Origin of the sequence: Streptosporangium saharense (assembly GCF_014203715.1) — a bacterium.
GTDB lineage: Bacteria > Actinomycetota > Actinomycetes > Streptosporangiales > Streptosporangiaceae > Streptosporangium > Streptosporangium saharense.
Genome location: NZ_JACHJP010000008.1, coordinates 286769 through 340048, shown reverse-complemented (window position 1 = coordinate 340048; position 53280 = coordinate 286769). Strand labels below are relative to the sequence as shown.

The window sequence follows — 53280 nt, the reverse complement described above, 5'->3', positions numbered from 1 at the left end:
TGCCGGGCGCGGGAGCGGTGGGTTCGCCGTCAGGTGGCCCGACGCAGGACGAGCCAGCGGCGCGGTCAGGTGCGGCGCCCGGCCAACCGCCCGTACGGCACCGCCGAGGCGGGGGTGATCTGGACGTGAGCGCGACCATGATCCCGCTGATCATCGGTCTGGTACTGAGCGTGGCGGTGTTCGTCGGCTACGTCGTCGTCCTGGTCGGGATGCGCCAGGAGGACCGGCGCATGCAGCTGGGCGAGACGCCTCCGAGCCGGGCGGCGGCTCTGGCCCGCCGGGTCACCGGCTGTCACGTGCGCGGGTGAGCGCGCTACTTCCCCTGGCTCAGCTCCGCCTCGACCTTCTCCAGCCGGGCCGACAAATCGCGCAGGGTGGCACGGATCTCGGCCAACTCATCGGAAACAGGCGGGGCTGGGGCGGCGTCCTCGCGGACGAACACGCCCTTGCCCTGCTGGCCGATCACCAGCCCCTCGTTCCGTAGGACCCCGACGGCGAGTTTCACCACGCTCAGCGAGGCGTCGTAGGCGGTCGCGAGCTGGGTTGTGGAGGGCAGCGGATCGCCGGGCGCGAGAGTGCCGCTCCGGATCCGGTCGCGCAGGTCGTCGGCGATCTGCAGGTAGCCCGGTCGCCCGGTGTTCTTGACCGTCCGCCTCTTCTTCGGTCGCGGGTGCCTCTAATTCAGCACAGACACACGACCAAGGCTAACCAAGCTGACTATGTTGTCCAGGATGAACAAGGAGGTCCATTCATACGGACCATCCCGATCCCCGTCGACACCCACCGGCTCCGCTTCACCTGCGTCAAGGCCGCCCGCCCCCGCGTCATCGACCAGGACAGCGGAAAGATCAAGACCGACAAGGACGGCAACAAGGTCTACGAATCCGTGCTCCTCGCCGAGGACGAGTTGGGCCGGATCGAACTGGTCAAGGTCGGAACCTCCGGAGAACCGCCCATCACTCCCGGACAGGACGTCGTCCCCACCGGCATGGTCGGCTACGTCTGGGAGATCCCCAGCAACGGCACCGCCCGCTGGGGCATCAGCTACAAGGCCGCCTCCATCGTCCCCGTCTCCGGCAGACCAACCAGCGGGAGCGGCGATGCCTAACCTGTCGCACTCCCTGCTCGTCTTGGCGACCGCGCTGGCCGTACTGGCAACCTGGCGGTTCTGGCCGATGGTCGGCTACCCGTTCACCGCCCTGAACGTGCGGGCTTCCTGGCGCAGGGTTGCCCTCGGCTGCGGGCTGACCAAGAAGCGCGCCCGCTGGGCCTTCACCCTCACCCCCGGCGCCCTGGTCTCCACCGGCACCGTGAAGGTACGGCGCCGCTTTCGCCGCATCGCCGTCGACACCACCCCGCGGATACGGCTCCCGCTGCCGAACCGACACGGCTGGCGCGTCACCGTCCACCTGCTGGAAGGGCAGATCCCCGACGACTACGCCCAGGTCGCCGAACGGCTCGCGCACTCCTGGGGCGTGCACGCCGTACGCGTGTCGTCCCCGCGCCCCGGACGGGTCGTCCTAGCCGCCATCATCCGAGACCCCCTGATGCGGGTCGATCGGCTACCACCGTCGGAGGAACTGCTCAAGGTCACGGTGGGACGCCTGGAGACCGGCGCACCATGGGTGATCGACTTCCGAACCGTCCCGCACTGGCTCAGCGCCGGAGCGACGCAGTCCGGCAAGTCCAACCTCGCCAACGCCCTCATCGTCGGCCTGGCCCCGCAACCGGTGGCGCTGGTCGGCTTCGACCTCAAGGGCGGGGTGGAATTCACCCCCTACACGCCCCGGCTGTCCGCGCTGGCCACCACCCGCACCGAGAGCGTGGGCCTGCTCGATGACCTGGTGACGCTCATGCTCAACCGGATGGACCTGTGTCGGAAAGCGGGCGCCCGCAACATCTGGCAGCTTCCCCCGGCGGTACGGCCGGTGCCGGTCGTGGTCCTGGTCGACGAGCTGGCCGAGCTGTACCTGATGGCCGACAGGTCCGAGAAGGACGAGGTCGCCCATACCTCTACGACCCTGCTGCGGGTGGCGCGGCTTGGCCGGGCGTTCGGGATCTACCTGTTCTGCTGCGGCCAGCGCATCGGCTCCGACCTCGGCCCCGGCGTCACCGCACTACGCGCCCAGTGTTCCGGGCGGATCTGCCACCGGGTCAACGATCCCGAAACCGCGACCATGACACTCGGCGACCTCGACCCGGCCGCCCTGGTCTCCGCGCGGGCGATCCCGGCCGAGACGCCGGGGGTGGCGATCGTGGCCTCCCAGGACGGCCAGTGGTACCGCGCCCGCTCCTTCCACGTCTCCGAGGCCGCCGCCGAACACGCGGCCTGGATGTACGCCGACCTGACCCCGTCCTGGGCGGAGATCACCGCCCACGCTCCGACGACCGAGTTCGACCCCGCCGACCTGGACGAACTCCTCACCGCCTGACCTGCCACAAGGAAGGGGGACACGATGCGACGCCTCATCCGTTGGCTGCTGGACGCCGGGCCGATCCTGACCCTGGCCGCCATCGCGGGTGCCGGATCGTTCACCCACATCCGCGACACCGCCGCCGAACACGGCCAGGACGGGTGGATGGCCTGGGCGGTGGCCGTGTGCGTCGACCTGACCTGCGTCATGGCCGCCCGGGAACGCCAGCGCGACAGGCACACCGGCCGTACCCGCAACGGCTGGATCTCCTGGCCCACCCTCGTCCTCATCGCCGGGATCGTCTTGTCCCTCGCCGCCAACCTCAACCAGGCCGACCCGTCCCCGTGGGGATGGATCACCGCCGCCACACCCGCCGGGGCGTTCCTCGTCGCCGTCTCCATGCTCGAACGGCGAGCAGCCAGCCCCCGACCTGAATCATCCCCGGCCTCATCCTCCGTACCGGAGATCGCCCCCGAACCCGTCCCGGCCTTCGACGCCGAGCAGGACGGGCCGTCCTCAGAGCTCCTCGACTACGCCCGGCGCGTGGCCAAGGAATACCAGACCGCGCACAGCAAACCCATCAGCCGCGACACGCTGCGCGCCCGTCTGGGTGTGTCCCATCAACTGGCCTCCGACCTGCTGCGCATCCTGCGCATCTCGCCGGACGCCCTGTGAAGAGGAGAACCGATCATGTCCACCGACACCCAGCGCCGTACCGCCTTCATCGGCGGCCTGCGCGACCTGGCCTTCTTTCTGGAGGCCAACCCCGCCGTTCCCGTCCCGACGGACTCGACGATCGTCACCTACTACCCCGAGCAGGGCACCGACGACGACCTGTGCGCCGAGATCGACCGGATCGCCGCCCTGTGCGGCACCTCCGTGGACCTGCGGCTGCTGCCGCTGGGCCTCTACACGATCTCGCGCTGCTTCGGCCCTGTCCACGTCGAGTGGACCGCCATCCTCAGCATCGCCAAGCCACCGCATGGGTCCTGAGCCGCCCGACGAGCCGGTGACACCGGCTGAGATCCCGTCCCGGTGGTGGCGGTGCTGCACCTGCGGCGGCACCGGAAGCGACAGCTACGGCACCACCTGCGAACACTGCGACGGCCTCGGCTTCTGCTGAGCCGTCGGCGCCCCCGGCCTGGCCGTACATCCGCCAAGACGCCCGCCAGGTCGGGGGCCATCCCCCTCACCCGAACGAGTGAAAGGAGGAGACCATCTTGCCCACAATCCACCCTGATCCGCACGCGATCGCAGGCATGATCACCCGCCTGGGCGACCGTAACTACCCCCGCTGGGCCTCCCAAATCCGCGCCACCGGCGGGTGCCGCCAGCCCATCCACCTGCGGGGCCGCGTCCTGCACGTCGACCGCGCCACCGGCCGGCTCCTGCACTCCTACACCACCGCCACCGAACCCGACGGCGTACTCCGCCTGCCGTGCAAGACCCGGCGAGCCTCCCGCTGCCCGACCTGCGCCGAGGTCTACCGAGCCGACACCTACCACCTCATCCGCGCCGGACTCGTCGGCGGCAAGGGCGTCCCGGCCTCGGTGACCGCTCACCCGTGCCTGTTCGTCACCCTCACCGCCCCCTCCTTCGGCGCCGTGCACACCCGCCGCGAGAAGAACGGCAGACCGCTGCCCTGCCGTCCTCGCCGAGACGCCGAAACCTGCCCACACGGCCGGGTGATGTCCTGCACCGCCCGCCACCGCGCCGACGAATCCTGCCTGGGCGAACCGCTGTGCCCGGACTGCTACGACTACACCGGCAGCGTGCTGTTCAACGCCCTCGCTCCCCAGCTGTGGAAGTACTTCACCGACGCCCTACGCCGCCGCGTCGCCAAACCGCAGGCCTAACCCGGCGGGAACTACGCGCCCAGTGCACGATCTCGTTTGCCAAGGTCGCCGAGTACCAGCGGCGCGGGGTGGTGCACTTCCACGCCGTCATCCGCCTCGACGGCCCCGACGGGCCGGACTCTCCCCCTCCGGCCTGGGCCACGGCGGAAATGCTGGCCGACGCCGTACGGCACGCCGCTCACGCGGTCACCGCGACCACCCCCGCCACCGCCGACGAACCCGGCCAGGTCCTGAGGTGGGGGCGGCAACTCGACGTCCGCGAGATCACCCTGGACGGGGAACTGTCGGACCAGGCGGTGGCCGGCTACATCGCCAAGTACGCCACCAAGGCCGCCGAATGCGTCGGCACCCTCGACCGGCGCATCAACCCCCTCAACGACCTGACCGCCTTCGACCTGCGCGACCACCCGCGCCGCCTCATCGCCGAATGCATGCGCCTGGGTGGCCTCGACGAATACGTCGACCTCCGACTCATTCAGTGGGCCCACATGCTCGGCTTCCGCGGCCACTTCTCCACCCGGTCCCGTCACTACTCCACCACCATGGGCGCCATCCGCGACGAACGCCGCGACCACACCCGCACCAACGAGATCACCACCGGACGCCTGCCCCTGTTCGACGAGGACACCGCCCTCGTGATCACCCACTGGGAGTACGCGGGCAAGGGCCTGTCCGCCGGTGATGCCCTTCTCCTCAGAGCTCTGACCCGCCCGCAGCTTTCATCAGCACCAGGAGGCGCGGATGAGTGAGGGGCTGCTTCTGACCGTCGATGAAGCCGCTGCCCGGCTCCGGGTAAGTCGATGGACCCTCTACTGCCTGATCCGCTCCAACGAACTTCAAAGCCTGAAGATCCGCCGCCGTCGCCTCATCCCGGCCGACGCGGTGACCGAGTGCATCCACAACCTGATGGAGGCGGCGTGACGACCAGGACCACGCTCGACACTCCCGGGGAAGAGCCCAAGCGGCAGAGCAGGCGCCGTATGCGGAAGCGCTCCAACGGCGAGGGAAGCATCTGGCCGCGCAAGGACGGCCGGTACGGCTACGCCGCCTTCGTGCCCACGACCGGCGGAACCGTGAAGCGGGTGCAGGGGTCGGCCCGTTCCCAGGAAGAGGCGCGAAAGAAGCTGACTGAGCTCCTGAAGAACGCGGACGAGGGCATCCCTGTCTCCTCCGAGAACTGGACTGTCAGCGACTACCTGAACTACTGGCTCAAGCACATCGTGAAGGAGGAACGGCGTCCCAAGACCTATCAGGGCTACGAGAGCGTCGTACGCCTTCATCTGATCCCCGGCCTGGGCAAGCGGCGACTGAACAAGCTCAACGCCCAGGACGTCCGTCTGTTCATCACCCAGACCCGTACCGAGTGCCAATGTTGCAAGCACGGATGGGACTCCTCACGCGAGACGCCCGTCTGCTGCGCGCTCAAGGCCGGCAAGTGCTGCGAATCCCGGCTCTCGACACGCATGGTTCAGTCCGTGCACGCCGTACTCCGCAACGCCCTGGAGTCCGCGGTACGCGAGGAGATCATCCCCCGCAACGCGGCCAAGCTGGTCAAGGTCCCGGTGCCCAAGTACAAGGTCAACCGCGGCCTGACCGTGCTCCAGGCCCGCGCCGTGCTCAAGGCCGCCAAGGAACACCGGCTGTCCGCCCTCTACGTCCTGGCGCTCTGCCTCGGTCTGCGGCGCGGGGAGCTCCTCGGTCTCCGCTGGGTGGACGTCGACCTCGACGGCGCCAAGCTCGAAGTGATCCAGACTCTCCAGCGGGTCGGAGGACGTCTCCAGTTCGTCCGCCCCAAGACCAACGACTCCGAGCGAACCGTCCCGCTCCCCTCGATCTGCGTGGAAGCGCTCCGAGAGCACCGTAGGCGGCAGTTCGCCGAGCGCTCCGACCACTGGGAGGATTGGGAGGAGAACAGCCTCGTCTTCCCGTCCCGGCGCGGGACACCGATGGAGCCGGACAACCTCCGGCGAAGCTGGGGAGCCATCCGCGAGGCGGCAGGGCTCGGCGAGATGCGCTTTCACGACCTCCGGCACACCTGCGTCACGCTGCTGCTCAACCTCGGCGTACCGCCCCAGACCGTCCGAGATATCGTCGGCCACAGCGACATCGAGGTGACCATGACCATCTACGCCCATGTTTCCCTCGACGACAAGCGTCACGCGCTCGGGAAACTTGGCGAGACTCTGGCGTAATACAAGCGTCCTCCGACGCCTCGGCTTAGGTCGAGGCGTCTTGCTATTTCTCAGCTCTGTGCGGCACGTCTCAGTAGAGCTGATGCGCCACCGTACTGAAGCCAGCCCGTCTACGATAGGGATCAAGCGCACACAAAGTGGATCGCTTTGCCTCCATTGCTCACAGGTGTCTGGGCGCCCGTCACCTGATGATTGACGGGGGTAAGGAGGTAGTGCTGATGGCTGGACGCCATCGCTGCAAACCCCATGATGTGTGGGCACGGCGGTTGCCTGTCCTTAACGCCGCTGCGGCGGTGACCACCCTGATTGCAGGGTTAGTCACCGTGATCGCAGTGGTGATCTCACTTTACAAGTGAGATCGAACGGGTAGCCCCCGGGCCAGTTCGGCCTCGCGGCGAGCGAGTCGTCCTGGTCCCGGGATTGAGGTAAGTGTCAGCACTTACCCGATCACACATGGGCCTGAGACCTTGATGTCCCTGCACCGTTAGCCGCCCTGCCTACAGCGTTGAACTCGCTTCGCGACACCCATCCGGTTCGGCCTCAGGTAAGTGTCGACACTTACCGCGTCACCGGATGCTCCTCGTTCGAGGCATCACGGATTTCGAGAAGAGCAGGCCAGCCCACGTTCCACCGAGACGTTGCTGTCAGCGTTGCTGTCACCAAAGATCAAAAAAGCCCCGAACGATGATCGTTCGGGGCTTCCATACTGCTCAGTTGCTGTGGTCAGGGGCAGGGTCGAACTGCCGACCTTCCGCTTTTCAGGCGGACGCTCGTACCAACTGAGCTACCTGACCTCGGTGGTGGATCGAACACCTACCAGAGCGGTCCTGACGGGACTTGAACCCGCGACCTCCACCTTGACAGGGTGGCGAGCACTCCAAACTGCTCTACAGGACCTTGCTTTTGTCGGAAGTTTTCGCTTCCGTCTTTCTTGCCTTGCTTAGCCTACCAGTTCTTCGGAGGTCTTCGACCTGCCGTTTCCCTGGCGAGCTCTCGCTCAGCAGGTGCCCCCAACGGGATTCGAACCCGTGTCGCCGCCTTGAAAGGGCGGTGTCCTAGGCCACTAGACGATGGGGGCTCGGAACTGGCGTCCCGCTCCGTTGCCGTCTTCCGCTGGAGACCTCTGAAGCATAGGGGACTTTTGACCCCGATGCCAAAGCGGCGTTCCGGCTAAGGCGGCGTGGCGCCGGTGGTCGCTCCCGTTGGAGACGGGGAGACCGTAGGCCCAGGAGAAATTGTACGGCCAGGGGCGCTCTCGACGTGACGCTCGATCTGGACGGATTGTTCCCCCAGCCCTCCCAGGGTGATGTCGTCCCAGGCCCGCAGGCGGTGTGACTTGCGGTCGAAGTACAGAACCGAGGCCGCGACGGGGGTCGGTTCGTCGTGTTCCAGGGCACGCAGGCCCGCGCCGCCCGTCGAACCCTGGACGAGCAGCCGGGTGCCCGAGGGCAGCAGTTCGGTCGATCTCTCGTGGGAGTGTCCCGCGAGAATCATGGGGGCCCGGCCGGAGAACTGCCTGGCGATCGTCGGGTCGTGCACGGCGACGAGGTCGACGGGCTTGCGTTCCAGGCCGAGCCTGGCCGCGTGCTCGCTCCCGAAGGCCGCCAGCGACTCAAGGTCGGAGTCGACCGAAACGGACTTGTCCGGGGTGAACCGGGGATCACCGAGACCGTAGATGCGCAGCCCCGCCACGGTCTTGACGGTGTCGTCGAGGACCACGGCGCCCTTCTGCTTCGCGACCGCCTTCTGGGTCGAGCCGGAGTCGTGGTTGCCCCTGACAAAGACGTACGGCAGGCCGAGCCGGCTGATCTCCTCGGTGAACTTGTCCTCGGGTCCCGTCCCGTGGTCGGTCAGGTCACCGGTGTCCACGACCGCGTCGATCTTGAACTGCTCGGTGAGCGAGCGGATGACGTTCCAGGCGATCGGATTGAGGTGGATGTCCGAGACGTGCAGGATCCTGATCGAGGCCGGGTCGGAGTCGTACAGCGGCAGGGCCGAGACCGTGTCATAGAGCTGGGAGACGTTGTTGACCAGCTTGGCGAGCTGGGTCCGGTACGACTCGAACCGCGTCACGATCGACTCGGCGTCACCCACCAGGGAGGGCGCCCCGGCGAGCAGGCCGGTGTACTTCGGCTCGACGACCGCCGAAGGACGGAAGGTCAGCGCGACGGCCGCGCCCGTGCCCGCGATGGCGACCACGGCGCTCAGCAGGCCCGCCAGCGCCGGTCCCGGCCTCCGGAAGACGATCAGCGAGCCGATCAGGCCCCCCGCGAGGCCGCACACCAGGGCCCTGATGACCAGGGTCCTGACCCCCTCGCGCAGTTCCTTCTCCATCATGGCGGGCAGCCGGGCTGACATCCGCGGGTTGTCCAGGATCATGGCGACCCTGGCGGTGTTGATGTTCTCCAGCGTGAGACGCAGGCCGACCGGCGCGTCGTGGGTGTCGAACAGCAGCGTGCCGAACGGATGCGCGTCCAGGACGGTCTCCCCCGTCCAGGACGGCTCGGCCGTCATACCGAGTTCGACGGGGCCGACGTTGGCGCGTACGGGGCCGCCGAGCATGATGCCGAGCCAGGCCGACGCGAGGGCCACGGCGACGACCGCCGCGCCGCGCATGACGCGTCCCACGGCGAAGCTGCGGAGCCGCCTGGCCCGCTTTCCGAGGTTCTTGAGCTTTCTGAGATCCATCCGCTCCGCCCTCTACCCGGAAACCGGAGGCACAATGGCGGGTGTGATCGAAGTCTCGCGAGAGAGGTTCGAGGAACTCGTGGCCGAGGCGCTGGACACGATCCCTCCCGAGCTGACGAGAGTGATGAACAACGTGGTCGTCGTGGTCGTGGACGATCCGCCCGAACCTGACCTTCTTGGGTTGTACACCGGGATTCCACTCACCGAGCGCGGGGACTGGTACGCGGGAGTGTTACCCGACCGCATTGAGATCTACCGTAACTCCATACTTTCCATATGTAAGTCCGAAAGTGATGTGGTGCACGAGGTCCGCATCACCGTGGTCCACGAGGTGGGTCACCACTTCGGCATCGACGACGACAGGCTGCACGAGCTCGGCTGGTGATCAACAAGACACAACCCTCTACACGGGAAATATCGCAGTATTTCACCACGCTGTGCAGGGGCTTCGTCGCTTTCGGTTGCGCGACGCCGCTTCACCGGGCACCGTAGGTTACATACTGACCACCCACAGTCAATGTGCCTGCAGCCCAGCGGAGTCCTATGGCGGCCACCCGGCCCGGTCGGCTACCCGGGCGGCACCGCCGCCCCGCCGAGCGCCCAGTGACATATGGCGAAATCATCGCCATTGGCGAGTTTCGTGCGCTCTGGATGGCCCAGGGGCTTTCTCTCCTCGGCGACCAGCTCTCACGAGTCGCGTTGTCCGTGCTGGTTTTCCAGCGTACGGAGTCCCCCCTGGCCACGGCGGCGGTCTACGCCCTGACCTACCTTCCCCCGATCATCGGCGGGCCACTGCTCTCGGCACTCGCCGACCGGCACGCCCGGCGACACATCATGATCCTGTGCGACCTGCTCAGAGCACTCCTGGTAGCGCTCATGGCGATTCCCGGGACGCCGTTCCCCGCGCTGTGCGCCCTGGTCTTCTGCGTGGTGCTGCTCAGCGCCCCGTTCTCGGCCGCCAGGGCCGCGCTGCTGCCCGAGATCCTGGAGGGCGACCGCTACGTCGTCGGCTCCGCCCTGCAGAACATGACCAACCAGGGGGCCCAGATGCTGGGCTTCGCCGTCGGTGGCGCCCTGATCATGGGCATGGGACCGTACCGGGCGCTGGCTCTCGACGCGGCGACCTATCTGGCCTCCGCACTGATCCTGGTCTCCGGTGTACGGCGCCGCCCCGCCCCCGCCCGCGACGACACGGCCTCACCCTCGATGTGGACCATGACCCGTGCGGGCACCAAGCTCGTCTTCGGCGACGGACGGCTGCGCACGCTCGTCATGTTCGCCTGGTTATGTGGCTTCTACGTGCTTCCTGAGGGGATCGCCACCCCCTATGCCGCGACGCTGACCGACGATCCACAGCGCATCTCCTTCATCGCGGGCCTGCTGATGGCCGCGATGCCCACCGGGACTGTCGTCGGTGCCTTCCTCTTCGGCCGCTACGTCACCCCGTCGAGACGGCTGCGGCTGATGGGCTGGCTGGCGATGCTGACGTGCGCACCACTGGTGGCCTGTGCCGTACGGCCGCCGCTGGTTGTGGTGTTGGTCCTGTGGTTCCTGTCGGGGGTCGGCGGGGCCTACCAGCTTGCGGCGAACGCCGCGTTCGTGCAGTGCATCCCCGCCGAACGGAGAGCCCTGGCCTTCGGGCTCGTGCACTCGGGCCTGCTCGCGTCGCAGGGCATCGGCATCCTGGTGGGCGGCGCCGCCGCCGACAGGCTCGGTCCCGAGACCGTGGTGGCACTGGCCGGCGCGGCCGGTCTCCTTCTGGCAGCCGCGCTGGCCGTGCTCTGGGTCCGATCTCGCCAGGAGATCATCGAAATGGCTCGTATGGAGACGTCCGCCTGATTCACACCTGGGGGGCGGGGCCGCCGTTGTCGCGCGGGGCCGTACCGGGGGCAGGGTGGGGTGCGACCGGGTCCTGGTGGGTGGGGTACTCCGGGGCCTGGTAGGAACCCTGGTGGGTGTCGCGCTGGCCGGTGTTCCTGCTCCAGCTCTCGGCCTTCGCCCAGCCCTGCTCGGCCTTGGCCTTGGCGTCCAGCCACACGGGGTTGTCCTTGTTCTTGCTGACCAGGTCCTGCAGGATCGAGGAGTCCTTGCCCTCCTCGGGCAGCAGCAGCCAGCCGACCGCGTAGATCCCGATGCCGAGACCACCGAAGAAGGTGGCGACGGCCAGGGCCGCGCGGATGATGTTGGGGTCGACTCCGACATACCGTCCGAGCCCGGAGGCCACACCCGCGATGATGCGCCCATCCCTGGTCCGACGGAGCCGCTTGACGCCTGAGAACTCGTTTTCGTTCATGTCTTCAGACTGCCCCCAAAGGGACATCGCTCACATCAGGATTCCCCCTGGGAGGACCCTGACATCCCTCCTAGGACACCGCTAATACCCTGACAGGGGCCGATGAGAGAGGAACACCTTATGGACGACCTCCTGCGCGTCGACGACAGCTTCTCCGAGGAACAGCGGCTCATCCGCGACACCGTGAGCGAGTTCGTCGCGGACAAGGTGCTCCCCCACGTGGGCGAGTGGTTCGAGGAGGCGGTCTTCCCCTCCCGCGAACTGGCGCCGCTCCTCGGCTCACTCGGCCTGCTCGGCATGCACCTCGACGGGTACGGCTGCGTGGGCCTCGACGCCGTCTCCTACGGCATCGCCTGCCGGGAGCTTGAGGCGGGTGACTCGGGTCTGCGCTCCTTCGTCTCCGTGCAGGGCTCGCTGGCCATGTTCCCCATCTGGAAGTACGGCTCCGCGGAGCAGAAGGAGGAGTGGCTGCCCAGGATGGCCTCCGGGGAGGCGATCGGCTGCTTCGGCCTCACCGAACCCGACCACGGCTCCGACCCCGCCGGGATGCGTACCCACGCCAAACAGGACCCTTCCGGCGACTGGCTCCTCAACGGCTCCAAGATGTGGATCACCAACGGCTCCGTCGCCGACGTCGCCGTGGTCTGGGCCCAGACGGAGGACGGCATCCGCGGCTTCGTCGTCCCCACCGACACTCCCGGTTTCTCCGCCCCTGAGATCCACATGAAGATGTCCCTGAGAGCCTCGGTGACCTCGTCGCTGTATTTCGACGACGTCCGCCTCCCGGCGGCAGCCGTACTGCCCGGAGTGCGTGGGTTGAAGGGGCCTCTGTCGTGTCTGTCCGAGGCCCGGTTCGGCATCCTGTGGGGCGTCGTGGGCGCGGCCCGCGCCTGTCTGGAGGCCGCCGTCGACTACTCGCGGACCCGCGTCCAGTTCGGCAAGCCCATCGGGGCCTTCCAGCTGACCCAGGAGAAGCTCGCCTGGATGTATGTCGGCCTCGGCCAGGCGCAGCTCACCGCCCTCCATCTGGGCCGCCTGAAGGACGCGGGCACCCTCACCCCCCGGCAGGTCAGCTTCGGCAAACTCGCCAACGTCCGCGCCGCGCTGGACATCGCCCGCCAGGCCCGCTCGGTCCTGGGCGGCAACGGCATCACGCTGGAGTATCCCGTGATCAGGCACATGAACAACCTGGAGAGCGTATTGACTTACGAGGGCACCCAGGAGATCCACACCCTGGTCCTCGGCGAAGCCCTGACCGGAATCCCCGCCTACCGCTGAGCCGTACGGCTTGGCGCCTCGGGTTCCCGTCGTCGCCCGAGTGTGGGGCCGCCCTGTGGACTACCGCTGGGCCGTACGGCTGCCGCTGATCAACGGCCGAGTGCGGGGCGTTGCGGCCTGCCGCTGGGGCGCCAGAGGGGAGTTTGTGCCGCCCTGGCCAGTTTCTCCTGCCAGAAGACGCCCCGGCGCATGTAGAAGCGGAACAGTTCCGCGGTCGCCCGGGCGTCGGCCAGCGCGGCGTGGGCGCCGGAGAGCGGTATGCCCGCCCGTTCGCAGCAGGCGGCCAGGGTCCACTTCCCCGCGGAGAGGAAGTCGGGGGCGAGCTTCTGCGTGCACAGGGTCTCGGTCAGCCAGTGACTTTCGGGCAGAACCCGGAGGAACCGGAGGTCGAAGGAGGTGTTGTGGGCCACCAGGACGCGCCCTGCGACCCGCTGCCAGATGTCGTCGAGCACCTCCTCGATCACCGGCGCCCGCGCGACCATCGCCTCGGTGATCCCGTGCACGTGCACGGCCCCGGTCGCCCGCCGAGGGTTGACCAGCGAGTGCCACTCATCGAGGACCTCGCCCTCGGTGGTCAGGGAGACGAGGGCGATCTCGCAGATCTGGTCCCCCTTCGCCGGGGAAAACCCCGTGGTCTCCACATCGACCACGACATACCCTTGCCTGGAGGACACGCGTACCCCCTCGGCGGACTCAAGCCCCGAGCTCGTCATGAGTGCCACTGTATGATCCATACACCCCTGTCCACACACGGTTCGTCCAACCACCGCCCCTCCCGGGGCCTGGCAACGGACGTTGGTGGACACTATCCTCGGTACGCTGTCTCAAGCGGGGCGTTAGCTCAATGGTTAGAGCTGCGGACTTTTAATCCGTAGGTTCTGGGTTCGAGTCCCAGGCGCCCTACCACTCCTGACCAGGAAACAAGGCCTGAACTGGGCATTTGTTCCTGGTGATCTTCCCCGGCGCATGCAGTCGGACGTAGCCCCATGCCGCCGTTCGCGGAATGGAATCGGCGACGTTTCCCCGGGTTTAGAGGGTGTCTTCGATCCCGTGTGCAAGATCGTGATCTGGCCCGGGGGAGGCACCACCGTCGGAAAGACCTCGTTTGCAGAGGAATGTCATCGAGGGCGATGGGCCCGGATGTCCACGGGGCGTCCGTCGGGATCGCGAGCCGTCATCGTCCATTGCGTGGGCAGTGTTTCGATCTGTCCGACCGGTTGCCCAGCATCCAGAATCCGTTCGCGAAGCTCACACAGTTGTGCGTATGTGCCCACGCGCAGTCCCCAACCCGCCCGGTTCAGGGGATCAAGATCGAGGGTGGGGACGGTAGCGGTTTCGACGATCATCAGATGGTCGGCCCCGCCGACATCGAGGACTGCGATCCGAGGATCAGCAGAGGTAGCAGCGCGCTCGAACGCGAGCGTTGCTCCGAGCAACTTCGTGTAATACGCCACGAGCCGGTCGAGTTCGATCGTGGACAGTGTCAGATGGTTGATTCCAAGCAGATCGGTCATGATCAACCGACCGTAGCTCAGCCACACCACGATCTTGCACGCGGGATCGACGCCGATCCGGCGGGGCCGTCCCGAGGCTTTCTCGTATGGGGCGATTCATTTTCCGCAGCCCGAGGCGTTCATGATCAAGCTGTGTGCGGTACGGCTCGGATTGTCGGTGTGGTAGGCCACACTCTGCCAGGTCAGGATGATCACCAACAGGGCGAAGGCGTTGACATGGCACAGTTGCTGCGGAGGCTCGACGATGAGATCTACATCGAGTACAACACGTTCGGGCTGGACGGCACTGATCTGCCGACGTGGGGTTCCCCCACCGACGAGATCTACCACTTCGTCGCAGCCGTGCGGCTGGAGTCCTGGGATGCCGAGCCTGGGCCAGCAGATGCCTCGTGGACGCCGGTCAGCTCGACGACGTTCGTCGCGGAGAGCGGTGTGGTCGCCATCGTCTCGATGATGGACGGCAGGGGGCATGACTTCTTGATTGGGCCGCCGCGTTTCGAGTACGGCGTGGACATGTATCTGCGTGCGCCAGAGCCGGGCGACGGGCATGCCACGGGTAAGTGCGAGGAGACGTGGCTGCTGAGGTTCTGGCCGATCCGGGACGTCTTCGACCCGATCACGCACGCGGCGCCGTTCTCCTATATCGCGCGCGGGGTTCTGTACTACTCGATCGACCTTGAACCCGAGCAACTCGTGCAACCGCCGGCGCGGCGGGAGGTGCCGGTACCGGTCTCGGCGGTAACGGACTGGGCGTCGCTGCGCGTGGACCCGGATTTGGACACCTTCGATGGCTGGCTACGTAGGTTGCGCCGCATGGCCGAAAACAGGGACGTCACCGTTCACGAGTTGCTGCGCGCGGCCGGGATTGACATCGAGGACGGCGTGGACCTCACTCCGGCCTCCTGTACCCCTCCGCAGGCGCGTGCGGGGCGGTTCAAGGATCCGCTGATTGACCGCTACTACGCCGAGCAGGCGCAGCGGGGCTCGCTGTCCGGGAAAAACCTGAGCGAGGATCAGCTGCGCGAGTATACCGACGGCGAGCGCATCGCCAAGGAGTTGTGCCGTGCTGACACCCGGACGTTCTCTGTGCCCGTCGAAGGCCGTGGTGCCCTGTATGTACCACCGGGTGTCAGCCGCCGCGTGTGGCGGTGGGAGGACGACATGCTCGGCGGCGAACTCATGGACGACGGGCTGACAGTGGATCGGCAGATTCTGGCCAGGAACCCGTGGACCAGGCAGATCCTCGTCTCCGGCATCGTGACGGTCCTGCGCCGCGATCACAACAGGCGCGGCTGTGACGACACCGTCTGGTACGTGGTGCGCGACGCCGAGCCGCACGAGGCGGCCAGGACTTTGTGTGCGGAGGCCACCTGGGAGGAAGACCCGGAGCGGCGCCAGGTCTTGGACGAGGTGGCCAGGGAGAAGCTGCTCGACCTGCGGGCCACCTACAGGAGCCGGGAGAGGTGAGGGCATCGCCGCATCGCCGCTACTTCCGGCCCGACACCACCATGGATCAGAAAGAGGCACCGGGTATGGCGGCGCCGAGAACGGGGCGGTGAAGGTGTCCCGGGATGATCGTGATGCCGGTGACGCGGCCAGCCAGGGCCAGGCCCTCCGGGATGGGGTTGTCGATGCTGTCCTCGGCGGCCGGATCGATGCCCAGTTCGCGGAGGTGACGGTTGAGTCGGTCGCGATCCGCACCCCACCTGTCGACGGGAAACCCCGGGTTGATGTCGGTGATGAGCTGGCCGTCGACGGCATAGGCGACGTGGTGCTGGGCGTAGTCGTGCCGATGCACCGTCACGGCCTCTCCGCCGTCGCGTGACAGGGCGCCCAGAACCTCTCGTCGTGCGCCGCGCCAGCCGCAGTCCTCGATCGCGATGCTCCAGTCCCCGATTCGCCTCACGGTGATGATCTGAGGTCCTTCCGGATAGGAGTAGTCCCAATCTTCGATCAGCCGGATGTCCTCGTCCGCGGCGCCGAGCCGACGCAGCACCTCGTGCTCGTCGAGCCCACGAACGAAGACGATCGTGTAGACGTCCCCGAGCTGGCTGTTCCCCTCCCACGCGTAGTCCTCCGGCGACGGGCCGGGGGTTCTCGCGGTGGCGTGGACCATCTCGAACGTTCTCGCCTGCTCGTAGACCTCGGGATGAGCGGCGAGGAAGGCGTCGATGATCTCCGGTGCGACCCGGCCACGCTCGCTGACGGCATAGCCCTTCGCCTTCGCCCATTCGCGCATGCGGAGGGAGGTGTCACGGGAGAGCCCCTCGCGGTAGGTGACACGGAGGGGTGCGAAGTCAGCATCAGACATGATCAAAAACTACTTGCCTTGTCCGCCCGTCCAGACCCTGTGCTTCTCTCGACAGGCCGTGACGACGAGGCTGAAGTGCGGGCCAAGTCACCGGGATCTTCGTTATCCAAAGATCCGAACATACACGGAACGCCCCACGGCGCATTCGGCCGGTAAGTCTGGCTAATCACCAGATCAGAGCGCCGAGTGCCCCATGAAAAGTCGTCTACTTTTGACCCGTAGATTCTGGGTTCGAGTCCCAGGCGCCCTATTTCAATGACCTGGGCAGACTCCCCGTTTCATGATCGGGAGGTCTGCCCAGGGTTGCAATCGGGTCGCGTTCAGCCGTCGAACGGTGCTCGTCCCATCCGCGCCGCCGCGTCCACCGCCAGCGTCTCCGTGATGTGGGCGTAGCGCTTGGTCGTGGTGAGGTGGGAGTGTCCCAGGGCGCCTGCGCACCCCGCAGGTCAACGCCCTGTTCCAGGGTGTGGCGCGTCGTGCACCCGGGCGATCTTGGCGAGGTTCAGGATCTCTTCCACTCGTCCCCGGCGTCGATCGGAGCGCCCAAGGGCGTGCACCACAACAGGTCCCGGCCCCGCCTTCCGTTCGGCTTTCTGCGTCTCGTGGCGGAGCCTGAGCAGTTCGAACAGGGTAGATGTAAGGCGATCTTGCGCCGCCTCTTGCCCTTGGACTTGGTGAAGGCCCACCCCCGACCCGTTGCGGACAGGTCACCCCATGTTCGGTGCAGAACCCCGGGCGCTTCCCGCCGGATGTGCGTCTTTGCCAGTGACGCACCGGTCCACAACCTAATTTGCAGGCGCTTACCGCTTATCCTGCAGAAACGGGATTATTCGAAGGTCAGCTCATACACCACCGGCGTGGAGGTGACCGCTGGTTCCTGGCTGGAGCGCTGCGCCAGTGCATGCGGGGGATCCGGGACTGAGTCAGGCACGGCAGCGTTCCTCCCGAAGGGGGACGAAGGTGCCTATAGTGGTGAGCAGCTCTCGTGGTCTAGCGGCCCAGGACAGCCGAGCGCTCTTTGGGACTCGACGGCGTCGGTTCGAATCCGGCCGGGAGCTTGAGCTTTGGGCGTGCGACCGCGCGGCTGAGGCCCACCCAGAACGCTGCGGCGCCCCGTTGTCCCGAAGGACAGTGGGGCGCTTTTGTCTGGACTTGCGAGCCATTACATGGAGTTCTCTGGCGGCCGCATCCACGGTCCGTCCACTGCGTCGGTCAGGCGGCCATACCCGCCCGTCGAATCCGGTTCTTCTGGCGTTACGAAAAGGGGATGAAGAGGCAGCTGCTTCGGTTGACCTTTTTATTGGATTTGATTTCGAGCCTTTTTGAAGCAGTACGTCGACTGGCATGCTGCATACACGATCGAGAAGCGAATTATGGTCGGCCATGAGCGCGTAAGGAAATCCTCACGTGCCAGGACAATCGTTGTGTGTGTTGTTGTCGCAGGTGTGGTGCTCGTCTGTGGTCTGTTTCTTCTCAACCGTGATGACTCCCGGCAGGTGGATCTGTCCACCGTGCTGGACCAGGTTCGGTCCGGCAGGGTCTTCACGGCCAAGATTGTCGACGCCGAGCGGCGGATTGAGATCATCACGGTGGACAAGAAGCACTTTCACGCCTACTGGGGTGAGACTGACGAGCGGGGTGCGAGCCTTGTCGATGTGCTCACGAAGGCTCAGCTTCCGGGCGGTTACTCGGTTGAGGTTCCCATATCCCGGGGGTGACCCCGGGGTGTCGAGATTCGTTGTGGTCGCTCGCCGTACGTGATCGGGACGCCAGGAGTGGGGCTGGACCCACTCGGTCGTACGGCCATGCCCATATTGGGTTGGTTGGGGGGTCCGTAACGTCGTTGGCACAGCGACGGCGGAGGAGAGAGATCATGGCGAACATCGGTGACATCGCGGCCTCGGCAGGGTTCGTCACGGTGAAGAAGTGTGTTGTGCTTTTTGGGGCCGTTGGTGGCATCGTTCTGGGGACGGTCGCGGTGATGGCGTTCGCCGGGCATGAGGTGAGTTCGTTCATGTGGATCCGGGGAGGCGTCCTGCTCGCGGTCGCGCCGCTGATTTATCGGATGGTCGTCCGTGCTTCTGAGGGGTCGTACAAGGCGCTCGACCGGGTGCGCACCCTGTCCACCATTCTGCCGATCGCGATCATCGGTGTTGACCTGATTCCCGGTCTCTGCCCGGCGTGGTACGCGGTGCTCCAGGGGTTGTCCGCGCTGGCCCTTGTCGGCGTCGCCTTCATCACCCGTGGTTCCGCGATGCGCGCCGCCTTCCCCGAGAAGAAGTGAAGTCATGAGCCCTTCGGAGGGTCGGGCCGCGCACGCCGCTTCGACCTTCCGCGCTCGCGTCACCTGTGGCGCCCGATTCCCGATCGACCGGCTGGCCGTACCCCTCTAGAGAAAAGCAGGGGCGGACGGCGGCGGTCAGTTGTTGGGTTCCTTTCGGATCTTGGCGTAGTGGCGGGCGGCTCGGGCTCGGTTGCCGCAGCCGGGTGAGCACCATTCGCGCCTCGGGATGTCGCGGACGAAGTACAGCACGCAGCCCGGCGCCTGGCAGACGCGGAGCTGGCAGCACGATGGTCCGGCGAACAGGTCCACGGCGTCCTCGGCCAGTGCGGTGACCGCGGCGGCGACGGGACGGCCGCTGAAGCACACCGCCGCGTGCGGCTCGGGAGTGGCACGCAGCTCGTGCCAGCGGGGGGTCTGGCCCGCATGGCGGTTGAGGGTCGTGACCGCGTCCGGGTCGAGGTCGTGGCCGTCGACGGCCGCGGCGCAGAGGGTCCTGATGGCGTCCCGCAGTTCCCTGGTGAGGCGCAGGTCGCGGTCGGTCACGCCGTGGATGTCGGCGTCGTCGAGTTCGACCGCGAGGCGTGGGCGCATGTCGCGCAGCCACGCGGCCAGGTGCTCGACGGTCTGCAGGCCCTCCTTGCGACGGCCTCTCGCGGCGTAGACGGTGTTGGCCAGTTCGATGGGCGGCGGTTCGCCGAGGAGCGGAGCACCGCCACCTGTGAGGTGTTCCACTTTCACCCTTCTAACGCTACATCCAGGTTGACAGCGTTATAACCGCTGTGCGTATTCTAACGGTCTGAGAGCCGATAAACCGTTAGAAGCTGGAGACTTCGCATGAGCACACCGGCCCTGCAGACCGGACACGTCGGTCTGAACGTGACCGACCTGGCGCGTTCCATCGCCTTCTACCGCCGGGTCTTCGGCGTCGAGGTCCTGGGCGAGCAGAGCGAGGGCGACCGCAGATTCGCCTTCCTCGGCCGTGACGGCACGCTGCTGGTGACGCTGTGGCAGCAGAGCGGCGGCACGTTCCCCGTGGACCGGCCCGGCCTGCACCACCTGTCGTTCCAGGTGCCCGACATCGAGGCAGTCCGCCGTACCGAGGCCACCCTGCGCGAGCTCGGCGCGGAGCTGGTCTACGACGGGGTCGTCCCGCACGGCGAGGGAGCGTCCTCCGGTGGGGTGTTCTTCACCGATCCGGACGGCATCCGCCTTGAGGTCTACGCGCCGAGCGGCGCCGACACCGCACCGGCGCCCACCCAGGGCGCGCCGACCTGCGGATTCTTCTAAGCCATGTTCCACAGGGGCGAACATGTGGTGCAGCGCCGCGCCGGGGTAACCGTCGAAGGGCGGGGGTCGGCCGGTGTGGGGGCGAACATCCCACCGGTGGCGGCGGAGTTTCTCGGTCTTCAGCGGTTTCTGGTGCTCGCGGCGACCGACGAGGCGGAGGCGGCGTGGGTCACGGTGCTCACCGGTCCGCCCGGGTTCGCCACGGCGGTCGATGACCGTACCGTCGTCGCCGACCGGCTGCCGGGAACCGGTGATCCCCTCGAAGGCCTCTTCGAGACCGAGCGGCAGGTGGGGGTGCTCGCGATCGAACCGGCCGCCAGGAAGCGGATGCGCGTCAACGGCAGGGGACGTCGGCACGGGGACCGGCTCGTGATCCGCACCGAACAGGTGTATGCCAACTGCCCGAAACACATCCAGACCCGTAGCTATGCCGACGACTCACCCTCGGCGGACAGGACGGCGCTCGTCACCGGCGAGCTCACCGCCGACCAGCGGCGGTGGATCACCGCGGCCGACACGTTCTTCGTCGGCACGTACGCGGCAGGGCTGGGGGCCGACGCGTCACACCGCGGCGGCAACCCCGGGTTCGTCACGGTGACCGACGGCGGTCGGCTGACCTGGCCCGACTACGTCGGCAACTCGATGTACATGACGCTGGGCAACCTCGAACTCGAACCGCGCTGCGGGCTGCTGTTCCTGGACTGGGAGAACGGCCACACCCTGCACCTGACCGGCCGCGCCCGTGTCGACTGGGACCGGGAGCGGGCAGCAGCCGTACCGGGTGCGCAGCGGTTGGTCGACTTCGACGTCGAGGAGGTCGTCGAGGTCGTCGGCGGGCTCCCCCAACGGTGGTCCTTCGGCGGCTACTCCCGGTTCAACCCCGTCTGAGAGAGAACCATGCGCGTCCATGTCGACATGACCCTGTGCCAGACCCACGCCCAGTGCGTGTTCGCCGCCCCGGAGGTGTTCGCCATCGGCGACGACGAGGAGCTGGTCTACGACGCCGCGCCCGGCGACGCGTCGTGGCCCGCCGTCGAGGAGGCGGCCCGCGCCTGTCCCGTGCAGGCGATCTTCCTGGACGAGGACTGACCGACGCGCCGCGTCACGATCTCCGACACCGTACGGCGAGCCTGAGCGCGGTGCGGAAGCTCCGCCAGACGACGAGAACAGACGATGAGAACAACAGACGATGAGAACAGAGGAGTGCACATGAGCCGTCCGCCCTTTCCGCCCTTCACCGCCGAGACCGCCCGCGCCAAGGTCCAGGCCGCGGAGGACGCCTGGAACACCCGCGACCCGCAGCGGGTGGCACTCGCCTATACGCCCGACTCGGTCTGGCGTAACCGCGACGAGTTCGTCACCGGTCGCGATGAGATCGTCGCCTTCCTGACCCGCAAATGGGAAAAAGAACTCGACTACGCCCTTCGCAAGGAACTCTGGGCGTTCACCGAGGACCGGATCGCCGTCCGGTTCCAGTACGAATGGCACGACGCCGAAGGACAGTGGTGGCGCAGCTACGGCAACGAGCTGTGGGAGTTCGACGCCGAGGGGCTGATGCGACGACGCGAGGCGAGCATCAACGACCTCAGGATCACCGCGGAACAGCGACGCGTCTTCGGCCCCCGCCAGGCCGACGAGCACGGCCTCTCCATTCCGCTCGCCTAGCCGCTCCGCCCGATCGAGGAGTGCCGGTCGGTCGTCGGGGGGACGACGCGCGCCGACACCGGCACCTACCTTCCCAATCTGACCGCCCGGTTCGCGGCGGTCCTCATGGGAGGGGAAGAACAATGTCGGTGCTCGCGGATCCACGCGCCTTTCGCAGGTCGGCAGCCGGGATCTGCCTGATCGTCGCGCCGCTCGTCTACGTGGTGGCCATCGTCGCCGACCCGGCGCTCAGGCAGGGTGGCGACACCGTCGGCGTCTACGGCAAGTATCCGGAGCAGGTCTCGGTCAGTGCCTCACTGCTCCACTGGAGCTGGGTGCTGCTGCTCCCCGGCATCGTCGGGATGATCCACCTGATTCGGGAGCGTGGCGTCATCTTCGGGCACATCGCCGGGGGGCTCGCGTTCCTCGGCATCGTGAACTTCTCCGGGCTGATGCTCGGCGACTTCTTCTACTCGCGGCTCGAAAGGGCTCTGCCCGCCGCCCAGGGCGCCATGCTCGCGGACCAGGCGTTCGCCGACCCCGGGGCCCGGTACGGATTCCAGATCCCGGGGTTCGTCGGGCTGCTCGGTCTGTTCCTGCTCGGTCTGGCCCTGGCCTACGCCCGGCGCGGGCCGTGGTGGGCTCCCTTCGCGATGCTGATCGGCATCCTGGTGGGGCCGGTCTTCCCGTTCGGCACGATCGCGGGCGGGGCGCTCTATCTCGGCGGTGCCGGAGTGATCGGGCTCGGGATGCTGCGGATGAGCGACGACGAGTGGTCGGGGGAACCGGCTCAGCCGAGCGGGAACCTCGCGAACACCCGGTAGTGGCCGCCCGCGATGGGGCCGACGGACAGTTCGCCGCCGTGCATCTCGGTCCGTTCCCGCATCCCGATCAGGCCGTGTCCGCCGTCGGGCAGAGGGTGGGCGGCGCCGTCGTCCGGGCCCGCTCCGTCGTTGATCACGAGGATGCTCAGCTCGGCGGGGCCGTACGCGATGGTGATGTCCACGTTGGAGGCGCGCGCGTGTTTCAGCACGTTCGTCAGAGCTTCCTGGACCAGGCGGTAGGCGGACAGGTCGAGTCCGGAGGACAGGGGCGCCGGGGTGCCGATGATCCGTAGCTCGATCTTCGGCCCCGCTTCCCTGACCTGCGCGATCAGTTCGTCCAGGCGGTCCAGGCCGGGCTGGGGAGCGGAGCGCAGCATGCCCAGCATGAGCATGAGTTCGCCGATGGTCTCCCGACCGGCCTGCTCGACGCCGAGCAGCAGCGTGCGTTCGCGTTCCTGGCCGTCGCCGAGCATTCTGCGCACCCCGCCCACGTGCAGGGTCATCAGGCTCACGTTGTGGGAGACGATGTCGTGCAGTTCGCGGGCGATCCGCGCGCGCTCCTCGGCCACCGCCCAGCGGGCCCGCTCCTCACGTTCCATCTCCAGGCGGGTGCTGTGCCGGGCCAGCCGGGTCGTCCGGTCCATCTGCCGACGCAGCAGGATGCCGCTGGTGTAGGCCACCCCCACGAAGATGGCGGTGATCAGGACTTCCGGGACGTCGACGTGTCTCAGGGTCTGCAGGTGGCCGTACGCGATCAGCAGACAGCCGAGTCCGGCGATCCCGCGGCGGCTGCGCAGCTCGGCCGCGCTCGCCACGCCGTGCAGGAGGATCAGGGTTGAGTAGAGGTGCCACGCGGCGTAGTACTCCGCGTTCGTCATCCTCTGTACGGCGAAGCCGAGCACGGTCAGCGCCAGAAGAGCGGTCATCGGGAACGTGCGCCGGAAGAGCAGCAGCACCCCGGAGAGGATCGCCCCCACCGCCATCGGCGTCGGGTTCTCGATCTGGTCGTATCCGAGCCCCTGGCGGCCGAAGGACTCCACAAGCCCGGCCACGGTCACCGCGAGGGAGAGCAGCAGATCCGGCCAGGTCAACCGCGTCAGCACGGCTCGTCCCGTGAGTTCTCACGTCGCCGGCCGGGCCGTACGATCCCCGCCTCGTAGGCGAAGACGACCGCGTGGATGCGGTCGCGCAGGCCGAGCTTGTGCAGGACATGGGTGACATGGGTTCGTACGGTCACCTCACCGATGCGCAGTTCCCGCGCTATCTCGGGGTTGGACATCCCGTCCGCGAGCAGCCGCAGCACCTCCAGCTCACGGGGGGTGAGCGTGGCCAGCTCGGGCGGCGGGGTCAGCTCGGGCTGGGCCGCGAACGCGTCGATCACCCGTGGAGCGACCGCGGGGTCGATGACCGCCTCCCCGGCCGCCGCCGCACGTATGGCCTCGATCAGTTGCTCGGCCGGGGAGCTCTTGAGAACGAAGCCGTGAACCCGCGCGCGCAGCGAGGCGTGCAGGTTGTCGTCCGTGTTGAACGTGGTCAGCATGACGATCCTCGGCGGTCGCGGGTCTTCGAGGAGCTGCCGGGCGGCGCTCAGGCCGTCCAGCCCCGGCATGGCGATGTCCATCAGCAGGACGTCCGGCCGCCGCTGACGGGCCACGGCGAGAGCCTGACGGCCGTCTGCCGCCTCCCCGACGACCTCGATGCCGGGCGCCGTCTCGACGACGAGCCGCAGCCCGGCGCGGATCATCGCCTGGTCGTCCGCGATGACCAACCTGATCGCCACTGGAATCTCCGTTTTCGGATTTTGGGCAGGACCACAAGGTAGAAGGTACGAGATAGGCGAAACACTGATATCCCCGGAAACGGGGAGGTGAGGGCGGCAGGTCTCCACCACGTGGCGGACCTCGCCTCCACCACGTGACCGATCCGGTTCCGTGAGCGAGATGTCTCGTACCATGACTTCGTGTATGGCCTGATTCGCTCCGTGTGGTGCGAGCCCCGTTCCCCCGACGCGCCGCGGCGGGTGTGGCGCGACTGGGTGCTCGTGGGGGTGCTGCTGCCGGTCGCGCTGCTCGAAGGGGTGGTACGGCCGGACATGCCCTCGCGGGTGATCTCGGTGAGTCTCGCGGTCGCCCTGGTGCCCACGCTGTTGTGGCGCCGTACCCACCCGCTGCTGATGGTCGTGATCGCCTTCGGCGCTTCGGGGGTGGCCCAGGTGCTGGCGGGTGGCCACTCGCCCGAGTCCAACACCATGGTCTATCTGCTTCTGCTGCCCTACGCGCTGTTCCGGTGGGGGTCCGGGCGAGAGGCGATCATCGGGTTGGCGGTCATCCTCGCCAAGGCCGCGTTCTCCGTGGTCCTGGACTATCCCGGTCCCGCCAACGCCGCCGCGGCCTTCGCCGTCGTGCTCTCGGTGGTCGCCGTGGGAGCGGCGTTCCGGTACCGGACGAGGGCGCGGGCGCGGGAGCTCGACCAGGCGAAACTGCTCGAACGCGAGCAACTGGCCCGGGATCTGCACGACACCGTCGCCCATCACGTCTCGGCGATGGCGATCCGGGCGCAGGCGGGGCTGGCGACGGCGGCGTCGCGGCCGGACGCCGCGACCGAGGCGTTGCGGGTGATCGAGGCCGAGGCGGCCCAGGCGCTCGCCGAGATGCGCGCCATGGTTCACGTCCTGCGCCGGAACACGCCCGTGGACCTGGCCCCCGGGCGGAGCATCGCCGACCTCTCCCAGCTCGAAAGCCCGGGACAGTCAGGCCCGTCCGTCCGGGTGGAGATCGAGGGCGACGTCACCGGCCTCTCCCCCGCCGTCGAGGCCGCGGTCTACCGGCTCTCTCAGGAGTCGGTCACCAACGCCCGGCGCCACGCGCGGCACGCCACCCACGTGCTGGTCCGCGTCAGTGCCGATGACACGTCGGTACGGCTGCGCGTGAGCGACGACGGCGATCCCGTCCGGCCCTCGGGGGCGCCCGGTTACGGGATCACCGGCATGATCGAACGGGCCGATCTTCTCGGGGGGACCTGCGTGGCGGGCCCCGATCCCGACCGGGGCTGGAGCGTCACCGCCGTACTGCCGCGCACAGGAGTGGCCGGATGAGCGTCCGGGTGCTGGTCGCCGACGACCAGGAGATCGTCCGTACCGGACTGGTGATGATCCTCGGCGCGCAGCCGGGGATCGAGGTGGTCGGCGAGGCCTCCGACGGGCGGCGGGCTGTCGAACTCGCCCGGCGGCTCCGGCCTGACGTGTGTCTTCTCGACATCCGGATGCCCGTGCTCAACGGCATCGAGGCCACCCGGATGCTCGCCGGGCCCGCCGTGGACGATCCGCTCGCCGTCGTGGTCATCACCACCTTCGACCTCGACGAGTACGTCTACGCGGCGCTGCGCGCGGGGGCGCGGGGGTTCCTGCTGAAGAACGCCGGTGCCGCGCTGCTGTCCCAGGCCGTGCACGCCGCGGCGGCCGGTGACGCCCTCATCGAGCCGAGCGTCACGGCCCGCCTGCTCACCGCCTTCGCGCACGCCGGGCCCGCCGCGTCCCCGGTCCGTCCCATCGAGGCGCTCACCGACCGAGAGGAGCAGATCCTCGTCACGGTGGCCAGGGGGCGTACCAACAGTGAGATCGCCGACGAGCTTCACATCTCGCTCAGCACGGTCAAGACCCACATCGCCAGCCTGATGGCCAAGCTCGGCGCCAGGAACCGGGTGGAGATCGCCATGTGGGCGTACGAGACCCGGCGGGTCAGGAGCTAACGTCTGCGGATGATCCACTCGGCCACGGTGAGGTTGATGATCCATCCGGCGCCCACGAGCAGGGCTCTGGGGGTCTCTTCGAGGGGGCCGACGAGGAGGATCCAGGGGAGTTGGGTGAACGCCTGGGTGCCCGCGGCCACGCCGATCGCGTAGGCGCGGACCATCCAGGCGCGGTGGCGGCGGAAATCTCTCCGTCTGATGGCGACGAAGCCGAGGACGAGGGAGACGGCCATCGCCGTACCGAACACGAGCCGGAAGGCCGCGAGGAGATCGCCGTCGCCTGCCGGGTGGGGGTAGAAAACGGTCATCCACAGGCCGGAGAGCGCGGTGACGAGTCCGCACACGACAAGGACTCGCCCTGCCGTACGGTGCCAGCCCGGTCTTCTGCGACGGAACCCCTTCGCGAACTGGAAGGCGCCCACGATGCCGTAGAGCGTCGCCCCGATGATGTGTGCCACCACGGGCAGCGGTACCGCGAGGAAGCGCGCGTTGGCGGGGGTGACGGCCGCGCCGCCCGCCAGTTCTCCCAGGCGGAGGGCACCGGCGACCACCGGGATCACGCTGAGCATGATCAGGCCGGTGGGTCCCAGCCATCCGGGGGCCGTGTTCCGCACACTGTTCTCGGTCATGGAGGGATCGTGGCTTTTCCGCCGGTGTCTGTTCATCGCAAGAAAGGCTTGGTTCGGGTCAGCCGATCTTCCAGAGATCAGGCGTACTTTCGGCTGATCTGGTGGTCCGGTCGCGTTTCCTAGCCTTTGGCTGCCTCCGTTTCCGCATTGACCCGCGTAAGGAGATGGCGATGAAGGCGTTCGTCTCGCGTTCCTACGGCCCACCCAATGTCCTGAAATTTACGGAAATTCCTGTCCCGGCGCCCCGGGACGACGAGGTTCTGGTCCGGATACGTGCCTGCTCCGTGAATCCGTACGACTGGCACAACATGCGCGGTGAGCCGTACCTCGCCCGGCTGATGCCCGGCGGGCTCGCGCTCCGCGCACCGAAGATCACCATTCTGGGCGCCGACATCTCCGGCCAGGTCGAGGCCGTGGGCAAGGACGTCACGGAGTTCCGTCCCGGTGACGATGTGTTCGCCGTCATCAGCGGTGGCGGCTTCGCCGAATATGTCTGCGTCCGCGAGTCCGACCTCGCCCCGAAGCCGGAGAACCTCTCCCACGAGGAGGCCGCAGCCGTACCCATGGCCGCCAACACCGCCCTGCTCGCGCTGCGCGACGAGGGCCATGTCCAGGCAGGGCAGCGCGTTCTCGTCAACGGCGCCTCCGGTGGGGTCGGCACGTTCGCCGTGCAGCTCGCCCGCGCCCTCGGCGCCGAGGTCACCGGCGTCTGCGGTGCCGGGAACGTGGACCTGGTCCACTCGCTCGGCGCGACCGGGGTCATCGACTACACGACCCGGGACTTCACCCGCGAGACCCGGCGCTACGACCTGCTCGTGGACATCGCGGGAAGCAGACCGGTCTCCGTCTCCCGTCGCGTACTGCACCCCAGGGGGGCCTACGTGGTGGTCGGCGGGCCGCCGGGGCGCTGGGTGCAGCCCATGGGCCACGTGCTCTCCGCCCTGGCGACCTCCCGCTTCGTCGGCCAGCGGATATCGGTGACCGACGCCCTCAGTTGCCCCAGCCCCAAGCGGAACCTGCTGACGTTGAGCGCGTTCCTGAACGACAAACGGGTGGTCCCGGTCATCGACCGGCGCTACCCCTTCGAGGAGATCCCCGAGGCCATCGCCTACCTGGAGAAGGGCCACGCCCCCGGCAAGGTCGTCATCTCCGTCTGAGGGCGTCACTTCACGCCGGGTAGAGGGCTGCCAGGGATTTGGTGGTCTGGGTTAGTTTCTGGCGGAGGTCTGGGGGGTCCAGGACTTCCACTTCGGCGCCCAGTCTGAGGAACTCAGATTGGGCGTGGGTCAGTGACTCGATGGGCACCGTGGCCGTGATCCAGCCCTCGTTGTCGGGGGTACCGGCTGTCTCCTCCACGGCGCTGATCACGGCGGAGCTCATCAGGTCGGAGAGCCGTTGCCGCCCTTCCGGGGAGAGCCGGATCACCGCGTGGCCCTGGAACAACCGTGAGCGGAAGTCCGCCAGGTGCTCGCGCCAGTATTCGGCCAGGTCGAAGCCGTCAGGACGCTCGAAGGTCTCGGCCGCCACCCGCAGGTCGAGGATCTGGCTGACCCGGTAGGTCCGCATCGCGCCCTCACATCGGGCCACGAGATACCACTTCCCCCCTTTCAGGACCAGTCCGTACGGCTCCAGCCTTCTCTCGACCTCGGACGGCGCGGCCCAGCGCCGGTAGAGGACGTGGAGAACCCGCTTGTTCCAGACGGCCTTGGCCACCTCGGGGAGGTGAGGCGGCTGGTCACCGTCGTAGTACCAGCCGGGCGCGTCGAAATGGAAGTGCTCCCGGACCCGTCTGGCCCCCTCCCGGAAGGCCGGTGGGAGGGCGGCCTCGATCTTGAGTTCGGCAGCCGCGGCCAGCGTGCCGAGACCGAGTTCGGCGGCCGGTCCGGGCATTCCGGCCAGGAAGAGCGCCTCGGCCTCCTGGGCGGTCAGTCCGGTGAGTTTGGTACGGAAGCCAGCGAGAAGCTGGTAACCACCCTCATGCCCGGCTTCGCCGTACAGGGGGATGCCCGCGGTGTGCAGTGAACCGACGTCGCGGTAGATCGTGCGGACGCTGACCTCGAGTTCGTCCGCGAGTTGCCGGGCTGTCAGGCGGCCGCGTGACTGGAGCAGCAGGAGGATGGACAACAGCCGGGAAGCTCGCATCCACTGACAATACGTGTCAGCGGATGCGCCGTACGGTCAGTTCATGGTGTTCTTGAAGCGCTCTCCACGGTTAAAGCCGGGGGATTCCAGCCAGCTCGGCCTCCGTCTGCGCGGTGGCCTGAGCTGCTGTTGCTTGGCGGTTTGCCTTCCGGCCCACGCGGTTGCGTGGTTTGCGCGCCCCAGCTCGCGCACCCGGTCTGGGTTGCGCGAACTCCGCCCTCCCGGCGGTGAGGATGTTGTTGGCGGCGTGCACGTCGGCGTGCTCGGTGTGTCCGCAGGAGGTGCACCGGAAGACCGCTTGGCTCTCGCGGGACTTCGGGTCCACCACGCTGCACACGCGGCACGTGATGCTCGTGTACGCCGGGTTGACGGTGATGACGTGGCTACCGGTTTGACGGGCCTTGCTGCGGGCGGCCAGTTCGATGCGGTGCCAGCCCTTGTCCAAGATGGCCTTGTTGAGGCCGGACTTGGCCGCCGCCCCGTTGGGCAGGTAGCTGCCCGGCTGGTCGGCATCCGGCTTGGGTTTCGCGGTGGCGGTCATGTTGCGGATGGCGAGCTTCTCGAAGACGATCAGCTCGAAGCTGGTGGCCAGCACGCATGCGGTCTTGGCGGCGAAGTCAGCGCGGCGTCGCCGGACCTTGGCCAACGCCCTGCCCAGCGTGGCGGCGGCCTTCTTGCGGCGGGCCGATCCCTTACGGGTGCGGGCCAGGCGCCGCTGCAGGACAGCGGCGTGCTCGACTTCCCGGTCGGTGGCGAACACCTGATGGTGGAACACTCCGTCCGAGCGGGTGACGACCTTGACCACGCCCCGGTCGATCCCGGCCGCGCTTCCCGGATGGGCGTGCCGCTCGGGCGGGCTGATGTCGTCCTCGACGAGGAAGCTGATGTGCCAGTGCGCGCCGTCGCGGCTGACGGTGGCGTTCTTCACCTTCCCGCCCAGCGGTCGGGTGATCCGGAACCGCACCCAGCCGAGTTTCGGCAGTTTGGCCCGCGCCCAGCGCCGGTTGAGTCGCTCGATGGTGATTTTGCCGCCTTCGGGGAAGCGGAACGACGGCGCGGTGCGTGCCCGCGACTTCCAGCGGACTTTCCACGTGCCGTGCCGCGAGCAGGCTTGGTCCAGGTCAATGAGGGTCTGTTGGAGGCAGTGGCCGGGCACTTCGGCCAGCCAACCGAACTCGGTTTTGGCCTCGACCAGTTGCTGTGCCTGCTCGTGGTAGCCGATCCAAGCATCCCGCCTGCGGTAGGTGCGGCGTTGTTCCAGGGCGGTGTTCCACACGCTGCGGCACGCGCCGCCGATTCGTTCGGCGAACGCGGTCTGCTCGGCGGTCAGGTCCAGGCGGTACTTACGTCCGGTCAGCATGGCCGCTCACCGGTTCTTCTGGTTCTCGACATACCGCTTGACCACGTCCAGTGGCGCAGCGCCGACGGTGGCGACAAAGTAGGAGTTGGTCCACAGGGTCGGCAGTTTCGAGGTCAAGCTGGGGAACTCCTGTCGCAGCACCCGCGAGGAGCGGCCCTTGATGGCTTTGACCAGACGGTGGATGCCGTACTGGGGGTCCACCTCGACCAGCAGGTGGACGTGGTCGGGCATGACCTCCAGCTCGATCAGCCACGCCTGCTTCTCGGTGATCACCTCGCGGATCAGTTCCTTCAGCCGCGTCTCGATCCGTCCGCCGAGAACGCGCCGCCGGTACTTGGGGCACCACACGACGTGGAACGCGCACTGGAACGCGATGTTGCTGTTCGTGCGGAGGGTCACGGCCACAACGATCGTTATACAGCTTCTCGCTGTCTATCGCTCAAAGATTCGAGAGAAGGGCTTACCCCCATGACTGAAGCCAGGGGCCCGCGCCCTAGATCTCCGATCGAGGTGCACACGGCCACCGCCGGGCAGCCCGCCATCGGCTGCCCGGACGAGGACCCCTCGCACTTCGTGCCGGAGACACGGCGGTGGGCCGGATGCGTGTGGGAGCTCCCCGCGCTCGAACACGAGCGGGCCGCCTGGGTCCGCCACATGTTCGTCCCCGACACCCCCGATCTCGACGGTTACCTCGCCGACACGCGCCAGGAAGGACCGGTGGGCCGGTGAACGACTTCGACTTCTACGTCGGCACCTGGGACGTGGCCAACCGCAGGCTCCTGGAGCGCGGTGTCGGCGGCGACGAGTGGGAGGAGTTCCCTGGAAGGTCCGTCGCGCACAGCGTGTTCGGCGGCAGGGGCAACTTCGACGAGATCACCTTCCCGACCAAGGGCTTCGACGGCGCGACGCTCCGCCTGTACGACGCCGCCCGGGACGAGTGGTCCCTCTACTGGATCAACAGTGAGCGCGGTCTCGACCCGGTTCCCGTTGTCGGCCGGTTCGCCGACGGGATCGGCGTCTTCGAGGCCGACGACACCGACGACGGGCGCCCGATCCGGGTGCGGTTCACCTGGTCGGAGATCACACAGGACTCCTGCCACTGGGAGCAGGCGTTCTCCTACGACGACGGGAAGTCCTGGGAGACCAACTGGATCATGCGGTCCACCCGCGTCACGCCCCGCTAGTGTTCTCGATCAGCCGCTGGAGCACCTTCACGGTGGTGACGTAGTCGGCGTCGTCGATGTCCCGGTGGATCAGTGCCCGGATCGCCGGTGCGTGTTCCTTGAGGCGGAGGCGGGCCGCCTCCCCCTCCTCGGTGATCCACAGCCGTTCCCCGGCGTCACGGGTGAGCCAGCCGCGCTCCAGCAGGACCTCCGCCTCCGCCCGCAGGTCGTCCTCGGGCTTGATGTAGGAGCTCATGGCCTGCTGGAGCTCGGGGACGGTCATGCCGTGGCCGTCGGGTGAGAGGTCGTTCTTCGACAGGTTGCGCAGCAGCCAGAACTGGGGCTGGGTGAAGCCCAGCTCGGCCTGCCGCGCCCGGGTGAACGAGATGAGAGCCTCGTAGGCCAGCCTGGTCCAGTAGGCGGCGGGCTGCGCGGCGAGGGCGGCGTCGGAGTCGTGCTGGATCGTCATGGTGGAACCCCCCGGAGAATGACCGTTACTGAGAGCACCGTAGAACCTTGAGAAACGTTGAGGTCAACCCGGTCGGGACCTTCGACTCTGCCGGGGACGCCACGGGACGCGCAGGCTGGAAACCTATTCCAGAGGACGTGACCATGTGCAACTACTGCGGCTGCCGCCAGTTCCCGCTGATCGGCTCCCTGTCCCAGGAGCACTGGGACATCAACGAGTGCGCGGGAGCGCTGCGCCGCGCCGTCAGCGAGGGCCGACACGACGACGCCGTGAAACTCCTCGCCGAGCTGCTCGCCCTGCTGGTCCCGCACACCGCCACCGAGGAGAGCGGGCTGTTCGCCGAGCTGCGCGCCGACGGGACGCTGGCCGACGAGGTGGACCGGCTCTGCGCCGAGCACGACGACATCCACGGCGTGCTCGGCGCGATCGACCCGGCCGCACCCGACTGGCCCGCCGTACTGGCCGCGCTGGATCTGTTGCGCGAGCACATCGACCACGAGGAGCACGGCCTGTTCCCCGCGGCGGTCATCATGCTGCCGTTCGACGCCTGGGACCGCATCACGCCGGACACGACCGGGGTGCCGAACGGCCTCCAAGGACGGGTCCAAAGTCCCTCGAAACAGACCGTAGCCGGGGCATAGCGTCTCGGTCATGTACCCCACCGGCCTCCGCGTACGGCGTGCCTTCGACGAGCGTTGTCCCACGGTCTGACCATCGGCGTCGACCACAACCTTGTCGAGGACACGGACCCATGCTCGAAGACCTGCGCATTGCCGTACGGCGTGACCCAGCCCTCCACGGCCGTCACCGGCCGGAGGCGATCCTCTACCCGGGCGTCTGGGCCGTCTGGACGCACCGGCTGGCCCACCTGCTGCACCGCCACCGGGTGCCCTTCGTCCCCCGCCTGATCTCGCAGCTCTCCCGCGCCCTGACCGGAATCGAGATCCATCCCGGTGCCCGCATCGGGCGGCGGCTGTTCATCGACCACGGCACGGGGGTCGTGATCGGGGAGACCACCGTCATCGGTGACGACGTCACCCTCTACCAGCAGACCACCCTCGGGGGCCGTGGCTTCCAGTGCGACCGCGAGGGGACGCCCCGCCATCCCGTGCTCGGCGACCGCGTCACCGTCGGCGTCGGCGCCTCCGTCCTCGGTCGCGTCCACGTCGGTGACGACGCCTCGATCGGTGCCCACGCCCTCGTTCTCACCGACGTTCCCGCGGGCGTCCGGGTCCACGTGCCGCCCGCCCTCCCAAGGAGACAACCGATGCCCGACATCCACGCCGACGTCCTGTCCCTTGTCGGTTCCACCCCGCTGGTGAGCCTGTCCCGCTTCGGCGCGGGGCTCACGGCCAGGATCGCCGCCAAGCTGGAGTCGGCCAACCCCGGGGGCAGCGTCAAGGACCGCATCGCCCGCGCCATGATCGAGTCCGCCGAGGACGCGGGGCTCCTGACGCCCGAGTCCCACCTCGTCGAACCGACCAGCGGAAACACCGGCATCGGGCTCGCCATGGTGGCGGCCGTCAAGGGATACCGGCTGACGCTGACCATGCCGGAGAGCATGAGCGCCGAACGACGGGCGCTGCTCACCGCCTACGGCGCCGAACTCGTCCTCACGCCCGCCGCGCTCGGCATGAAGGGCGCCATCGCGGAGGCCGAACGGCTGGCCGCCCAGCCCGGCTGGTTCATGCTCCAGCAGTTCGCCAACCCCGCGAACCCCGACGTCCACCTGCGGACCACCGCGCAGGAGATCTGGAGTGACACGGGCGGCGAGATCGACCTGCTCGTCTGCGGCGTCGGCACCGGCGGCACCATCACCGGGGTGGGCCGCTTCCTGCGCGAGAAGAAACCGCAGGTCCGCGTGGTCGCCGTCGAGCCCGCCGAGTCCGCGGTGCTGTCGGGTCAGGCCCCGGGGCCGCACGGCATCCAGGGGCTGGGCGCCGGGTTCGTCCCCGATGTCCTGGACACCGGCGTATACGACGAGGTGGTGCGGGTGGACGTGGAGCAGGCCAGGGAGACGGCACGGCGCCTGGCGCGCACCGAGGGCATCCTCGCGGGCGTCTCCGGCGGCGCGGCCCTGCACGCCGCCCAGACCGTCGCCGCCCGCGCGGAGAACGCGGGACGGCTCGTCGTGGTCGTCCTCCCCGACACCGGCGAGCGCTACCTCAGCACCCCTCTTTTCACCGCCTAGGACTTTCCACCTCGTACGGCTTTCCGCCACCCAGCGTTTTCCGTCGTTTTCCACCCCGCAGGAACCACGAGAGGAGCCCCTTCCATGAAGGACCAGAGCGCCACGCTGGCACGGATCCGCGCCCACCACGACCAGCTCGGCCGGACGATGGCCGACCACGCCACGACCATCGCCCGCTCCGTCGACCGTCTGACCTCCCCGGCCGCCCGGCGGGAGACGATGGCGCTGTTCTGCGCCGAGGAGGTGTTGTCGCACGCCACGGCCGAGGAGAACACGCTGTACGCGGTCGCCTCCGAGCTGCCCGCAACCCAGTTGCTGGTGAGCGTGCTGCGCGACGAGCACGCCACCCTGCAGGCGTTGAACGACGACCTGGTCGCGGCGGTCACCCTGGGGGAGATCGTGAGCGCGTCGGCCGCGCTGAACGCCGTGCTCCAGACGCACCTGCAGAAGGAGAACGAGATCCTGCTGCCCGCGCTCGTCTCCGGCGGCGTCGACCTGGCGGCCGTACTGGGGGACACGCACGAGATCCTCGGAGGCGACGGCGCGGCGGACCCCGAGCAGGTCGACGAGCTCGACGTGCGCCGGTTGATTCCGGCCCAGCGCCACGAGCAGATCTTCGCCGCCTACGGGCGGCTCGCGGCGGGATCGGCGTTCGTGCTGGTCAACGACCACGACCCCAAGCCGCTCTACTACCAGTTCGCCGCCGAGCACCCCGGCGCGTTCACCTGGCGGTACGTCGAGTCCGGGCCGACGGTCTGGAAGGTCCGCATCGGCCGTCCCTGACCCGCCCGTGATCACACTCCCCTGAGGACCTCGGAGACCGGCCTTCGGGGAGTGTGCGGGACCGGCTGGCCGTACCCCAGTCTGAGGAACATCTGCGGGCACCCGAGCGGGGCGTCGTCGAGGCTGCCGGGGCACTCCGGGCCCCGCAGGTCCAGCGGCTGACTGAACGGCGAGGCCGACACCCCGTGCGCGGTCGCGGTGAGCAGCACCCGTTGCAGCGCCTGCCCGGCCCGCAGCCAGTCGTGTGCCCCGTCCCCGTCGGTGAACAGCGCCGCGATCTGCGGGTTCTGCTCGAAGTCGGCACCGGGACGGCCCGGCCACTCGGGGGCGAAGTCCCGTATGGGCAGCCCCCGGTGGCGAGGGCGGGGACCGATCGCGTACAGGGGAACACCGTCGTCGCGGGAGCCGAGGTGGGTCCAGCGGGCCAGCTCGGCGTCGTAGTCCTCCTCCCCGGCCACCGTCGCGTCGGCCGCGGCGACCAGGTCGAGCACCCGCCGCGCGGCCCGCCCGGTGAGCACGACCAGTGTGGCGCCCTCCTCGTGGGCGGCGTCGACCAGGTCGACCACGACGTCCGCGGGCAGCGACCTGCCGTCGAAGGGGAACCGGTTGGTACGGCGGCGCCTGATCATGTCGTACAGGAGGCTCTCGCCGGTCGAGGTGGGCGCGCCCGGCGTTGTGTGGATGGTGGCCAGCAGGTCGGGACGCTCGTCGAGCGCGGGAAGCGGGGTGATCCGCGCCTCGTGGCCGACCATCCGTACGGCCAGCCGCAGGTTGAACAGGGCGGCTCCGCAGCTGATGCCCAGTGCGCGTCCCAGCGGGTCGATGACCGGCAGCAACCGGCTCAGGTCGGCGTACATCTCCAGCGTGTCACCGCTGACCCGGTGGAAGCGCCACGGCTGGGTGTTGTGCACCGAGGGGGCAGCGCTGGCCGCGACGACCACCCGGTGCAGACCGGCGGGAGTGGCGAAGGGGTTCATCGTCCGCTCACCCGCCCGGCGTGACGCGGGTGGACAGAAGGCAACAGGTCGACATCGGTCATTGGATTCTCCCCGCCACAGAGGTAGCAACGGACACGGATCCAGACTCCCGCCCCAGCCCTCAAACCCGGCAGGGGCCAAAGTCCCCGGTACGTGGGACCTCGGTTGGCAGCCCCTCAACGGCGACGTCGTTCATCTCCAGAGCTTCCGCCCGGGGCATCACCGTCGTCCCCACACCGAGAACCCCAGGATGACGATCGCGCCGACGGTCAGGTGCATCAGGAGCAGGACGAGGGTGGCCGGGGTGGCGACGGCGCTGTTCAGGGGGCCGAGGAGGGACAGGATCCACACGGTCACGGCGATGGTCGTCCAGACGCGGCGGGGCCGGGAGGTCAGTCGTTCCAGGATGGCCAGGAGCGCCCAGCCCGCGAGCCCGGCCAGCAGGCTGGACACGGCCACCGGAACCGCTTCGACCGTCTGCGTCGCGTCGCCCATCCGCACGTTCAGCGTCGTCCCGGCCACCGGCACCGCCAGGATCCATACGGACAGGGCGGCCACCGGGGCGGCGAGCACGGTGAGGGTTCTTCTGAGGGAGGTGTTCATGCCGTCCAGCCTGGTCCGCGGGGGTGGGGCACCACATCCGGCGTGTGGCCGCGACCGGTCCTCCCCGGGTGGGGGGCGGCTCCGACTTTGGGAGGTGACGGCCGCGCCGTACCGGTGAATAGCCTGGGCCGATGGGTGAGAAGCAGGCGGTGGCGGCGGGCGTCGTGGCCCTCGGGGTGGGCGCGCTGACCGCCGCGACGCTGTGGGGGCTGGGCGGCGGGGCGGTGGACGTCGTGGTCGCGGTGGTGAGCCTGGCCGCCGCGCTCGCCCAGTTGTGGTGGCCGGTCTCCGGGACGCTCGCCGCCACGGCGCTGGCCGTGATCTCCCCCGTGGCGACGCCCGCGGCGACAGCGGGCGCGCTCCAGGTGGCCCAGCGCAGGCGCTTCCCCCTCGCGGCCGGGGTGGCGGCGGCGGGGGTCGCGGCCCATCTGGTCCAGGGGCTGTGGCGGCCGAACTCCGGTATCTCCCTCGGCTGGTGGTTGCTGCTGATCTGTGCCGCGTACGGCGCGCTCCTGGGGTGGGGCGCGCTGGCCCGTTCCCGCCGCGCCCTGCTCATCTCGCTGCACGAGCGTGCCCGCCGCGCCGAGGCCGAGCAGGGCAGACGGGTCGCCGAGGCGCGTACGGCCGAGCGTCGCAAACTGGCCAGGGAGATGCATGACGTGCTGGCCCACCGCCTGTCGCTGGTGGCCACGCACGCCGGGGCGTTGGAGTATCGCCCCGATTCCTCTCCCGAGCAGCTCGCCAGGGCCGCGGGGGTGGTCCGCTCCGGGGTGCACCAGGCACTTGAGGAGTTGCGCCAGGTCATCGGCCTGCTGCGCGAGGAGGACGACCTCCTGGACGAGCGGGAGCCCGCGCCCACGCTGGCCGACCTGCCGCACCTGATCGACGAGGCGCGGCAGGCGGGCCAGAGCGTGTACGTCGCTGACGAGACGGACGGCGAGACCCCGCCCGCCGTCGGGAGGACCGGCTACCGCGTCGTCCAGGAGGGGCTGACCAACGCCCGCAAGCACGCCCCCGGCCAACCGGTCGAGGTGCTGCTGCGCGGCTCCCCCGGCTCCCGCCTGACGATCACCCTCACCAACCCGCTGCCGTCACCGGGCGCGGCGCCGACCTCGCCCGCGAGCGGCGTCGGGCTGGTCGGCCTCACCGAGCGGGTACGGCTGGCGGGCGGGCGACTCGACCACCACGGCTCCGATGGGCAGTTCAGGATCCGGGCGTGGCTACCATGGCCCGGGTGATCCGCGTGCTTCTGGTCGACGACGACGCCCTGGTCCGCGCCGGGCTGTCCATGATGCTGGACGGCACCGCGGGCATCACCGTCGTCGGGGAGGCGTCCAACGGCCAGGAGGCCATCGCCGCGACCGACGCCCACGCCCCCGACGTCGTCCTCATGGACCTGCGGATGCCGCGGGTTGACGGCATCACCGCCACCCGTCGGCTGCGCGCCCGCGCGCGGCCACCGGAGGTGATCGTGCTGACGACCTTCGACACCGACGAGAACATCCTGCACGCGCTGCGCGCGGGCGCCAGCGGGTTCCTGCTCAAGGACACCTCGCCCGCGCTCATCGTCGAGGCGGTCACCCGGGTCGCGGCGGGCGATCCGATCCTGTCCCCCGGCGTCACCCGGCGGCTGGTCGAGCGCACGCTCGCCCATACCGACGCCTACGAACGGGCCCGTGCCGTACTGGCCACCCTCACCCCGCGAGAGCACGAGGTGGCCCTCGCCATCGCGCGGGGCAGGACGAACGCCGACATCGCCACCGAACTCGCCATGGGCATCACGACGGTGAAGAGCCACGTCTCCAACATCCTCACCAAGCTCGACCTGGACAACCGCACCCAGATCGCACTTCTCGCCCACGACGCGGGTCTCGCCTGAGACACCGGTCGTCCGGTTGGTCAACGTGCTCGCGCCGAGGTCAGCCCTGTTCGACGGGGCGGGCCGGGTCGGAGGTCCAGGCCGACCAGGAGCCGGGATACAGGGCGGCGGGGATGCCGAGTTTGGTGAGGGCGAGGATGTCGAACGTGGCGCCGACGCCACCGCCGCAGTAGACGCCGAGGGGCCGCTCGCCGTCGGCGCCGAGGGAGACATACCGGGCGCGCAGGTCGTCGTCACTCCTCAGCAGCCCGTCCGCGCCGAGGTTGACCGCGCTCGGCAGGCTCAGCGCGCCGGGGATGTGCCCGTCGGCGTAGGCGGCCTCCGGGCGGGCGTCGAGCAGCACGCCGGAGCGGGCGAGCGCGGCGGCCTGCTCCGCGTCGAGGGTGGGAAGGGACCCCACCCTGACGACGAAGGCGCCGTCGCCGTCCTTGGGCGGGTCGGTGCTGAGCGGGCCGTCGGCGGCCTGCCAGGCGGCGACGCCGCCGTCGAGGTAGCGCACGTCCGGGACCCCCGCCCACCTCAGCGTCCACCAGGCGCGGGTGGCGATGGCCGGGTTCTCGCGGGTGTACACGACGACTGTCGAGTCCTCGTCGATGCCCCAGCGGCGTACCGACTCCTGGATCTGTTCCTCGCCCGGCAACGGGTTGTTGCCCGACCCCTCGTGGCGCCGACCGGCGAGCTGGGACACCAACTCGACGACGTGCGCACCGGGCAGCCGCCCGGGCTCCTCCTGGTCGGGGTCCAGCTCACGGCGGATCTCCAGCAGGACGACCTTCTCGCCGTCTGCCAGTTTGTGGCGCAGTTTCTCGGCGGTGATCACCGGGGACGTCGCGGTCATGGTGGTTTTCTCGTGCTTTCTCTCGACGATGGGGATTCAGGCGGCTTCCGCGTTCTTCGCGGCGCGCAGTTCGAAGAGCCGACGGGCGTTGCCGACGCGGATCCGCTCCTGAGCGGCCGGGTCGAACCCGGCGGTGTCCAGGGCGTCGCGCACCAGTTCGGCGGAGATCGGGCGGCCCGGCCAGTCGCTGCCGACGATGATCCTCTCGACGCCGATGACGTCGGCGTAGTAGCGGATCAGCCACGGGTTGAGCCGTGTCGTGTCGAAGTAGATGTTCGCGGGGGCGCCGTCCGCGGATCTCTGCCGGTAGGCCGCCAGCTCCTCGGTGACGAAGTACAGCGCGCCGCTGCCCAGCGCCGTGAACACCAGGTGCAGGTCGGGCAGCCGGGTCGGCAGGTCGGCATGAAGGGCCGACAGGAAACTCGCGCCGTTCTGCAGGCCGCGGCCGATCGAGTTGCCGGGACGTCCCGCGGCCTTCACCAGTGCCTCCGCCTGTGGCGCCGCCACCGGGTGCACGAAGACGGGAACGCCGAGCCGGGCGGCCAGTTCCAGGGTCGGGAACGCCTCGGGCGAGCTGAGGAACCGGTCGTCGCGCGAGGAGTCGAGCACGATGCCGTGCAGGCCGAGTTCCTCGATCGCGTAGCGGGTCTGCTCAGCCCCGGCCTCACCGGAGAAGGCGTCTACCGTGGCGAGGCCGAGGAACACCTCGGGCCGTTCCCGGACGGCGTCGGCGAGGTACTCGTTCACCGTGTTGACCGCAGCCGTCTCGACCGGGCCGTCCAGACCGAAAAGCTGCTCGACCGGTGCGCTGAGGGCACGCAGGCCGACACCGCCGTCGATGCTCTCCTGGGCCAGCCCCGGAAGGTTCTCCAGCTTCTCCTTGGCGAATCCGGCGACAGGGCGGGGGCGTTCGCCGCCCGGCACCTGCCAGCCGACCGGCCGGTAGTGGGTGTGGATGTCGATCAGACCGGCATCGGCAAGGGTCGTCATGTCATGGTTCCGATCTCGGTGGGGTCACTCAGTTCGGGTACGGCAGGCCGTAGTGGCCACGTAGCGTCGTCGCGGTGTACTCCCTGCGGTAGACGCCTTTCTTCTGCAGCAGCGGCACGACGTGGTCGACGAAGATCTCCAGACCGTCGGGGAACGTCGGCGCCTTGTAGTTGAATCCGTCGGCGGCACCGGTGGTGAACCACAGTTCGATGTCGTCGGCGACCTGCTCCGGCGTCCCCACGAACACGTAGTGGCCGTGCGCCGCGATGTCCCACTCGATCACCTGGCGGGCGGTGAGCCTTGCCTCGGCCGCCTTGGTGCGCAGCGCCTCGACCCGGCTCCTGAAGGTGCTGGTCGCGATCGAGTGCTCCCACAGCGAGTCCGGAATCGGTCTGTCGAGGTCGACACCCGACACGTCAAGCCCGTCGCCGCGCGCGACCTCCTCGATCGCTCCCTCGATGTCGATCAACCGGTTCAGCTCGTCGAACGCGGCCTTCGCCTCCGCTTCCGTGCTGCCGACCACGGCGAGGTAGCCGGGCATGACGTGGGCGTACGCGGGGTTCCGCCCCGCCTCGGCGACCCGGCGCTTGAAGTCGCGGTAGAACTCCCGCGCCGCCTCGATCGTCGGCTGGGCTGTGAAGATGGCGTCCGCGTGACGGGCGCCCTGCGACCGGCCGAAGTCGGAGTCGCCCGCGTGGAAGATGAGCGGCCGCCCCTGCGGGGAGCGGGGCACGTTGAACACCGCGTCGATCTGGAAGTGCCTGCCCCGGAAGGGGACGCGGTGCACCTTGCCCGGGTCCAGGAACACCCCGGTGCCCTGGTCGGCGATCACCGCGCCCGGTTCCCAGCTCTCCCAGAGCGCCTTGACGATCTGGAGGAACTCCTCAGACCGCTCGTAGCGCAGGGCGTGCTCGGGGTGGGAGGCCGGGCCGAAGTTCGACGCGGCCGCGGCACTCGATCCGGTCACGGCGTTCCACCCGGCGCGGCCACCGGTGAGCAGGTCGAGGGAGGCGATCTGCCGCGCCGTGTTGTACGGCTCGGAGTAGGTCGTCGACACCGTCGAGGCCAGCCCGAGGTGGGTGGTGACCGCGCCGAGCACCGACAGCAGCGTGATCGGCTCGGGCTTGGTCTGTCCGCTGGTCGGCTGCACGGGGCCGAGATTCGGTCCGTCGGCGAAGAACACCGCGTCGAACAGCCCGCGCTCCGCAGTTCTGGCGGTACGGATGTTGAAGTCGATGTCCCAGAGCTGGTGCGGATCGACGCCGGGGTGCCGCCACGCGGCCCGGTGGTTGCCGTACCAGTTGCCGAACAGGTTCAGATGCAGTTCACGGGTGGGTTCCGTCATGGTCGTACCGCCTCGGTCGGTGGATTGTCATGGTGGTTCGGGCGCGCGGAAGCGGGCGAGTGTCCGAGGTCCGGTACGGCCCGGCCGCGTGGCGTCGTGGGCGTCCGGTCCCGGTCGGCTCAGCCGACTGTCGCCTCCACCCCGACACCCTCGACGTCCCCGACACCCTCGGCGTCGGGACGCCACACGGCGTGGGCGTAGTGCTCGACGAAGGACTCCCCGGCGGCAGCGGTGACCGGCTTCGGCCGCCCCTGGTCGGCGAAGAAAAGGTCATGACTGATCGCCTCGACCAGGCGCGGCACGCCGGTCCGCAGGCTCGGGATGTCCCCCACCGGACGGCCGAAGCTGTGCGACGCGGCGGCGTTGAACAGGTGGATGTCGCGCAGCCACGGGGCCGAGCCGGGCACCCGCTCGGTCAGTTCGTAGCCCTTCCCCAGGTAGGGGAAGGCGCCGAGGACCTCGGAGCGGAGGTCGGCCGGGGGGTCGTACACGTCCCGCCACAGCGCCACGTCCTCGGCGATTCGCCGCAGTTCGGGGCGGGTGCGCGGGTCGTACCGGTAGCCGGTTCCCGCGATCACGAAGTCGTAGGTGTGGGTGCCGTCGGCCGCCTCGACGACGGCCCTGCCGTCCTCCGCGCGCAACGACGTCCAGGGCGCGTTGAAGTGGAGCCGCAGGTTGGGGAAGGCGACCGCGCGCAGCACGGTGTCCAGCGGGCTGGTCGAACCCTTGCTCGCCTGGGCCCACCGGCTCTTCCAGCGCACCGCGTCTGGCTGCAGGTGGAAGTTCTCCTGCGCGCCGGGGTTGGGCACGTTCCCGCCGCTGGGCTGGATGACCAGCTCGGCGCGGTAGGAGAAGACGTGCACCTCGTCGGCTCCGGACTCCAGCGCGACGGCGGCGGCGTCGAGCGCGGAGGTGGCGGCGCCCAGGACGCCCACCTTCTTACCGTTCAGCGCGGCGAAGTCGATCTCGTCGCCGGTGTGGGCGTACAGGTGTTCCGGGAGCGCTTCGAAGATCGCGGGGATGCTCGGGCCGCCGGTTCCCTCGACACCGTTCGCGAGGACGAGCTTGCGCACCACCTCGGTGTGCCGCCGTCCGTCCGTGTCCAGGTGCAGCCGCAGCAGGCCCTCGACCGGCTCGACGTCCACGACCCTGGTTCCGTAGCGGACCTCCACGCCGACCTGACGCTGGAACCAGTCGAGGTAGTCGGCCCAGTCGGTACGGGCGATGCGTCCGATGGCCTGGTAGGCGGCCTGGCCGTACAGTCCCTCGTACCAGGCCTGGAAGCCGAGCGCCGGGTTGCCAAGCTCGGGACCTGAGCGCGTCTTCGGTGTGCGCAGGGTGTTCATCCGCGCCCGTGTCCGCCACACGCCGGTGGTCGCCCGGTCGGCGGCCTCAAGGACGGTGACGTTGGAGACACCGGCGCGGCGCAGCGCGAACGCGATGGTCACGCCGCTCTGCCCGCCGCCGATGACCGCGACGTCGTGGTCCACGCCCGGGGTCGGGAGGACCCAGTTGGCCGGGTCGGCGCCGAGCAGGCGCAGCGACTCCTGTGCCGCCCGGTCGACGTCATCTTGCTTGCTCATCGTTTCTGCTTCCTTTCAGGGGGTTGCGACTCAGGCGTGCGCGTAAGTCGCGCGCAGGGACGGCAGGACGTGCTCCCCGAGGAGGTCGACCTGTTCGAGCATCTGGTCGACGGTGCCGCCGGGCAGGTCGATGGAGAAGAGCTGCCGCCGGTAGCCGCCGTACTGCTCCTGGAAATGGGCGATCTTGTCCAGGACCTGGGCCGGGCTGCCCACGGTCAGCGCGCTGTGCCGGATCGCCTCGTCGAGGGTGTCGTACGGCCACGCGGACAGGTCGTAGCCCTGCGCCTCGAACTCGCGCAGCGCGTCCTGGGAGCGGAGCCTGACGTGCACCTTCGCACCCGAGCCGACCGGCGCGGACTCCGCGGTGCCGTGGCCGTACGCCGCGTAGCGCTCACGGAAGTACCGCACGTGCGGCGCCGCCTGTTCCGCGGAGAAGAACACGTAGTTGGCGAAGAAGCCGTCGCCGTAGCGGGCTGTCTGTTCGACGAGGGCCCTGGTCCTGATCGAGGTCTGCCACACCAGCGGCAGCCGGTCGGTCAGCGGGCGCGGAACGACGGTGAACCCCTCAAGCGGCGGCCGGTACCTCCCCGTCCAGTCAACGCTCTCCTCACTCCACAGCCGCCGGAACAGGTCGTAGCGCTCCGAGGCGATCTCGACGGTCTCTGCGGGGTCGAGGCCGTACCAGCGGTAGATGCCGGGATCGACACCCCGGCCGAACATCAGCCCGAGCCGCCCGTCGGCCAGGTGCTGCACGGTCGCGTAGTCCTCGGCGAGCCTGACCGGGTCGTTGACGGTTATCAGTGAGACCGCCGTCGAGAGCTGAACGGTCGAGGTGACCGCGGCGATATGGGCGAGCAGTACGGCGGGCGAGCTGACGGTCGCCGGTGGTTTGTGCGCCTCGCCTACCGCGAACACATCGAAACCAGCCTGTTCCGCGCGCTGCGCGAGCCTCACCAGACCGCGCAGGCGTTCGGTGGTGGTCGCCCCGACCGACGGGTCTCCGGCGAGGTTGCCGGTGCTGAAGATCCCGATCTCCATCGGGGGACCTCAGGCCGTCTTCGCGGTGGCAGACGGGCCGAGGTGCTCCCGGAACGTCGTGCCGGTGTAGGCCGTACGGAAAAGACCGCGTCGTTGCAGCTCAGGCACCACCAGGTCGACGAACGCGTCCAGCGAGCCCGGCTGGTAGGGCGGGAAGACCACGACGCCGTCGAGCTTGCGGTCCTCGAAGTTCTCCTCGATCCAGTCGGCCACCTCCTGCCCGGAACCGACGACCGGCACCTGGTTGGCGGGGCCGTTGGCGACGAAGTGGTCGAGGTCGGCGAGCGTGATGTCCTCGTCCCCGAAGCCGAGGAACGCGTCCTTCACCAGCCAGGCGGACCCGGGGTGCGCGGCGACGTCCACGACGTCCTTCACCTTGTCGTACGGCCCGGCCCCGCCGAGGTCCACGCCGAGCACCCGCCCGAGCGCGTCCGCGTCGAACGGCACGACGGACAGGTCCTGGATCTCGCGGAACCTGGCGTGGGCGGCGGTCGAGGTCTCGTCCACGTAGAAGGTGATGCCGGGCAGCAGGTGGTAGTCGTCCGGGTCGCGGTGGTACTGGGCGGCCAGTTCCTTCTGCTTCCGGTAGTACTCGGCCTGCTTGTCGGCGAAGGGGATGAAGCGGACGTCGGCATACTTGGCGCCGAACTCGAACGACCGCTGGGACGTGCCGGCCACGATCAGCGGCGGACGGCGCTGCGGGGACGGCGGGATGTTGAGCGGTCCCTCGACGCTGAAGTGCTTGCCGCGGAAGGCGGTCGGGTGGATCTTGTCGAGGTCGAGGAACCGCCCGCCCTCCCGGTCTCCGACGTACCAGCCGTCCTGCCAGCCGTCCCACAGCGACCAGAGGATCTGGACGAACTCCTCGGCGCGGTCCCACCGGGCGTCGCCGTCGGGCTGTTCCTCGAACCCGTAGTTACGCGCCGCGTCGTCGCTGCGCCCGGTCACGATGTTGATCGCGGCGCGGCCCCGGCTGAGGTGGTCGAGGGTGGCGGTCTGCCGGGCCACGTTGAACGGATGCTGGTAGGTCGTGTTGAACGTCGAGACCAGCCCGATGTGCGACGTCAGCGCCGCGACGTAGGCGTTGGCGGTGAAGCTGTCGAGCTTGAACAGGCCGTTGGGGGTCCAGTAGTGCTCGCCGTCGGCGATGTTCACCACGCCGTTGGCCGCCGTGTCCGCCGACCACTCCCGGTTGCCGGGTCCCGGTTTGCCGGGCAGCCGGGCAGCCTCGCCGTTGCCGAGGAAGAAGTAGTCGAACAGCCCTCGTTCGGCGGTCTGCGCCGTCGCCCGGTAGAAGTCCGGGTCGCCCTCAAGCACCTTGTGGTGGCGACGGCGCCGCCAGCCCGTGCCGTGGCGCCCTTCCGGCCAGATCGAGTGCCCCAGCTTCACCTGACGCTTCTCACTCACGCTTGCACTCCTTGCTCGTTTCCTGCTTCGTCGATCACTTCAGGGGGGTGGCCAGTGCGGCCGATGGCGGGACCGCGCGTGCTCGCCGCATCCGGAGGAGGTCCACCACCGAGGCCCACACGGCGAGCACGAAGAAGATCCCGGCGGTGACCACCCCGGCGGTGAGGGCGCTGTCGTAGGTGGACCGCCGCGCGTTCGTCAGGCCCCCCGCCTGGCCGTAGATCACGGCGTAGAAGGCCGCCGAGGTGGCCGCCACGCCGAGCGAGTTGCCGATGCGCTGTGTCAGATGGCCGATCGAGGCGGCGAGGCCGCCCTTCTCCTTCGGCACGTCGATCAGCAGCAGCACGTGGTTCGGTGAGATCACCATGCCGTTGCCCACTCCGTTGAGGACCTGCGCCACCGTGATCACGGCTATCGCGGGGTGGGGCGGCAGGAGGTTCGCGGCCAGGGCGGAGACGAGGATGCCTCCGGCGGACATGAACAGCCCGGTCAGCGTGATGACCCGGCCCCTGAGCAGCACGCGCCGCGCCGCCCAGCGCGCGCCGAAGGCGGAGGCCGCGGCGGACGGCAGCAGGACCAGGGCGGCGAGGACCGGGGAGAGTCCGAGCGCCAACTGAAGGTAGAGCATCAGCACCAGGCTCACCGCGGGCCCGGTGGCCAGCCACGACGCGGCGACGAGCATCGCGATCCGGTACGACCGGGTACGCAGCAGGTCCCCGTCCAGCAGCGGAAGCGAGCCCCGGCGCGCGTAGCGGCGTTCCCACCGCCAGAACAGCACGCCGAAGACGGCGGCGGGGAGGAGCGTGTACCACCGCGCCGCGCTGTCGCCCGGCAGGCCGGTGGTCAGCACGAGTGGATACAGCACGAGGAGCACGGTGACGCCGAGAAGCACGGCGCCGAACGGGTCGAGGCTGCGGTTGGCGGTCGCGGCGACCGGCTGGGTCCTGGGCAGGTAGCGGAGGCCCGCGGCGAACAGCGCGACACCGATGGGGACGTTCATCAGGAAGATCCACCGCCACCCCTGGGCCTGCCCGCCCAGGGTCACGAGCAGGCCGCCGACGCTCGGTCCCAGCGCGGTCGCGATGGCGGTCATCACGCCGTAGTCGGCGAAGGCCCTGCCCCGCTCGGCACCGCTGAAAAGCTGCTGGATCACGCCGATCGTCTGCGGCATGAGGATCCCGGCCGAGACGCCGAGCAGGACGCGTCCCGCGATGAGCGTCCGCCAGTCCGCGGCGAGGCCGCAGACGAGGCTGGAGACGACGTAGACCGAAAGGCCGATGAAGATCAACCTGCGCCGGTGGCCCTGGTCCCCCAGGCGCCCGAAGGGCACGAGGGTGAGGCCGAAGGTCACGACATAGCCCGCCGAGACAAGCTGGAGGCTGGTCGGGCCGATGTGCAGCGCGTCGGCGATCGCCGGCAGCGCCACGTTGGCGTCGCCGATGCCGAGCAGGAGGAATCCCGAGAGGATCGACGCGACGTACAGGGCCCGCCAGCGCGCCCTGTCGTCCGTCCTGTCCTGGCTCATTTCTTCGGCGTCCATCCGAGCTCGGGCGCCACCTCGGCCGCGATCCGCTCCAGGCCGCGCAGCGCGGCGTCCACGGCGCGTTTCCCGCCGGACCCGGCCTCCGCGTCCTCGATGACGTTGGTGACGGCGATGAGGTAGTCCGCCTCGGGCAGCAGCGCGACGTCGTCCCGGAGGGCCCGCGCCGTCTGTCGCGGCGAGCCGGTCTTGACGTTCATCGACGCCAGGACCTCGTCGTCGTCCAGCTCACCGGGGTCGGTCCCGTTGGCCTTCGCGAGCCGGGTACGGCCTGCCCGCACGAACGGGGCCAGCTCCGCGAGCGCCGTCTCGTAGGAGTCGGAGGGATAGATCATCCGGATCGCGCCGAGCCGTGGCCGCAGACTGCCCGCCACCTCGGCCGGGGCCTGGCTCGGGCCGGTCTCCGCCCACTGGGACAGGTAGGCGTCGATGATCGGCCGCTGCCGGGTCCTGGCGTCGAGGGTCGCCGTGCCGTACAGGGCGCCGACACCGGTGAGTGCGGCGCGGCGGGCCGAGGCGACGCTGCCCGGGGTGCGCCAGAGGCGGTGCAGCAACGGTGTGCCGTCCACCGGCAGGGTCAGGCCGGTGCCGCGCAGCGGGTGGCCCGCCAGGGCGGCCTGCAGCACGGCGAGGTTCTCGTCGAACAGCTCCGTCGCCCGCGCCCCGTCGTGTCCGAAGGCCGGGTACCTGTCGATGTTGGCGTTGCCGGTTCCGAGACCGAGTTCCAGGCGCCCCCGCGAGATCGCGTCCAGGGTGAGCGCGTCCTCGGCGAGCTGGACGGGGTCCGTGACCGGCAGCGTCACCACTGAGACGCCGAGCCCGATCCGCTCGGTCGACACGGCGACCGGGGCGAGGGAGATCAGCGGTGACGGCGTCGAGCCCTCCTCGCCGTCGGCCAGCAGGTGCTGGGCCACGAACCCGACGTCGAAGCCGAGCCGCTCAGCGCCCACGAACAGGCGGACGAGCTCCTCGTGGGCCTCCGCCCGCCCGGAGGAGGACCGTACATGAGTGAAGAACCCCAGTTTGAGCGGCTCGCGCGCCGCGGCCGGGCTCACGCCGCACCCGTCTGGCTGCGCCGCCACCGGGTGACGCGCCGTTCGAGCAGCAGGAAGACCGCGTTGAACACGTAGCCGACGAACGCGACCGTGAGCACCCCGGCGAGCAACTGCCTCAGGTTGAAGTTCTGCTGGGCGAACATCAGGTAGTAGCCGATGCCGTCGTTGCCCGCGAGCATGCCGATGACGACCGCGAGCACGAGCGACATGCCCAGCGACTGCCGCATGCCGACGAGGATGTACGGCATCGCGAACGGCAGGGCGATCTCCCGCTGCGTCTGCAGCCACGACAGGCGGAACGTCTGCGCCGTCTCGGAGAGGATCTTCGACACGCCCCGGGCACCGGCGTAGGAGTTGATGATCATCGGAAAGATCCCCCCGGTGAGGAACACCGCGACCTTCATCTGGTCGCCGAGACCGAGGAACAGGATGTAGATCGGCAGGATCGCGGTGGCCGGGGTGAGCCGCAGGATCTCGACGAGCGGCTCAAGCAGCCCCCAGATCACCTGCGAGCGGCCCATCAGGAAGCCGATGCCGACCCCGAGCGGTACGGCGAGCGCGAGGGCCTCGGCCATCGTCCGCAGGGTGATCGTCAACTGGTTCAGCAGGTCGCCCGTGGTCGCCTCCCCCCACCACGTCTCGGCGATGCGGCTCGGTGAGGAGATGGTGGGGTCGTAGTCGACGTTGGAGTAGAGCTCCCAGAGGACGACGACCAGGGCGACCAGCGTCCAGCCGGAGACCCGGCTGCGGAAGTAGCGGCGCGCGTTCCTGCGCGCCCTGCCGACGGGCCTGATCCCGCTCGCCGGGGGTTTCCTTTCGGCTTCCCGCGCCTCTGTTCCGGTCACGATGGTGTCGGGCATGACTGGTCCTTCACTCGGTGCCGAGGACGAGGCCGAGAACCTCACGGCGAAGGCGGAGATAGCGGGGGTCCTCGCGGAAGTCGACCTGCCTGCGCGGGTACGGGATGTCGACGGTGACGTCGCGTTCGACGCCGCCGCCCTTCTCACGGAGCACGATCACGCGCTGTGACAGGTAGAGGGCCTCCTCGATGTCGTGCGTGACGAACAGGACGGTGAGGCCGTGCTCCTGCCAGATCCGCAGGATGAGGTCCTGCAGCGTGCTCCGGCTGAGCGCGTCGACCGCGCTGAACGGCTCGTCGAGCAGCAGCAGCTCGGGAAGCGCGGCCAGGGCCCGGGCGATGGCGACCCGCTGCTGCATGCCGCCGGAGAGTTCGCCCGGGTAGCGGTTGAAGGTTCCGCCGAGCCCGACCTCTTCGAGGTGTTCCTGGATCAGCTCGTTCTCCTGCGCCTTGGAGGACGCGCGGGCGGCGCCGTGCCCGTGCCGCAGCCCGAAGCGGATGTTGTCGCCGACCGTGCGCCACGGCAGCAGCGACTCGTTGTAGTTCTGGAAGACGTAGCGGGCGCTGTCTGGCGGCCCGTCCACCCGCTCGGTGCCGATGCGGATCGTGCCGGAGGTCGGCTTCTCCAGTCCGGCGACGAGGCGGAGGAACGTGGACTTGCCGCAGCCGGAACGGCCGACGAGTGACACGAATGCGCCCCGTTCGATCGTCAGGTCCACCGGCGAGAGTCCGCGTACGACGTTCCCGTCAAGGGCGAGGTAGTCCTTTCCCGCGCCTTCGACGGTGATGATCTCCTGATGGACGCCGCCGGTCAGGGCGGCCGCTTGGGCCTCGGTTGTGCTTGTCATGTGGGGACCTCACCCGTGGTGGTTCGTGGCTCGACGGCTGCCGCCGCGCCGGAGAATCCGTGCTCAGCTCGGGTTCTCCGGCGGCTGGATCAGTTCGGGGGCGGGCTGCAGTGCCGAGCCGTACACGAGCTGGCGCAGGTCGACGCCCTTCTGGATCTTGTCGGGGGCGTACTCAAGGCCGAGCTGGTACCAGGACTGGGTGGCGTCGAAGTCGAACGGCCCGGTCTGCGTGTTCGTCAGGAGGTTGTGGACCTTCTTGGGGTCGTTGCCGGTGATCTTCTGCAGGTCCGTCTTCTGGTACCTGAGCAGGATCGGCTGGAGTTGTTCCGGCTTCAGCGTCTTGAACCAGACGTAGGAGGCGTGCAGCGCCTTGTCGAAGGCGTAGGCGACCGCCTGGTTCTTCGGGTCCTTCAGCCAGTCGCCGGTGACCCAGAACGCCGCCGTTGTCGCCTTCAGGTTGGACCACTTCGACGAGTCGGGGTCGCCCAGGACGCGGAAGTCGTAGGCGCCCGGCTGCCCCTCGTTGGAGTACGCCTGGATCCACTGGCCGAAGAACGCGTCGACGGACCCGCCCGCCAGCGCCTGGGGGGCGGCGGACTGGGACTGGACGATCGTGTACTTGACCGCGTTCGGATCGACCCCGTTGGACTTCAGGAAACCGCGGAGGTTGACCGTGTGCTGCGGCACCGGCGGCAGGGCGATGCTCCTGCCCGCGAGGTCGGCGGGCGACTTGATCGGGCCGTCCGCCTTGACCAGGATCGGGAACTCCTCGGCGTTGGTGTTGTTGTTGGCGACCAGCTTGATGTCGAAGCCCTGCGCCTTGGCGTTGATGCCGGCGTAGAGGTCGGCGTAGCCGATCTCACCGCTCCCGCCCTGCAGCGCCGCGAGCACCTGGGTGCCGTTGGCGAGCTGGCTCTCCTGGATGTCCAGGCCGTACTTCCTGAAGAAGCCGTAGTCCTTGGCGAGCGCGACGTTGAAGGCGGTCGAGGTGTTGATCACCTTGACCGTCACCGGATTCGCGGGATCCAGGGCCGGTACGGCGGTGCCGGCGGGGTCTGCCGACGCCGGGGAGTCGTTGCCGCATCCGGCGAGCATGGTGGAGACGGCCAGCAGGGCGACGCCGGAGGTGAGCCATCTGTGGCGTCGGCGGTTCGTTGTCACGGGGGTTTCCTTTCGAAGCGGTGGCTCGGGAACGGAGCCGCGCTTCACCGAGGTCGGCGAATGTTCGGCATCGGGCATAGGCGTACGAGAGCTGTCACGCACGGTGAGCGCACAGGGGAATGACGGACCGAAGAACAGAGAGGTGGAGAGGTGAGGTGTCACGGGAATCCGGGCGTCCGAGGACCGGTCTCCGTGCCGGAGAGACATACCGCCGACGGCGGCGAGAAGGGGGAGAGAAGGATCAGGGGTGAGGAAGGAACTGGCCGAAACGGCCCTGGTGGTAGAGCAGGGGCCGACCCGTGCCGTGCACGGTCGCCTCGGCCACCGAGCCGATGACGAGCACGTGGTCCCCCACTTCCAGCGTCGTGTACGGCAGGCAGACCAGGTGCACCGACGCGTCGCTCAGCAGCGGCGCGCCGTACGGGCCGGAATGCCAGCGGGTCGGGGCGGCGAAGCGGTCGACGCTCTTACGGGCGAACCGGGTCGCGAGTTCGTGCTGGTCGCTGGTGAGCACGTTGACGGCGAAGTGACCGGCCGAGCGCAGCCGGGGCCAGGTGGTCGAGCCCTGGTCCACGTAGAAGGAGACCAGCGGTGGCTCCAGGCTGACCGACGAGAACGACGTCGCGGTCAGGCCGACGGGGACTCCCTCGTCCCGAGCGGTGATCACCACGACTCCCGCGGCGTGCGCCGCGAGTGCCCTCCTGAACCGTTCGCCGTCCACGGTCCTTCCGGGAAGGATTTCGGTCACCGTCCGGCTCCCTTCCCGCCGAGGTCCATCCGTCCGGCGTCCGGTCTGTGGGAAGCCGTCCGTGGGTCGCCTGCCAACATCTCGATGTTCATCTGAGCCCCCTCGGGCGCTCATGCCGCTTCTCGGCTCCGCGAAGACGGAACCGTCGTCGGCACATGGGTTCAACCAAGGCGATCGCAGCCTCCGGCCTCCCCCGGGGACGGGGACAGGGGCCGGAAAGCGGCAGTGATCTTGTCCAGATCGGATGGGCGCGATCAGCGACACTGCGCGGTCGGAAGGTGGCCGAGGTGCAGGTGCCTGCGCCGGCTCATGGGCGGCGATAGGGGGGAATCCGGCGGCGATGCCACCGCATCAGACGAGTGCGATCAGCGACACTGTGCGCTTTTGACGTGGCCGAAGTCCACGTGGTGACGCCGGGTAAGGGGAACATCCTTGCGCATAACCCCAATTTAGGTGCCAAACTAACTAAAGTCAACACTCCCTACCAGTTGTACATGAAATACCCACACACCTGACGGCCACCGTGTCAGCGACGCCGCACCCGGCCAGTGCTGCCCCGGGGTCAGTGGACCAGTTGGAACTTGGTCGACGGAACGCCGGTGGTGTAGCTGCAGTCGAAGGTCGTGGCGGTCGCGGTGTAGGACCAGCCGCTGGGCACGACGCAGGCCCACAGTCCGTCGACCGGCTGCCTGAGATGGAAGGTCGTGGCCGTGGTGCCCAGGAAGCTGCAGCCGGAGGTGTAGGTGATCTGGTCGTAGGTCCAGCCTGTCGCGCTGACGCAGGCCGTGAGGCCGTCGTAGGGGGCGAGCACGTGGTAGACGGGCGAGGTCCAGCTCGACTGGCTGCACTGGTAGCTGTACTGGACCTCGTCGTAGACATAGCCCGGCGGCGTCGAACAGGCCCAGCCGGTCAGGGCCCGCGTCGCGGACGCGCCGGTGAGATTCGTGGCGAACAGCACCATCACCGCCGTGATGGTCAGGATGGTGCGGCGGAGAATCCGAAACGTTCTGCTGGTGGACATGGAGGTCCCCTCGGCGTTCTAATGGGTGCCCGGAGTTTGCTGCTCTATTTGCCTTATAAACACCGTGGAGATTTTTGGAAATTCTCCGCGAGGCTGGATCTCCGCATGTCGTGTATGCGACCCGGTGAATCAGCGGCTTTCCCTTGGTCACAACCGGTTCGGTGCGCCCGCCGTACGTCACCGGCGAAGTGGGTTTCCGCACGCGGAGGATCATGAGCAGTACGCGACTTGTTTCTGTGGACGACGCGCCGTTGCTGGCGGAACGGCTGCGTGAGAACCGCGATTTCCTGGCCCCGTGGGTTCCCGCCCGCACCGACGA

At 68.8% G+C, this 53280-nt stretch carries 62 protein-coding genes and 5 tRNA genes (2 of these 67 only partly in view); 35 read left to right on the top strand and 32 right to left on the bottom strand.

The window, feature by feature from the left end; genetic code table 11:
- Together FHS44_RS30690 and FHS44_RS30685 are read left to right on the top strand one after the other, a co-directional pair.
- Positions 1-129, top strand: the 3' portion of a protein-coding gene (locus FHS44_RS30690) for a hypothetical protein (RefSeq protein ID WP_184720975.1). The gene continues 69 nt to the left of window position 1, outside the view; the window shows 129 of its 198 coding nt (coding positions 70-198); its start codon lies beyond the left edge, outside the window; the stop codon is at positions 127-129.
- Positions 126-308 carry a hypothetical protein gene (locus FHS44_RS30685; RefSeq protein WP_184721083.1) on the top strand — a complete coding sequence of 61 codons (183 nt, stop codon included), beginning with the start codon at positions 126-128 and terminating at the stop codon, positions 306-308. Before FHS44_RS30690 ends, FHS44_RS30685 begins: the two co-directional genes overlap by 4 nt.
- A 5-nt stretch (positions 309-313) precedes the next feature.
- On the opposite strand, the gene FHS44_RS30680 is transcribed toward FHS44_RS30685, so the two are convergent.
- Positions 314-613, bottom strand: coding sequence for a winged helix-turn-helix domain-containing protein (locus tag FHS44_RS30680; RefSeq protein WP_312863874.1), 300 nt, complete (start codon positions 611-613; stop codon positions 314-316).
- A 57-nt stretch (positions 614-670) separates the two neighbouring features.
- Between FHS44_RS30680 and FHS44_RS42840 the strand changes: the two genes are divergently transcribed.
- From FHS44_RS42840 to FHS44_RS30640, 9 genes are all read left to right on the top strand, one after another.
- Complete coding sequence (locus FHS44_RS42840; RefSeq protein WP_446697308.1) at positions 671-1108, top strand: SCO3933 family regulatory protein; 438 nt, start codon at positions 671-673, stop codon at positions 1106-1108.
- The gene (locus FHS44_RS30670; RefSeq protein ID WP_184720972.1) at positions 1101-2432 is read left to right on the top strand and encodes an FtsK/SpoIIIE domain-containing protein; all 1332 of its coding nucleotides are present in this window, start codon (positions 1101-1103) and stop codon (positions 2430-2432) included. Before FHS44_RS42840 ends, FHS44_RS30670 begins: the two co-directional genes overlap by 8 nt.
- Positions 2433-2456: 24 nt before the next feature.
- Positions 2457-3089, top strand: a complete 633-nt coding sequence (locus FHS44_RS30665; protein ID WP_184720970.1) for a DUF2637 domain-containing protein — start codon at positions 2457-2459, stop codon at positions 3087-3089.
- 15 nt (positions 3090-3104) lie between these two features.
- Positions 3105-3407 (top strand): hypothetical protein, encoded by a 303-nt coding sequence (locus FHS44_RS30660; protein WP_184720968.1) that lies wholly within the window; start codon positions 3105-3107, stop codon positions 3405-3407.
- Complete coding sequence (locus FHS44_RS30655; RefSeq protein ID WP_184720966.1) at positions 3397-3537, top strand: hypothetical protein; 141 nt, start codon at positions 3397-3399, stop codon at positions 3535-3537. The genes FHS44_RS30660 and FHS44_RS30655 overlap by 11 nt, the downstream gene beginning before the upstream one ends.
- Before the next feature lie 97 nt (positions 3538-3634).
- A complete protein-coding gene (locus FHS44_RS41275) occupies positions 3635-4270 on the top strand; it encodes a replication initiator (RefSeq protein ID WP_246436271.1) in 636 nt (211 codons plus the stop codon).
- Positions 4156-5019 carry a replication initiator gene (locus tag FHS44_RS41270; protein WP_312863870.1) on the top strand — a complete coding sequence of 288 codons (864 nt, stop codon included), beginning with the start codon at positions 4156-4158 and terminating at the stop codon, positions 5017-5019. The genes FHS44_RS41275 and FHS44_RS41270 overlap by 115 nt, the downstream gene beginning before the upstream one ends.
- Entirely contained in the window at positions 5012-5191 is a 180-nt protein-coding gene (locus FHS44_RS30645; protein WP_184720964.1) for a helix-turn-helix domain-containing protein, read from the top strand. Before FHS44_RS41270 ends, FHS44_RS30645 begins: the two co-directional genes overlap by 8 nt.
- Positions 5188-6462 carry a tyrosine-type recombinase/integrase gene (locus FHS44_RS30640; protein ID WP_312863869.1) on the top strand — a complete coding sequence of 425 codons (1275 nt, stop codon included), beginning with the start codon at positions 5188-5190 and terminating at the stop codon, positions 6460-6462. Before FHS44_RS30645 ends, FHS44_RS30640 begins: the two co-directional genes overlap by 4 nt.
- A gap of 720 nt (positions 6463-7182) precedes the next feature.
- Here FHS44_RS30640 and FHS44_RS30635 read toward each other — a convergent pair.
- From FHS44_RS30635 to FHS44_RS30620, 4 genes are all read right to left on the bottom strand, one after another.
- Positions 7183-7256: transfer RNA gene (locus FHS44_RS30635), tRNA-Phe, on the bottom strand.
- Positions 7257-7284: 28 nt separating this feature from the next.
- Positions 7285-7359, bottom strand: a tRNA-Asp gene (locus FHS44_RS30630).
- A 108-nt stretch (positions 7360-7467) separates the two neighbouring features.
- Positions 7468-7540, bottom strand: a tRNA-Glu gene (locus FHS44_RS30625).
- Between the two features lie 92 nt (positions 7541-7632).
- Positions 7633-9150, bottom strand: coding sequence for a metallophosphoesterase family protein (locus FHS44_RS30620; protein ID WP_184720961.1), 1518 nt, complete (start codon positions 9148-9150; stop codon positions 7633-7635).
- A 34-nt stretch (positions 9151-9184) separates the two neighbouring features.
- Between FHS44_RS30620 and FHS44_RS30615 the strand changes: the two genes are divergently transcribed.
- Together FHS44_RS30615 and FHS44_RS30610 are read left to right on the top strand one after the other, a co-directional pair.
- Positions 9185-9535: a metallopeptidase family protein gene (locus FHS44_RS30615; RefSeq protein WP_221461491.1), complete on the top strand. Its 351-nt coding sequence runs from the start codon at positions 9185-9187 to the stop codon at positions 9533-9535.
- Between the two features lie 158 nt (positions 9536-9693).
- Entirely contained in the window at positions 9694-10989 is a 1296-nt protein-coding gene (locus FHS44_RS30610) for an MFS transporter (protein ID WP_184720957.1), read from the top strand.
- 1 nt (position 10990) lies between these two features.
- On the opposite strand, the gene FHS44_RS40415 is transcribed toward FHS44_RS30610, so the two are convergent.
- Entirely contained in the window at positions 10991-11443 is a 453-nt protein-coding gene (locus tag FHS44_RS40415; RefSeq protein WP_221461490.1) for a PspC domain-containing protein, read from the bottom strand.
- A gap of 120 nt (positions 11444-11563) precedes the next feature.
- Between FHS44_RS40415 and FHS44_RS30600 the strand changes: the two genes are divergently transcribed.
- Complete coding sequence (locus FHS44_RS30600) at positions 11564-12721, top strand: acyl-CoA dehydrogenase family protein (RefSeq protein ID WP_184720955.1); 1158 nt, start codon at positions 11564-11566, stop codon at positions 12719-12721.
- Between the two features lie 89 nt (positions 12722-12810).
- On the opposite strand, the gene FHS44_RS30595 is transcribed toward FHS44_RS30600, so the two are convergent.
- Entirely contained in the window at positions 12811-13395 is a 585-nt protein-coding gene (locus FHS44_RS30595; protein ID WP_184720953.1) for a 3'-5' exonuclease, read from the bottom strand.
- Between the two features lie 156 nt (positions 13396-13551).
- Here FHS44_RS30595 and FHS44_RS30590 point away from each other — a divergent pair.
- A tRNA-Lys gene (locus tag FHS44_RS30590) sits at positions 13552-13627 on the top strand.
- Between the two features lie 212 nt (positions 13628-13839).
- Here FHS44_RS30590 and FHS44_RS30585 read toward each other — a convergent pair.
- Complete coding sequence (locus FHS44_RS30585; protein ID WP_184720951.1) at positions 13840-14235, bottom strand: VOC family protein; 396 nt, start codon at positions 14233-14235, stop codon at positions 13840-13842.
- A 216-nt stretch (positions 14236-14451) separates the two neighbouring features.
- Here FHS44_RS30585 and FHS44_RS30580 point away from each other — a divergent pair, with 216 nt between their 5' ends.
- Complete coding sequence (locus FHS44_RS30580; RefSeq protein WP_184720949.1) at positions 14452-15702, top strand: hypothetical protein; 1251 nt, start codon at positions 14452-14454, stop codon at positions 15700-15702.
- A 46-nt stretch (positions 15703-15748) separates the two neighbouring features.
- Here FHS44_RS30580 and FHS44_RS30575 read toward each other — a convergent pair whose 3' ends face one another.
- Positions 15749-16546, bottom strand: coding sequence for a DUF6461 domain-containing protein (locus FHS44_RS30575; RefSeq protein WP_184720947.1), 798 nt, complete (start codon positions 16544-16546; stop codon positions 15749-15751).
- Positions 16547-17525: 979 nt separating this feature from the next.
- Here FHS44_RS30575 and FHS44_RS30570 point away from each other — a divergent pair.
- The 3 genes from FHS44_RS30570 (at position 17526) to FHS44_RS30560 (ending at position 18830) form a co-directional block, all read left to right on the top strand.
- Positions 17526-17604, top strand: a tRNA-OTHER gene (locus FHS44_RS30570).
- A 264-nt stretch (positions 17605-17868) separates the two neighbouring features.
- The gene (locus FHS44_RS30565; RefSeq protein ID WP_184720945.1) at positions 17869-18264 is read left to right on the top strand and encodes a hypothetical protein; all 396 of its coding nucleotides are present in this window, start codon (positions 17869-17871) and stop codon (positions 18262-18264) included.
- 155 nt (positions 18265-18419) lie between these two features.
- Positions 18420-18830, top strand: coding sequence for a hypothetical protein (locus tag FHS44_RS30560; protein ID WP_184720943.1), 411 nt, complete (start codon positions 18420-18422; stop codon positions 18828-18830).
- 135 nt (positions 18831-18965) lie between these two features.
- On the opposite strand, the gene FHS44_RS42495 is transcribed toward FHS44_RS30560, so the two are convergent.
- Positions 18966-19562 (bottom strand): CGNR zinc finger domain-containing protein, encoded by a 597-nt coding sequence (locus tag FHS44_RS42495; protein ID WP_184720941.1) that lies wholly within the window; start codon positions 19560-19562, stop codon positions 18966-18968.
- Positions 19563-19664: 102 nt separating this feature from the next.
- Between FHS44_RS42495 and FHS44_RS30550 the strand changes: the two genes are divergently transcribed.
- The 5 genes from FHS44_RS30550 to FHS44_RS30530 all read left to right on the top strand — a co-directional run bounded on the left by FHS44_RS30550 (position 19665) and on the right by FHS44_RS30530 (position 22585).
- Positions 19665-20117, top strand: coding sequence for a VOC family protein (locus FHS44_RS30550; RefSeq protein WP_184720931.1), 453 nt, complete (start codon positions 19665-19667; stop codon positions 20115-20117).
- A gap of 96 nt (positions 20118-20213) precedes the next feature.
- Complete coding sequence (locus tag FHS44_RS30545) at positions 20214-21005, top strand: pyridoxamine 5'-phosphate oxidase family protein (RefSeq protein ID WP_312863868.1); 792 nt, start codon at positions 20214-20216, stop codon at positions 21003-21005.
- 9 nt (positions 21006-21014) lie between these two features.
- Positions 21015-21206 carry a ferredoxin gene (locus FHS44_RS30540; RefSeq protein ID WP_184720927.1) on the top strand — a complete coding sequence of 64 codons (192 nt, stop codon included), beginning with the start codon at positions 21015-21017 and terminating at the stop codon, positions 21204-21206.
- Positions 21207-21326: 120 nt separating this feature from the next.
- Entirely contained in the window at positions 21327-21782 is a 456-nt protein-coding gene (locus FHS44_RS30535; protein ID WP_221461489.1) for a nuclear transport factor 2 family protein, read from the top strand.
- Positions 21783-21904: 122 nt separating this feature from the next.
- Positions 21905-22585, top strand: a complete 681-nt coding sequence (locus tag FHS44_RS30530; protein ID WP_184720925.1) for a hypothetical protein — start codon at positions 21905-21907, stop codon at positions 22583-22585.
- Here FHS44_RS30530 and FHS44_RS30525 read toward each other — a convergent pair.
- Positions 22552-23688, bottom strand: coding sequence for a sensor histidine kinase (locus FHS44_RS30525; protein ID WP_184720924.1), 1137 nt, complete (start codon positions 23686-23688; stop codon positions 22552-22554). The two genes, FHS44_RS30530 and FHS44_RS30525, sit on opposite strands and share 34 nt — an antisense overlap.
- Positions 23682-24365 carry a response regulator gene (locus FHS44_RS30520; RefSeq protein WP_184720922.1) on the bottom strand — a complete coding sequence of 228 codons (684 nt, stop codon included), beginning with the start codon at positions 24363-24365 and terminating at the stop codon, positions 23682-23684. Before FHS44_RS30520 ends, FHS44_RS30525 begins: the two co-directional genes overlap by 7 nt.
- Before the next feature lie 180 nt (positions 24366-24545).
- Here FHS44_RS30520 and FHS44_RS30515 point away from each other — a divergent pair, with 180 nt between their 5' ends.
- Together FHS44_RS30515 and FHS44_RS30510 are read left to right on the top strand one after the other, a co-directional pair.
- Positions 24546-25679, top strand: a complete 1134-nt coding sequence (locus tag FHS44_RS30515) for a sensor histidine kinase (protein WP_184720920.1) — start codon at positions 24546-24548, stop codon at positions 25677-25679.
- Positions 25676-26332, top strand: a complete 657-nt coding sequence (locus FHS44_RS30510) for a response regulator (RefSeq protein WP_184720918.1) — start codon at positions 25676-25678, stop codon at positions 26330-26332. Before FHS44_RS30515 ends, FHS44_RS30510 begins: the two co-directional genes overlap by 4 nt.
- On the opposite strand, the gene FHS44_RS30505 is transcribed toward FHS44_RS30510, so the two are convergent.
- A complete protein-coding gene (locus tag FHS44_RS30505; protein WP_184720916.1) occupies positions 26329-26961 on the bottom strand; it encodes a DUF2306 domain-containing protein in 633 nt (210 codons plus the stop codon). The two genes, FHS44_RS30510 and FHS44_RS30505, sit on opposite strands and share 4 nt — an antisense overlap.
- A 164-nt stretch (positions 26962-27125) precedes the next feature.
- Between FHS44_RS30505 and FHS44_RS30500 the strand changes: the two genes are divergently transcribed.
- The gene (locus FHS44_RS30500; RefSeq protein ID WP_312863867.1) at positions 27126-28118 is read left to right on the top strand and encodes an NAD(P)-dependent alcohol dehydrogenase; all 993 of its coding nucleotides are present in this window, start codon (positions 27126-27128) and stop codon (positions 28116-28118) included.
- A 10-nt stretch (positions 28119-28128) separates the two neighbouring features.
- Here the strand turns inward: FHS44_RS30500 and FHS44_RS30495 are convergent, their stop codons facing one another.
- The 3 genes from FHS44_RS30495 to tnpA form a co-directional block, all read right to left on the bottom strand.
- On the bottom strand, positions 28129-29103 hold the full coding sequence (locus FHS44_RS30495; protein WP_184720912.1) for a helix-turn-helix transcriptional regulator: 975 nt from the start codon (positions 29101-29103) through the stop codon (positions 28129-28131).
- A gap of 70 nt (positions 29104-29173) precedes the next feature.
- Entirely contained in the window at positions 29174-30463 is a 1290-nt protein-coding gene (locus FHS44_RS30490) for an RNA-guided endonuclease InsQ/TnpB family protein (protein WP_184720910.1), read from the bottom strand.
- A 6-nt stretch (positions 30464-30469) separates the two neighbouring features.
- A complete protein-coding gene (gene tnpA / locus FHS44_RS30485; protein ID WP_184720908.1) occupies positions 30470-30868 on the bottom strand; it encodes an IS200/IS605 family transposase in 399 nt (132 codons plus the stop codon).
- Positions 30869-30973: 105 nt separating this feature from the next.
- On the opposite strand from tnpA, the gene FHS44_RS30480 reads away from it, so the two are divergent.
- Positions 30974-31192 (top strand): hypothetical protein, encoded by a 219-nt coding sequence (locus FHS44_RS30480; RefSeq protein ID WP_184720906.1) that lies wholly within the window; start codon positions 30974-30976, stop codon positions 31190-31192.
- Positions 31189-31647 carry a hypothetical protein gene (locus FHS44_RS30475; RefSeq protein ID WP_184720904.1) on the top strand — a complete coding sequence of 153 codons (459 nt, stop codon included), beginning with the start codon at positions 31189-31191 and terminating at the stop codon, positions 31645-31647. Before FHS44_RS30480 ends, FHS44_RS30475 begins: the two co-directional genes overlap by 4 nt.
- On the opposite strand, the gene FHS44_RS30470 is transcribed toward FHS44_RS30475, so the two are convergent.
- Positions 31634-32095, bottom strand: a complete 462-nt coding sequence (locus FHS44_RS30470) for a winged helix DNA-binding protein (RefSeq protein ID WP_184720902.1) — start codon at positions 32093-32095, stop codon at positions 31634-31636. The genes FHS44_RS30475 and FHS44_RS30470 overlap by 14 nt on opposite strands.
- Positions 32096-32142: 47 nt before the next feature.
- On the opposite strand from FHS44_RS30470, the gene FHS44_RS30465 reads away from it, so the two are divergent.
- The 3 genes from FHS44_RS30465 to FHS44_RS30455 all read left to right on the top strand — a co-directional run bounded on the left by FHS44_RS30465 (position 32143) and on the right by FHS44_RS30455 (position 35069).
- Positions 32143-32736: a hemerythrin domain-containing protein gene (locus FHS44_RS30465; protein ID WP_246436265.1), complete on the top strand. Its 594-nt coding sequence runs from the start codon at positions 32143-32145 to the stop codon at positions 32734-32736.
- 110 nt (positions 32737-32846) lie between these two features.
- Positions 32847-34286 (top strand): cysteine synthase A, encoded by a 1440-nt coding sequence (gene cysK, locus FHS44_RS42000; protein ID WP_184720900.1) that lies wholly within the window; start codon positions 32847-32849, stop codon positions 34284-34286.
- A gap of 84 nt (positions 34287-34370) precedes the next feature.
- Entirely contained in the window at positions 34371-35069 is a 699-nt protein-coding gene (locus FHS44_RS30455; protein ID WP_184720898.1) for a DUF2249 domain-containing protein, read from the top strand.
- An 11-nt stretch (positions 35070-35080) separates the two neighbouring features.
- On the opposite strand, the gene FHS44_RS30450 is transcribed toward FHS44_RS30455, so the two are convergent.
- Both FHS44_RS30450 and FHS44_RS30445 read right to left on the bottom strand, forming a co-directional pair.
- Positions 35081-36046, bottom strand: coding sequence for an Acg family FMN-binding oxidoreductase (locus tag FHS44_RS30450; protein WP_184720896.1), 966 nt, complete (start codon positions 36044-36046; stop codon positions 35081-35083).
- 219 nt (positions 36047-36265) lie between these two features.
- Positions 36266-36649, bottom strand: coding sequence for a DUF6069 family protein (locus FHS44_RS30445; protein WP_184720894.1), 384 nt, complete (start codon positions 36647-36649; stop codon positions 36266-36268).
- Between the two features lie 131 nt (positions 36650-36780).
- Here FHS44_RS30445 and FHS44_RS30440 point away from each other — a divergent pair, with 131 nt between their 5' ends.
- Both FHS44_RS30440 and FHS44_RS30435 read left to right on the top strand, forming a co-directional pair.
- On the top strand, positions 36781-37887 hold the full coding sequence (locus FHS44_RS30440) for a sensor histidine kinase (RefSeq protein ID WP_184720891.1): 1107 nt from the start codon (positions 36781-36783) through the stop codon (positions 37885-37887).
- Positions 37875-38528: a response regulator gene (locus FHS44_RS30435; protein ID WP_184721066.1), complete on the top strand. Its 654-nt coding sequence runs from the start codon at positions 37875-37877 to the stop codon at positions 38526-38528. The genes FHS44_RS30440 and FHS44_RS30435 overlap by 13 nt, the downstream gene beginning before the upstream one ends.
- Before the next feature lie 40 nt (positions 38529-38568).
- Here FHS44_RS30435 and FHS44_RS30430 read toward each other — a convergent pair whose 3' ends face one another.
- The 13 genes from FHS44_RS30430 to FHS44_RS30370 all read right to left on the bottom strand — a co-directional run bounded on the left by FHS44_RS30430 (position 38569) and on the right by FHS44_RS30370 (position 52961).
- Positions 38569-39366: a sulfurtransferase gene (locus FHS44_RS30430; protein WP_184720889.1), complete on the bottom strand. Its 798-nt coding sequence runs from the start codon at positions 39364-39366 to the stop codon at positions 38569-38571.
- Between the two features lie 36 nt (positions 39367-39402).
- Positions 39403-40356 carry an amidohydrolase family protein gene (locus FHS44_RS30425; RefSeq protein WP_184720887.1) on the bottom strand — a complete coding sequence of 318 codons (954 nt, stop codon included), beginning with the start codon at positions 40354-40356 and terminating at the stop codon, positions 39403-39405.
- Positions 40357-40384: 28 nt separating this feature from the next.
- Entirely contained in the window at positions 40385-41701 is a 1317-nt protein-coding gene (locus tag FHS44_RS30420; RefSeq protein ID WP_184720885.1) for an LLM class flavin-dependent oxidoreductase, read from the bottom strand.
- 119 nt (positions 41702-41820) lie between these two features.
- Positions 41821-43284: an FAD-dependent oxidoreductase gene (locus FHS44_RS30415; RefSeq protein ID WP_184720883.1), complete on the bottom strand. Its 1464-nt coding sequence runs from the start codon at positions 43282-43284 to the stop codon at positions 41821-41823.
- Between the two features lie 30 nt (positions 43285-43314).
- Entirely contained in the window at positions 43315-44322 is a 1008-nt protein-coding gene (locus FHS44_RS30410) for an LLM class flavin-dependent oxidoreductase (RefSeq protein WP_184720881.1), read from the bottom strand.
- A gap of 9 nt (positions 44323-44331) precedes the next feature.
- The gene (locus FHS44_RS30405; RefSeq protein ID WP_184720879.1) at positions 44332-45729 is read right to left on the bottom strand and encodes an NtaA/DmoA family FMN-dependent monooxygenase; all 1398 of its coding nucleotides are present in this window, start codon (positions 45727-45729) and stop codon (positions 44332-44334) included.
- 34 nt (positions 45730-45763) lie between these two features.
- Positions 45764-47269, bottom strand: a complete 1506-nt coding sequence (locus tag FHS44_RS30400; RefSeq protein WP_184720870.1) for an MFS transporter — start codon at positions 47267-47269, stop codon at positions 45764-45766.
- The gene (locus tag FHS44_RS30395) at positions 47251-48324 is read right to left on the bottom strand and encodes an LLM class flavin-dependent oxidoreductase (protein WP_184720868.1); all 1074 of its coding nucleotides are present in this window, start codon (positions 48322-48324) and stop codon (positions 47251-47253) included. Before FHS44_RS30395 ends, FHS44_RS30400 begins: the two co-directional genes overlap by 19 nt.
- Positions 48321-49184, bottom strand: coding sequence for an ABC transporter permease (locus FHS44_RS30390; RefSeq protein WP_184720866.1), 864 nt, complete (start codon positions 49182-49184; stop codon positions 48321-48323). The genes FHS44_RS30395 and FHS44_RS30390 overlap by 4 nt, the downstream gene beginning before the upstream one ends.
- Before the next feature lie 10 nt (positions 49185-49194).
- Positions 49195-50031 (bottom strand): ABC transporter ATP-binding protein, encoded by an 837-nt coding sequence (locus FHS44_RS30385; protein ID WP_184720864.1) that lies wholly within the window; start codon positions 50029-50031, stop codon positions 49195-49197.
- 63 nt (positions 50032-50094) lie between these two features.
- Positions 50095-51192, bottom strand: coding sequence for an ABC transporter substrate-binding protein (locus FHS44_RS30380; RefSeq protein ID WP_184720862.1), 1098 nt, complete (start codon positions 51190-51192; stop codon positions 50095-50097).
- Between the two features lie 241 nt (positions 51193-51433).
- The gene (locus tag FHS44_RS30375) at positions 51434-51940 is read right to left on the bottom strand and encodes a flavin reductase family protein (protein ID WP_312863866.1); all 507 of its coding nucleotides are present in this window, start codon (positions 51938-51940) and stop codon (positions 51434-51436) included.
- A gap of 562 nt (positions 51941-52502) precedes the next feature.
- Positions 52503-52961: a hypothetical protein gene (locus FHS44_RS30370; protein ID WP_184720859.1), complete on the bottom strand. Its 459-nt coding sequence runs from the start codon at positions 52959-52961 to the stop codon at positions 52503-52505.
- Between the two features lie 212 nt (positions 52962-53173).
- Between FHS44_RS30370 and FHS44_RS30365 the strand changes: the two genes are divergently transcribed.
- Positions 53174-53280: the beginning of a GNAT family N-acetyltransferase gene (locus FHS44_RS30365; RefSeq protein ID WP_184720857.1), read on the top strand. Its footprint extends 412 nt past the window's final position; only the first 107 of its 519 coding nucleotides appear in the window; its start codon is at positions 53174-53176; its stop codon lies beyond the right edge, outside the window.

Bases quoted from the DNA above. Each gene is read 5' to 3' on its own strand.
- FHS44_RS30620 (WP_184720961.1), bottom strand. From the start codon at position 9,150: ATGGATCTCAGAAAGCTCAAGAACCTCGGAAAGCGGGCCAGGCGGCTC.
- FHS44_RS30600 (WP_184720955.1), top strand. From the start codon at position 11,564: ATGGACGACCTCCTGCGCGTCGACGACAGCTTCTCCGAGGAACAGCGG.
- FHS44_RS30470 (WP_184720902.1), bottom strand. From the start codon at position 32,095: ATGACGATCCAGCACGACTCCGACGCCGCCCTCGCCGCGCAGCCCGCC.
- cysK (WP_184720900.1), top strand. From the start codon at position 32,847: ATGCTCGAAGACCTGCGCATTGCCGTACGGCGTGACCCAGCCCTCCAC.
- FHS44_RS30615 (WP_221461491.1), top strand. From the start codon at position 9,185: ATGGCGGGTGTGATCGAAGTCTCGCGAGAGAGGTTCGAGGAACTCGTG.
- FHS44_RS30415 (WP_184720883.1), bottom strand. From the start codon at position 43,284: ATGAGCAAGCAAGATGACGTCGACCGGGCGGCACAGGAGTCGCTGCGC.
- FHS44_RS30610 (WP_184720957.1), top strand. From the start codon at position 9,694: ATGGCGGCCACCCGGCCCGGTCGGCTACCCGGGCGGCACCGCCGCCCC.
- FHS44_RS30370 (WP_184720859.1), bottom strand. From the start codon at position 52,961: ATGTCCACCAGCAGAACGTTTCGGATTCTCCGCCGCACCATCCTGACC.
- FHS44_RS30655 (WP_184720966.1), top strand. From the start codon at position 3,397: ATGGGTCCTGAGCCGCCCGACGAGCCGGTGACACCGGCTGAGATCCCG.
- FHS44_RS30645 (WP_184720964.1), top strand. From the start codon at position 5,012: ATGAGTGAGGGGCTGCTTCTGACCGTCGATGAAGCCGCTGCCCGGCTC.
- FHS44_RS30665 (WP_184720970.1), top strand. From the start codon at position 2,457: ATGCGACGCCTCATCCGTTGGCTGCTGGACGCCGGGCCGATCCTGACC.
- FHS44_RS30585 (WP_184720951.1), bottom strand. From the start codon at position 14,235: ATGACCGATCTGCTTGGAATCAACCATCTGACACTGTCCACGATCGAA.
- FHS44_RS30505 (WP_184720916.1), bottom strand. From the start codon at position 26,961: ATGACCGAGAACAGTGTGCGGAACACGGCCCCCGGATGGCTGGGACCC.
- FHS44_RS30430 (WP_184720889.1), bottom strand. From the start codon at position 39,366: ATGACCGCGACGTCCCCGGTGATCACCGCCGAGAAACTGCGCCACAAA.
- FHS44_RS30390 (WP_184720866.1), bottom strand. From the start codon at position 49,184: ATGCCCGACACCATCGTGACCGGAACAGAGGCGCGGGAAGCCGAAAGG.
- FHS44_RS40415 (WP_221461490.1), bottom strand. From the start codon at position 11,443: ATGAACGAAAACGAGTTCTCAGGCGTCAAGCGGCTCCGTCGGACCAGG.
- FHS44_RS30410 (WP_184720881.1), bottom strand. From the start codon at position 44,322: ATGGAGATCGGGATCTTCAGCACCGGCAACCTCGCCGGAGACCCGTCG.
- FHS44_RS30580 (WP_184720949.1), top strand. From the start codon at position 14,452: ATGGCACAGTTGCTGCGGAGGCTCGACGATGAGATCTACATCGAGTAC.
- FHS44_RS30550 (WP_184720931.1), top strand. From the start codon at position 19,665: ATGAGCACACCGGCCCTGCAGACCGGACACGTCGGTCTGAACGTGACC.
- FHS44_RS30440 (WP_184720891.1), top strand. From the start codon at position 36,781: ATGGGTGAGAAGCAGGCGGTGGCGGCGGGCGTCGTGGCCCTCGGGGTG.
- FHS44_RS30575 (WP_184720947.1), bottom strand. From the start codon at position 16,546: ATGTCTGATGCTGACTTCGCACCCCTCCGTGTCACCTACCGCGAGGGG.
- FHS44_RS30450 (WP_184720896.1), bottom strand. From the start codon at position 36,046: ATGAACCCCTTCGCCACTCCCGCCGGTCTGCACCGGGTGGTCGTCGCG.
- FHS44_RS30420 (WP_184720885.1), bottom strand. From the start codon at position 41,701: ATGACGGAACCCACCCGTGAACTGCATCTGAACCTGTTCGGCAACTGG.
- FHS44_RS30670 (WP_184720972.1), top strand. From the start codon at position 1,101: ATGCCTAACCTGTCGCACTCCCTGCTCGTCTTGGCGACCGCGCTGGCC.
- FHS44_RS30495 (WP_184720912.1), bottom strand. From the start codon at position 29,103: ATGCGAGCTTCCCGGCTGTTGTCCATCCTCCTGCTGCTCCAGTCACGC.
- FHS44_RS30530 (WP_184720925.1), top strand. From the start codon at position 21,905: ATGTCGGTGCTCGCGGATCCACGCGCCTTTCGCAGGTCGGCAGCCGGG.
- FHS44_RS30510 (WP_184720918.1), top strand. From the start codon at position 25,676: ATGAGCGTCCGGGTGCTGGTCGCCGACGACCAGGAGATCGTCCGTACC.
- FHS44_RS30490 (WP_184720910.1), bottom strand. From the start codon at position 30,463: ATGCTGACCGGACGTAAGTACCGCCTGGACCTGACCGCCGAGCAGACC.
- FHS44_RS30445 (WP_184720894.1), bottom strand. From the start codon at position 36,649: ATGAACACCTCCCTCAGAAGAACCCTCACCGTGCTCGCCGCCCCGGTG.
- FHS44_RS30435 (WP_184721066.1), top strand. From the start codon at position 37,875: ATGGCCCGGGTGATCCGCGTGCTTCTGGTCGACGACGACGCCCTGGTC.
- FHS44_RS30660 (WP_184720968.1), top strand. From the start codon at position 3,105: ATGTCCACCGACACCCAGCGCCGTACCGCCTTCATCGGCGGCCTGCGC.
- FHS44_RS30425 (WP_184720887.1), bottom strand. From the start codon at position 40,356: ATGACGACCCTTGCCGATGCCGGTCTGATCGACATCCACACCCACTAC.
- FHS44_RS30385 (WP_184720864.1), bottom strand. From the start codon at position 50,031: ATGACAAGCACAACCGAGGCCCAAGCGGCCGCCCTGACCGGCGGCGTC.
- FHS44_RS30560 (WP_184720943.1), top strand. From the start codon at position 18,420: ATGGCGAACATCGGTGACATCGCGGCCTCGGCAGGGTTCGTCACGGTG.
- FHS44_RS30540 (WP_184720927.1), top strand. From the start codon at position 21,015: ATGCGCGTCCATGTCGACATGACCCTGTGCCAGACCCACGCCCAGTGC.
- FHS44_RS30455 (WP_184720898.1), top strand. From the start codon at position 34,371: ATGAAGGACCAGAGCGCCACGCTGGCACGGATCCGCGCCCACCACGAC.
- FHS44_RS30535 (WP_221461489.1), top strand. From the start codon at position 21,327: ATGAGCCGTCCGCCCTTTCCGCCCTTCACCGCCGAGACCGCCCGCGCC.
- FHS44_RS30500 (WP_312863867.1), top strand. From the start codon at position 27,126: ATGGCGATGAAGGCGTTCGTCTCGCGTTCCTACGGCCCACCCAATGTC.
- FHS44_RS30400 (WP_184720870.1), bottom strand. From the start codon at position 47,269: ATGGACGCCGAAGAAATGAGCCAGGACAGGACGGACGACAGGGCGCGC.